This is a genomic window from Streptomyces sp. AC1-42W (assembly GCF_003248355.1).
Classification (GTDB): Bacteria; Actinomycetota; Actinomycetes; order Streptomycetales; family Streptomycetaceae; genus Streptomyces.
Window position 1 is genome coordinate 2,049,341 of the sequence record NZ_QKWY01000002.1, and the last position, 56,790, is coordinate 2,106,130.

General features: G+C 72.4%; 56 protein-coding genes and 1 pseudogene (2 of these 57 only partly in view). 49 read left to right on the forward strand and 8 right to left on the reverse strand.

Annotated features, from left to right (window positions below):
* Window positions 1-50, forward strand: the 3' end of a protein-coding gene (locus DNK56_RS27285; RefSeq protein WP_111338444.1) for a D-alanine--D-alanine ligase family protein. It extends 1,108 nt beyond the left edge of the window; the window shows 50 of its 1,158 coding nt (coding positions 1,109-1,158); its start codon lies off the left edge, out of view; the stop codon is at window positions 48-50.
* An 82-nt stretch (window positions 51-132) separates the two neighbouring features.
* Here the strand turns inward: DNK56_RS27285 and DNK56_RS27290 are convergent, their stop codons facing one another.
* Together DNK56_RS27290 and DNK56_RS27295 are read right to left on the reverse strand one after the other, a co-directional pair.
* On the reverse strand, window positions 133-621 hold the full coding sequence (locus tag DNK56_RS27290; RefSeq protein ID WP_241990102.1) for a DUF3515 domain-containing protein: 489 nt from the start codon (window positions 619-621) through the stop codon (window positions 133-135).
* A 20-nt stretch (window positions 622-641) separates the two neighbouring features.
* Entirely contained in the window at window positions 642-875 is a 234-nt protein-coding gene (locus DNK56_RS27295) for an Lrp/AsnC family transcriptional regulator (protein WP_111338445.1), read from the reverse strand.
* A gap of 240 nt (window positions 876-1,115) precedes the next feature.
* On the opposite strand from DNK56_RS27295, the gene DNK56_RS27300 reads away from it, so the two are divergent.
* Together DNK56_RS27300 and thiD are read left to right on the forward strand one after the other, a co-directional pair.
* Window positions 1,116-2,087 (forward strand): thiamine-phosphate kinase, encoded by a 972-nt coding sequence (locus DNK56_RS27300; RefSeq protein WP_111338446.1) that lies wholly within the window; start codon window positions 1,116-1,118, stop codon window positions 2,085-2,087.
* A 19-nt stretch (window positions 2,088-2,106) separates the two neighbouring features.
* A complete protein-coding gene (gene thiD, locus DNK56_RS27305) occupies window positions 2,107-2,916 on the forward strand; it encodes a bifunctional hydroxymethylpyrimidine kinase/phosphomethylpyrimidine kinase (RefSeq protein WP_111338447.1) in 810 nt (269 codons plus the stop codon).
* Window positions 2,917-3,044: 128 nt separating this feature from the next.
* Here thiD and rpmB read toward each other — a convergent pair whose 3' ends face one another.
* A complete protein-coding gene (gene rpmB / locus DNK56_RS27310) occupies window positions 3,045-3,230 on the reverse strand; it encodes a 50S ribosomal protein L28 (protein WP_003965989.1) in 186 nt (61 codons plus the stop codon).
* 282 nt (window positions 3,231-3,512) lie between these two features.
* On the opposite strand from rpmB, the gene DNK56_RS27315 reads away from it, so the two are divergent.
* From DNK56_RS27315 to mutM, 9 genes are all read left to right on the forward strand, one after another.
* Window positions 3,513-5,168 carry a DAK2 domain-containing protein gene (locus DNK56_RS27315; protein WP_111338448.1) on the forward strand — a complete coding sequence of 552 codons (1,656 nt, stop codon included), beginning with the start codon at window positions 3,513-3,515 and terminating at the stop codon, window positions 5,166-5,168.
* Between the two features lie 76 nt (window positions 5,169-5,244).
* Complete coding sequence (recG, locus tag DNK56_RS27320) at window positions 5,245-7,461, forward strand: ATP-dependent DNA helicase RecG (protein WP_199563607.1); 2,217 nt, start codon at window positions 5,245-5,247, stop codon at window positions 7,459-7,461.
* A 100-nt stretch (window positions 7,462-7,561) separates the two neighbouring features.
* Window positions 7,562-8,146: a 16S rRNA (guanine(966)-N(2))-methyltransferase RsmD gene (rsmD, locus tag DNK56_RS27325; RefSeq protein WP_111338449.1), complete on the forward strand. Its 585-nt coding sequence runs from the start codon at window positions 7,562-7,564 to the stop codon at window positions 8,144-8,146.
* Between the two features lie 26 nt (window positions 8,147-8,172).
* Window positions 8,173-8,652, forward strand: a complete 480-nt coding sequence (gene coaD / locus DNK56_RS27330; RefSeq protein WP_199563692.1) for a pantetheine-phosphate adenylyltransferase — start codon at window positions 8,173-8,175, stop codon at window positions 8,650-8,652.
* Window positions 8,653-8,762: 110 nt separating this feature from the next.
* The gene (locus DNK56_RS27335; protein ID WP_111338451.1) at window positions 8,763-9,803 is read left to right on the forward strand and encodes an ATP synthase F0 subunit B; all 1,041 of its coding nucleotides are present in this window, start codon (window positions 8,763-8,765) and stop codon (window positions 9,801-9,803) included.
* Window positions 9,804-10,002: 199 nt separating this feature from the next.
* The gene (locus tag DNK56_RS27340; protein WP_111339638.1) at window positions 10,003-10,611 is read left to right on the forward strand and encodes a YceD family protein; all 609 of its coding nucleotides are present in this window, start codon (window positions 10,003-10,005) and stop codon (window positions 10,609-10,611) included.
* Between the two features lie 2 nt (window positions 10,612-10,613).
* The gene (gene rpmF / locus DNK56_RS27345; protein WP_003965982.1) at window positions 10,614-10,787 is read left to right on the forward strand and encodes a 50S ribosomal protein L32; all 174 of its coding nucleotides are present in this window, start codon (window positions 10,614-10,616) and stop codon (window positions 10,785-10,787) included.
* A gap of 19 nt (window positions 10,788-10,806) precedes the next feature.
* Complete coding sequence (gene rnc, locus DNK56_RS27350; RefSeq protein WP_111338452.1) at window positions 10,807-11,631, forward strand: ribonuclease III; 825 nt, start codon at window positions 10,807-10,809, stop codon at window positions 11,629-11,631.
* 113 nt (window positions 11,632-11,744) lie between these two features.
* Window positions 11,745-12,599 carry a bifunctional DNA-formamidopyrimidine glycosylase/DNA-(apurinic or apyrimidinic site) lyase gene (mutM, locus tag DNK56_RS27355; protein ID WP_111338453.1) on the forward strand — a complete coding sequence of 285 codons (855 nt, stop codon included), beginning with the start codon at window positions 11,745-11,747 and terminating at the stop codon, window positions 12,597-12,599.
* Between the two features lies 1 nt (window position 12,600).
* On the opposite strand, the gene DNK56_RS27360 is transcribed toward mutM, so the two are convergent.
* On the reverse strand, window positions 12,601-13,644 hold the full coding sequence (locus tag DNK56_RS27360) for a CAP domain-containing protein (protein WP_111338454.1): 1,044 nt from the start codon (window positions 13,642-13,644) through the stop codon (window positions 12,601-12,603).
* 144 nt (window positions 13,645-13,788) lie between these two features.
* Between DNK56_RS27360 and DNK56_RS27365 the strand changes: the two genes are divergently transcribed.
* The 5 genes from DNK56_RS27365 (at window position 13,789) to ftsY (ending at window position 21,370) form a co-directional block, all read left to right on the forward strand.
* Window positions 13,789-14,070, forward strand: coding sequence for an acylphosphatase (locus DNK56_RS27365; RefSeq protein WP_111338455.1), 282 nt, complete (start codon window positions 13,789-13,791; stop codon window positions 14,068-14,070).
* Window positions 14,071-14,507: 437 nt separating this feature from the next.
* Window positions 14,508-14,717 (forward strand): hypothetical protein, encoded by a 210-nt coding sequence (locus DNK56_RS27375; protein ID WP_111338456.1) that lies wholly within the window; start codon window positions 14,508-14,510, stop codon window positions 14,715-14,717.
* Window positions 14,718-15,026: 309 nt separating this feature from the next.
* On the forward strand, window positions 15,027-18,599 hold the full coding sequence (gene smc / locus DNK56_RS27380) for a chromosome segregation protein SMC (protein ID WP_111338457.1): 3,573 nt from the start codon (window positions 15,027-15,029) through the stop codon (window positions 18,597-18,599).
* Window positions 18,600-18,701: 102 nt separating this feature from the next.
* Window positions 18,702-20,126 carry a sugar porter family MFS transporter gene (locus tag DNK56_RS27385; protein WP_241990507.1) on the forward strand — a complete coding sequence of 475 codons (1,425 nt, stop codon included), beginning with the start codon at window positions 18,702-18,704 and terminating at the stop codon, window positions 20,124-20,126.
* A gap of 44 nt (window positions 20,127-20,170) precedes the next feature.
* The gene (gene ftsY, locus DNK56_RS27390) at window positions 20,171-21,370 is read left to right on the forward strand and encodes a signal recognition particle-docking protein FtsY (RefSeq protein WP_111338459.1); all 1,200 of its coding nucleotides are present in this window, start codon (window positions 20,171-20,173) and stop codon (window positions 21,368-21,370) included.
* A gap of 115 nt (window positions 21,371-21,485) precedes the next feature.
* Here the strand turns inward: ftsY and DNK56_RS27395 are convergent, their stop codons facing one another.
* The gene (locus DNK56_RS27395; RefSeq protein WP_111338460.1) at window positions 21,486-22,145 is read right to left on the reverse strand and encodes a bifunctional DNA primase/polymerase; all 660 of its coding nucleotides are present in this window, start codon (window positions 22,143-22,145) and stop codon (window positions 21,486-21,488) included.
* Window positions 22,146-22,506: 361 nt separating this feature from the next.
* Between DNK56_RS27395 and nsdA the strand changes: the two genes are divergently transcribed.
* From nsdA to ffh, 5 genes are all read left to right on the forward strand, one after another.
* Window positions 22,507-23,979: a transcriptional repressor NsdA gene (gene nsdA, locus DNK56_RS27400; RefSeq protein ID WP_111338461.1), complete on the forward strand. Its 1,473-nt coding sequence runs from the start codon at window positions 22,507-22,509 to the stop codon at window positions 23,977-23,979.
* A gap of 253 nt (window positions 23,980-24,232) precedes the next feature.
* Window positions 24,233-25,585: an ammonium transporter gene (locus DNK56_RS27405; protein WP_111338462.1), complete on the forward strand. Its 1,353-nt coding sequence runs from the start codon at window positions 24,233-24,235 to the stop codon at window positions 25,583-25,585.
* Entirely contained in the window at window positions 25,582-25,920 is a 339-nt protein-coding gene (locus tag DNK56_RS27410; protein ID WP_111338463.1) for a P-II family nitrogen regulator, read from the forward strand. The genes DNK56_RS27405 and DNK56_RS27410 overlap by 4 nt, the downstream gene beginning before the upstream one ends.
* A 26-nt stretch (window positions 25,921-25,946) precedes the next feature.
* Complete coding sequence (locus tag DNK56_RS27415; RefSeq protein WP_111338464.1) at window positions 25,947-28,409, forward strand: [protein-PII] uridylyltransferase; 2,463 nt, start codon at window positions 25,947-25,949, stop codon at window positions 28,407-28,409.
* A 110-nt stretch (window positions 28,410-28,519) separates the two neighbouring features.
* Complete coding sequence (gene ffh, locus DNK56_RS27420) at window positions 28,520-30,067, forward strand: signal recognition particle protein (protein WP_111338465.1); 1,548 nt, start codon at window positions 28,520-28,522, stop codon at window positions 30,065-30,067.
* Between the two features lie 63 nt (window positions 30,068-30,130).
* On the opposite strand, the gene DNK56_RS27425 is transcribed toward ffh, so the two are convergent.
* The gene (locus DNK56_RS27425) at window positions 30,131-30,844 is read right to left on the reverse strand and encodes an SAM-dependent methyltransferase (protein WP_111338466.1); all 714 of its coding nucleotides are present in this window, start codon (window positions 30,842-30,844) and stop codon (window positions 30,131-30,133) included.
* Window positions 30,845-31,134: 290 nt separating this feature from the next.
* Here DNK56_RS27425 and DNK56_RS27430 point away from each other — a divergent pair, with 290 nt between their 5' ends.
* The 18 genes from DNK56_RS27430 (at window position 31,135) to DNK56_RS27515 (ending at window position 44,945) form a co-directional block, all read left to right on the forward strand.
* A complete protein-coding gene (locus DNK56_RS27430; RefSeq protein ID WP_018521397.1) occupies window positions 31,135-31,728 on the forward strand; it encodes a hypothetical protein in 594 nt (197 codons plus the stop codon).
* Between the two features lie 157 nt (window positions 31,729-31,885).
* A complete protein-coding gene (gene rpsP / locus DNK56_RS27435; RefSeq protein WP_111338467.1) occupies window positions 31,886-32,326 on the forward strand; it encodes a 30S ribosomal protein S16 in 441 nt (146 codons plus the stop codon).
* A gap of 2 nt (window positions 32,327-32,328) precedes the next feature.
* Window positions 32,329-32,568, forward strand: a complete 240-nt coding sequence (locus tag DNK56_RS27440; RefSeq protein WP_005311361.1) for an RNA-binding protein — start codon at window positions 32,329-32,331, stop codon at window positions 32,566-32,568.
* A gap of 79 nt (window positions 32,569-32,647) precedes the next feature.
* Window positions 32,648-33,217, forward strand: a complete 570-nt coding sequence (gene rimM / locus DNK56_RS27445; RefSeq protein WP_111338468.1) for a ribosome maturation factor RimM — start codon at window positions 32,648-32,650, stop codon at window positions 33,215-33,217.
* Entirely contained in the window at window positions 33,217-34,038 is an 822-nt protein-coding gene (gene trmD / locus DNK56_RS27450) for a tRNA (guanosine(37)-N1)-methyltransferase TrmD (RefSeq protein ID WP_111338469.1), read from the forward strand. Before rimM ends, trmD begins: the two co-directional genes overlap by 1 nt.
* Before the next feature lie 128 nt (window positions 34,039-34,166).
* Window positions 34,167-34,517 carry a 50S ribosomal protein L19 gene (gene rplS / locus DNK56_RS27455; RefSeq protein ID WP_073963715.1) on the forward strand — a complete coding sequence of 117 codons (351 nt, stop codon included), beginning with the start codon at window positions 34,167-34,169 and terminating at the stop codon, window positions 34,515-34,517.
* A 45-nt stretch (window positions 34,518-34,562) separates the two neighbouring features.
* A complete protein-coding gene (gene lepB, locus DNK56_RS27460) occupies window positions 34,563-35,345 on the forward strand; it encodes a signal peptidase I (protein ID WP_111338470.1) in 783 nt (260 codons plus the stop codon).
* Window positions 35,338-36,408, forward strand: a complete 1,071-nt coding sequence (gene lepB, locus DNK56_RS27465; protein WP_111338471.1) for a signal peptidase I — start codon at window positions 35,338-35,340, stop codon at window positions 36,406-36,408. The genes lepB (DNK56_RS27460) and lepB (DNK56_RS27465) overlap by 8 nt, the downstream gene beginning before the upstream one ends.
* A complete protein-coding gene (gene lepB, locus DNK56_RS27470; protein WP_111338472.1) occupies window positions 36,305-37,252 on the forward strand; it encodes a signal peptidase I in 948 nt (315 codons plus the stop codon). Before lepB (DNK56_RS27465) ends, lepB (DNK56_RS27470) begins: the two co-directional genes overlap by 104 nt.
* A complete protein-coding gene (lepB, locus tag DNK56_RS27475) occupies window positions 37,249-38,172 on the forward strand; it encodes a signal peptidase I (protein ID WP_241990103.1) in 924 nt (307 codons plus the stop codon). Before lepB (DNK56_RS27470) ends, lepB (DNK56_RS27475) begins: the two co-directional genes overlap by 4 nt.
* 49 nt (window positions 38,173-38,221) lie before the next feature.
* Window positions 38,222-38,971: a signal peptidase I gene (gene lepB, locus DNK56_RS27480; RefSeq protein WP_111339639.1), complete on the forward strand. Its 750-nt coding sequence runs from the start codon at window positions 38,222-38,224 to the stop codon at window positions 38,969-38,971.
* Complete coding sequence (locus tag DNK56_RS27485) at window positions 38,961-39,449, forward strand: NUDIX hydrolase (protein ID WP_111338473.1); 489 nt, start codon at window positions 38,961-38,963, stop codon at window positions 39,447-39,449. The genes lepB (DNK56_RS27480) and DNK56_RS27485 overlap by 11 nt, the downstream gene beginning before the upstream one ends.
* 63 nt (window positions 39,450-39,512) lie before the next feature.
* A complete protein-coding gene (locus tag DNK56_RS27490; protein WP_003965949.1) occupies window positions 39,513-39,821 on the forward strand; it encodes a DUF2469 domain-containing protein in 309 nt (102 codons plus the stop codon).
* 121 nt (window positions 39,822-39,942) lie between these two features.
* A complete protein-coding gene (locus DNK56_RS27495) occupies window positions 39,943-40,302 on the forward strand; it encodes a YraN family protein (protein WP_111338474.1) in 360 nt (119 codons plus the stop codon).
* Window positions 40,302-41,927, forward strand: a complete 1,626-nt coding sequence (locus tag DNK56_RS27500; RefSeq protein WP_111338475.1) for a YifB family Mg chelatase-like AAA ATPase — start codon at window positions 40,302-40,304, stop codon at window positions 41,925-41,927. The genes DNK56_RS27495 and DNK56_RS27500 overlap by 1 nt, the downstream gene beginning before the upstream one ends.
* Window positions 41,924-43,153 (forward strand): DNA-processing protein DprA, encoded by a 1,230-nt coding sequence (dprA, locus tag DNK56_RS27505; protein WP_446750414.1) that lies wholly within the window; start codon window positions 41,924-41,926, stop codon window positions 43,151-43,153. The genes DNK56_RS27500 and dprA overlap by 4 nt, the downstream gene beginning before the upstream one ends.
* Before the next feature lie 288 nt (window positions 43,154-43,441).
* Window positions 43,442-44,278 (forward strand): RNA polymerase sigma factor WhiG, encoded by an 837-nt coding sequence (whiG, locus tag DNK56_RS27510; protein ID WP_111338477.1) that lies wholly within the window; start codon window positions 43,442-43,444, stop codon window positions 44,276-44,278.
* Between the two features lie 91 nt (window positions 44,279-44,369).
* A complete protein-coding gene (locus DNK56_RS27515; protein WP_111338478.1) occupies window positions 44,370-44,945 on the forward strand; it encodes a TetR/AcrR family transcriptional regulator in 576 nt (191 codons plus the stop codon).
* Between the two features lie 128 nt (window positions 44,946-45,073).
* Here DNK56_RS27515 and DNK56_RS27520 read toward each other — a convergent pair.
* A pseudogene (locus DNK56_RS27520) lies at window positions 45,074-45,742 on the reverse strand (murein hydrolase activator EnvC family protein); the annotation flags it as partial.
* 213 nt (window positions 45,743-45,955) lie between these two features.
* Between DNK56_RS27520 and rpsB the strand changes: the two are divergent.
* The 9 genes from rpsB to DNK56_RS27565 all read left to right on the forward strand — a co-directional run bounded on the left by rpsB (window position 45,956) and on the right by DNK56_RS27565 (window position 55,822).
* Complete coding sequence (rpsB, locus tag DNK56_RS27525) at window positions 45,956-46,864, forward strand: 30S ribosomal protein S2 (RefSeq protein ID WP_111338479.1); 909 nt, start codon at window positions 45,956-45,958, stop codon at window positions 46,862-46,864.
* A gap of 121 nt (window positions 46,865-46,985) precedes the next feature.
* Window positions 46,986-47,822, forward strand: coding sequence for a translation elongation factor Ts (tsf, locus tag DNK56_RS27530; protein ID WP_111338480.1), 837 nt, complete (start codon window positions 46,986-46,988; stop codon window positions 47,820-47,822).
* A gap of 157 nt (window positions 47,823-47,979) precedes the next feature.
* Window positions 47,980-48,756 carry a UMP kinase gene (gene pyrH / locus DNK56_RS27535; RefSeq protein WP_111338481.1) on the forward strand — a complete coding sequence of 259 codons (777 nt, stop codon included), beginning with the start codon at window positions 47,980-47,982 and terminating at the stop codon, window positions 48,754-48,756.
* Window positions 48,757-48,913: 157 nt separating this feature from the next.
* On the forward strand, window positions 48,914-49,471 hold the full coding sequence (gene frr / locus DNK56_RS27540) for a ribosome recycling factor (protein WP_111338482.1): 558 nt from the start codon (window positions 48,914-48,916) through the stop codon (window positions 49,469-49,471).
* On the forward strand, window positions 49,471-50,556 hold the full coding sequence (locus DNK56_RS27545; protein WP_111338483.1) for a phosphatidate cytidylyltransferase: 1,086 nt from the start codon (window positions 49,471-49,473) through the stop codon (window positions 50,554-50,556). The genes frr and DNK56_RS27545 overlap by 1 nt, the downstream gene beginning before the upstream one ends.
* 89 nt (window positions 50,557-50,645) lie before the next feature.
* Window positions 50,646-51,752, forward strand: a complete 1,107-nt coding sequence (gene rlmN, locus DNK56_RS27550; protein WP_111338484.1) for a 23S rRNA (adenine(2503)-C(2))-methyltransferase RlmN — start codon at window positions 50,646-50,648, stop codon at window positions 51,750-51,752.
* A gap of 257 nt (window positions 51,753-52,009) precedes the next feature.
* On the forward strand, window positions 52,010-53,107 hold the full coding sequence (locus DNK56_RS27555) for a thiamine ABC transporter substrate-binding protein (RefSeq protein WP_111338485.1): 1,098 nt from the start codon (window positions 52,010-52,012) through the stop codon (window positions 53,105-53,107).
* An 86-nt stretch (window positions 53,108-53,193) separates the two neighbouring features.
* The gene (locus DNK56_RS27560) at window positions 53,194-54,798 is read left to right on the forward strand and encodes an ABC transporter permease (protein ID WP_111339640.1); all 1,605 of its coding nucleotides are present in this window, start codon (window positions 53,194-53,196) and stop codon (window positions 54,796-54,798) included.
* 4 nt (window positions 54,799-54,802) lie between these two features.
* Entirely contained in the window at window positions 54,803-55,822 is a 1,020-nt protein-coding gene (locus DNK56_RS27565) for an ABC transporter ATP-binding protein (RefSeq protein ID WP_111338486.1), read from the forward strand.
* Between the two features lie 120 nt (window positions 55,823-55,942).
* On the opposite strand, the gene DNK56_RS27570 is transcribed toward DNK56_RS27565, so the two are convergent.
* A protein-coding gene (locus DNK56_RS27570; protein WP_111338487.1) for an IS701 family transposase crosses the window boundary here: on the reverse strand, window positions 55,943-56,790 show its 3' portion. It continues 391 nt past the right edge of the window; only the last 848 of its 1,239 coding nucleotides appear in the window; its start codon lies beyond the right edge, outside the window; its stop codon occupies window positions 55,943-55,945.

Sequence of the window (56,790 nt, forward strand, 5' to 3'; positions counted from 1 at the left end):
TGGACCGGCTCATCCAGGCCGCGCTCACCCGGCCGACCGGACTGCGCTGAGCCACCGCACACGGCGAAGGGCGGGCGCTCCCCGCAAGGAGCGCCCGCCCTCGAACCGGTTCGGCACCGGTCCGGCACCGACTCACAGCCGGTTCGGCACCGTCTTCTCCACCGCGGGGGCGAGAGCCGCGAGCGGGGTCGTGTCGTGCGCGTACGCCTGTGAGAGCGACACCTCGACGTACGTCACGCGCAGCGTGGTCGTCAGCCGGGGGCCGTCGTCCTCGCGCTGCTCCAGCATCCAGTTCACCCCGTTCGCGGTGATCCCCTTGGACTGGTCGTCGTCCATCCGGGCGGGACGCTCCACGCCGCAGCGCAGTACGATCGCCCCGTCCCCCCACCCGGCGGTCAGCGCCGAACCGGGCTCGGGGTCGTTCCGCTCCAGCCCGGCGACGGAATCCGGCAGCTCCCTGTCCAGCGCGCGGCAGTAGGCTGCGGCTTCCGAGGACGGGGTGGGCACCGTGACCGACGCCGCCGCGTCCCCCGGTGAGCAGCCCGCCGCCGCGAGCAGCAGCAGGGCGGCGCAGGGACCGTGGAGCACGGGGCGGAGGAGCCGGCGGCTGGAGTACGTCACCGGCCCAGCGTAGACGGGGGCTAGAGGTGCACGACCGGGCAGGTCAGGGTTCTGGTGATGCCGTCCACTTGCTGGACCCGCGCCACCACCATGCGTCCGAGTTCGTCCACCGTTTCGGCCCGGGCGCGCACGATCACGTCGTACGGACCTGTGACGTCTTCTGCCTGAATCACTCCCGGGAGTTCGGAGATGGTCGCGGCGACGGTCGACGCCTTGCCCACCTCGGTCTGAATGAGGATGTACGCCTGTACCACGGAACCTCCAGGACGGCCACGAGGATCATGTGGGGGAAAGGGACGCCACGTTATCGCGTCGCCGCGCGCAGCGGGGAGACCCACGGGCCGGATGACGTCATCAGCGTGGCGTACAGAACGCACAAGTTGACGTAACTCTTGACAGTACCGACAGCAGAGACGGCACGCGACCGCGAGTGGGGCGGCGCGCACGGGGGACAGGCCGGAGCGTCCGGCCCGACAGATGAGAGGTGACACTCGGTGAAGGCAACCGTGGGCGAGTTGGGGGAGTTCGGGCTCATCAGAGAGCTCACGTCCCGGCTCACCACCACTCCGGCGGTCCGGCTCGGGCCGGGCGACGACGCCGCGGTCGTGACCGCCCCCGACCGCAGGGTCGTGGCCAGCACGGACATCCTGCTGGAGGGACGGCACTTCCGGCGCGACTGGTCCACCGCCTACGACGTCGGCCGCAAGGCCGCCGCGCAGAACCTCGCCGACATCGCCGCCATGGGCGCCGTGCCGACCGCACTGCTCCTCGGCCTCGTCGTCCCCGCCGAACTCCCGGTCACCTGGGCCGGGGAGCTGATGGACGGGCTGCGCGACGAGTGCCAGGTCGCGGGCGCGGCCGTGGTCGGCGGTGACGTCGTACGCGGTGACACCATCACCGTCTCGATCACCGCGCTCGGCGACCTGCGCAACCACGAACCCGTCACCAGGGCCGGTGCCCAGCCCGGGGACGTCGTCGCCGTCACCGGCTGGCTCGGCTGGTCCGCCGCCGGATACGCCGTGCTCTCCCGCGGCTTCCGCTCGCCGCGCGCCTTCGTCGAGGCCCACCGCCGCCCCGAACCGCCGTACCACGCGGGCCCGGCCGCCGCCGGGCTCGGCGCCACCGCCATGATCGACGTCAGCGACGGGCTCGTCGCCGACCTCGGGCACATCGCCGAGGCCAGCAAGGTCCGCATCGACCTGCGCTCCGGGCTCATCGACGTCCCGTCCCAGATGTCGGACATCGGGCAGGCCGTCGGCGTGGACCCGCTGCAGTGGGTGCTCACCGGGGGAGAGGACCACGCGATCGTCGCGACCTTCCCGCCCGACGTGAAGCTGCCGGCCCGCTGGAAGGTCATCGGCGAGGTCCTCAACCCGTCCGCGCTGCCCCAGGTGACGGTCGACGGGGCGCCCTGGACCAGCAAGAACGGCTGGGACCACTTCGGCGACATCGAGGACGCCCAGTAGGCCCAGTAGATTGCGGCGCATGCCGATCATCACACCCGTACCGCCCCGTGTGCTCACCGTCGCCGGTTCCGACTCCGGCGGCGGTGCGGGCATCCAGGCCGACCTCAAGACCATGCTCGCGCTCCGCACCCACGGAATGAGCGTGCTGACCGCCGTCACCGCGCAGAACTCCCTCGGCGTCCAGGGCGCCTGGGAACTGCCCGCCGACGCGGTCCGCGCCCAGTACCGCAGCGTCGTCTCCGACATCGGCGTGGACGCGGTCAAGACCGGGATGCTGGCCACCGCGACCCTCGTCGAGACCGTCGCGGAACTGCTCGCCGAAACCGCCGCCCCCGTCGTCGTGGACCCGGTCGGCGTCTCCAAGCACGGCGACCCGCTCCTCGCCGCCGACGCCCTCGCCTCGGTCCGGACGAAGCTGCTGCCCGTCGCCACCGTGGCCACCCCCAACCTGGACGAGGTGACGCAGCTCACCGGGATCACCGTCACCGACGAGGCCGGGATGCGCCGGGCCGCCGGCGCGCTGCTCGGCTACGGGCCCCGCTGGGTCGTCGTCAAGGGCGGCCATCTGCCCGGCGACCCCGTGGACCTGCTCACCGACGGCAGCGAGGAGCACTGGCTGCGCGCCCGGCGCCACGACAACCGGCACACCCACGGCACCGGCTGCACCCTCGCCTCCGCCATCGCCTGCCACCTGGCGCGGGGCGCCGAGGTGCCGGCGGCGGTCCGGGCCGCGAAGGAGTACGTCACCGGGGCGATCGAGGCGGGCTTCCCGCTCGGCGCCGGCATCGGCCCGGTCCGCCACGGCTGGCGGCTGCGCGAGGCGGACTGACCCGGCGGGCCCGGCCACCGGGACGCGACCACCCGGGGCGCGGGCCCGTATGCGCACAGCAAAAAGCCGGTCCACCGAGATGGACCGGCTTTTCGGGCAACCGGTAGGGCTGCGCTACGACGGGAACGTCAGCGCGCGACCTTGCCGGCCTTGATGCACGAGGTGCAGACGTTGAGCCGCTTCGGCGTCCGACCGACCACGGCACGCACGCGCTGGATGTTGGGGTTCCAGCGACGGGACGTACGGCGGTGCGAGTGCGAAATACTGTTGCCGAAGCTCGGCCCCTTGCCGCAAACGTCGCAGTTGGCAGCCACGGGTCACTCCAAAGACTTCAGATGCACTTACAGTGAATTCCGGTACGCCGGATTCAAGGACTGAAGCGACGGTACCGGGGGAATGTCCCGACTTTCGTCGGGCAACCGAAGCAGCATACAACGCCTGCTCCGGAGATACGAAACTACCATGGGTTCCACCGCCGCCCTCCCCGCCCCCGGACCGGCCCACCCGCCGGCCGGGACTAATCTGCGGGGCGGACAGCCGCCCCTTCCCCCGCTCACGAGCCCCGTCCCGAGCCCCCGTTCCGAGGAGGACCCGAGGTGCCGCAGACCGCCGACGAACCGGATGCCGTCGCGGTACGGACCTGGTGCTCCCTGGCCCTGGAGGCCCTCGGCCGGGAGCGGGAGGCGATCGACGCGATCAACGTCTACCCCGTCGCCGACGGGGACACCGGCACCAACCTCTACCTGACCGTGGAATCCGCGGCGGCGGCCGTCGAAGCGGTCTTCGCCGCCCACGAGACCGGCGGCACCTCGGTGCCCTCCGCGGCGGACGCGGTACGCGCCATGGCCCACGGCGCCCTCATCGGCGCCCGCGGCAACTCCGGCACGATCCTCGCCCAGCTCCTGCGCGGCATGGCCGGCGTCCTCGCGGAGGGCACCGGCGGCGACCGGATGCGCCTGGCGCTCGACCGGGCCGCCGTCTGGGCCCGCGAGGCCGTCGCCCACCCCGTCGAGGGCACCGTCCTGACCGTCGCGGACCGGGCCGCGGCCGCCGCCGGACGCGCGGCACCCGGCGCGGACACCGCCCAGGTGGCCCGCGCCGCCTACGAGGGCGCCCGCACCGCCCTGGACGCCACCCCCGGACAGCTCCCCGCCCTCGCCAGGGCCGGCGTCGTCGACGCGGGCGGCCGCGGCCTGGTCACCCTGCTCGGCGCACTCGTCGAAGCCGTCTCCGGGCACGCCCCGCACCACCCGTACCGCGACCCCGCCCCCTTCGTCCCGCGGCACACCGGCGACGCCGAGGCGGAGCACGACGGCACGTGCCCGGCGGCCGAAGCGACCGGGGGCGGCCCCGCCTTCGAGGTCATCTACCTGCTGGAAGCCGGCGACGAGGCCGTGGACCGGCTGCGCCGCCGGCTGGACGCCCTCGGCGACTCCCTCGTCGTGGTCGGCGGCGACGGCCTCTGGAACGTCCACGTCCATGTGGACGACGCGGGCGCCGCGGTGGAGGCCGGCGTCGAGGCCGGCCGCCCGTACCGCATCCGGATCACCCACTTCGCCGCCGACCGCAGCCACGCCCGCCCCGAACCCGCCCGCCGCGCCGTCGTCGTGGTCGTCCCCGGCGACGGACTGGTCGGCCTGTGCCGCGAGGCCGGCGCCACCACCGTGCTCGCCCGCCCCGGCGAACCCCCCGCCAGCGGCGAACTCGCCGACGCGATCCGCCGCGCCCACGCCCGCGAGGTGGTCCTGCTCCCCAACGACGGGGAGCTGCGCCACACCGCCGCCGCCGCGGCCGAACAGGCCAGGGCCCACGGCGTCCGGGTCGCCGTCATCCCCACCCGCGCCGCCGTCCAGGGCATCGCCGCGCTGGCCGTCCACGAACCGGGCCGCGGCTTCGACGAGGACGTGGTCGCCATGACCTCGGCGGCCGGCGCCACCCGCTACGCCGAACTCGCCGTCGCCGAACGGCAGTCCTGGACCACGGCGGGCATCTGCCAGGCCGGCGACATCCTCGGCCTCATCGACGGCGACGTGGCCGTCATCGGCCAGGACGTCCCCGGCACCGCCCGTAAGGTGCTCGACCGGATGCTCGCCTCCGGCGGCGAACTGGTCACCCTGGTCCTCGGCGAGAACACCCCGCCCACCCTCGCCGACACCCTGGAACAGCACGTCCGCGAGGGCCACCTCGCGGTGGACACGACGATCTACCACGGCGGCCGCCAGACCGCCCCGCTGCTCATCGGCGTGGAGTAGCCCGCTCATCGGCGCGGAGCGGCTTTCCGGCGGTCCGGCGCCACCCTGCGGCCGACTGTCACTGCCGTGGTGTGCAATGGAACGCGTGTCTGCGTTCGACGAACCCCTCAAGAAGCTCCTCGGCGGTCCCACCGCGAAGGTGATGGGCGAGCACCTCGACCTGCACACGGTCGGGGACCTGCTGCACCACTACCCGCGCCGGTACGAGGAGCGCGGCCGGCTCACGGCGCTGACCGACCTCCCGCTCGACGAGCACGTCACCGTCGTCGCCCAGGTCGCCGACGCCCGCGTCCTCACGTTCAACGGCGGCCGCGGCAGACGCCTGGAAGTCACGCTCACCGACGGCCACGGCCGGCTCCAGCTCGTCTTCTTCGGCCACGGCGTCCACAAACCCCACAAGGAGCTGCTGCCCGGCCGGCGCGCCATGTTCGCCGGCAAGGTCTCCGTCTTCAACCGCAGGATGCAGCTCGCCCACCCCACCTACCAGCTGCTCGACGCCGCCGACACGGACGAGGCGAGCGAGGCCGTCGACGCCTTCGCGGGCAGGCTGCTGCCCATCTACCCCGCCTGCAAGCAGCTCGACTCCTGGCGGATCGCCAAGGCGGTGGACGCCGTGCTGCCCAGCGCGGCCGAGGCCGTCGACCCGCTGCCCGCCACCCTGCGCGAGGGCCGCGGCTTCCTCCCGCTGCCCGAGGCCCTGCTCAAGATCCACCGGCCGGCCACCAAGGCCGACGTGGCCGCCGCCCGCGACCGGCTCAAGTGGGACGAGGCATTCGTCCTCCAGGTCGCCCTGGCCCGCCGCCGGTTCGCCGACACCCAGCTCCCCGCCGTCGCCCGCAGACCCACCCCCGGCGGCCTCCTCGACGCGTTCGACGCGAAGCTCCCGTTCACCCTCACCGACGGCCAGAACAAGGTCTCGAAGGAGATCTTCGACGGCCTCGCCACCGAACACCCGATGCACCGCCTCCTCCAGGGCGAAGTCGGCTCCGGAAAGACCATGGTCGCCCTGCGCGCCATGCTCGCCGTCGTCGACTCCGGCGGCCAGGCCGCCATGCTCGCGCCCACCGAGGTCCTCGCCCAGCAGCACCACCGGTCCATCACCGAGATGATGGGCGAGCTGGCGGAGGGCGGCATGCTGGGCGGCTCCGAGCAGGGCACCAAGGTCGTCCTGCTCACCGGCTCCATGGGCACCGCCGCCCGCCGGCAGGCCCTCCTCGACCTGGTCACCGGCGAGGCGGGGCTCGTCATCGGCACCCACGCCCTCATCGAGGACAAGGTCAAGTTCCACGACCTGGGCCTGGTCGTCGTGGACGAGCAGCACCGCTTCGGCGTCGAACAGCGCGACGCCCTCCGCTCCAAGGGGAAGCAGCCGCCCCACCTGCTCGTCATGACCGCCACCCCCATCCCGCGCACCGTCGCCATGACCGTCTTCGGTGACCTGGAGACCTCCGTACTCGACCAGCTCCCGGCCGGCCGCTCGCCCATCGCCAGCCATGTCGTCCCCGCCAAGGACAAACCGCACTTCCTCAGCCGCGCCTGGGAACGCGTCCGCGAGGAGGTCGAGGGCGGCCACCAGGCGTACGTCGTCTGCCCCCGCATCGGCGACGACGAGGACGACCCGGCCGGGAAGAAGGGGAAGGGCAAGAAGGCCGCCGAGGAGGAGGCCGCGGCGGACAAGCGCCCCCCGCTCGCCGTCCTGGAGATCGCCGAACAGCTCGCGAAGGGCCCCCTGAACGGCCTGCGCGTCGAGGTGCTGCACGGCAGGATGCAGCCCGACGACAAGGACGACGTGATGCGCCGCTTCGCCGCCGGTGACGTGGACGTCCTGGTCGCCACCACCGTCATCGAGGTCGGCGTCAACGTCCCCAACGCCACCGCGATGGTCATCATGGACGCCGACCGCTTCGGCGTCTCCCAGCTGCACCAGCTGCGCGGCCGGGTCGGCCGCGGCTCCGCCCCCGGCCTCTGCCTGCTGGTCACCGAGGCCCACGAGGCGAGCCCCGCCCGCGCCCGCCTCTCCGCCGTCGCCGCCACCCTGGACGGCTTCGAGCTGTCCCGGATCGACCTCGAACAGCGCCGCGAGGGCGATGTGCTCGGCCAGGCCCAGTCCGGCGTCCGCTCCTCGCTGCGGGTCCTCAGCGTCATCGACGACGAGGAGGTCATCGCCGCCGCCCGCCAGGAGGCCGTCGCCGTCGTCTCCGCCGACCCGGACCTGGACCGCCTGCCCGAACTGCGCACCGCCCTGGACGCCCTGCTGGACAAGGAGCGCGAGGAGTACCTCGACAAGGGGTGAGCCCCAGGGCGCCCGGGCCCCGCACACGCCATATCGTGGGAGCCACGGCGCCCGCGGCACCCCGCGCGCAGCCCCGACCCGACCCGAGGACCAGTCACCCATGACCCGCGTGATCGCAGGCGTGGCCGGCGGACGCCGCCTGGCCGTCCCGCCCGGCACCGGCACCCGGCCCACATCCGACCGCGCGCGCGAGGGCCTGTTCTCCACCTGGCAGGCGCTCCTCGGCACCCTGGACGGCATCCGGATCGCCGACCTCTACGCCGGCTCCGGCGCCGTCGGCCTCGAAGCGCTCTCCCGGGGCGCCGCCCACGCCCTGCTCGTGGAGGCCGACGCCAAGGCCCTGCGCACCGTCCGGGACAACGCCCGCACCCTCGGCCTGCCCGGCGCCGAGGTCCGCGGCGGCAAAGCCGAACAGATCGTGACGGGCCCGGCGCCGGCCGCCCCGTACGATGTCGTCTTCCTCGACCCGCCGTACGCCGTCACCGACGACGATCTTGGCGAGATACTGCTCACACTCCGTGCCCAGGGGTGGCTCGCGGACGACGCGCTCGTCACCGTGGAACGCAGCACCAGGGGCGGAGAATTCAGCTGGCCCAAGGGTTTCGAGCCGTTGCGGGCCCGCCGCTACGGCGAGGGAACCCTTTGGTACGGTCGCGCCGCCGCTACGTGCGAAGACGCACGATGACCGGACCGGAGAGCGAGGAAATCAAGTTGCGCCGCGCCGTATGCCCCGGGTCCTTCGACCCCATCACCAACGGACATCTCGACATCATCGGCCGCGCCTCGAAGCTGTACGACGTCGTACACATCGCGGTGATGATCAACCAGTCCAAGAAGGGCCTCTTCACGGTCGACGAGCGGATCGACCTCATCCGCCAGGTCACCGCCGAGTTCGACAACGTCCGGGTCGAGTCCTTCCACGGCCTCCTCGTCGACTTCTGCAAGCAGCACGACATCCCGGCGATCGTGAAGGGCCTGCGGGCCGTCAGCGACTTCGACTACGAACTCCAGATGGCCCAGATGAACAACGGGCTCACCGGCGTCGAAACGCTCTTCGTGCCGACCAACCCCACCTACAGCTTCCTGTCGTCCTCGCTGGTCAAGGAGGTCGCGGCCTGGGGCGGCGACGTCTCCCACCTGCTGCCGCCGGTCGTCGGGGAGGCCCTCACCGAACGGCTCGCGGGACGCTGAACCGCTGACGGCACGTCAGCCGTACCGGCCGCGGGTGTCGGGCGGGAGCCGACTGGCCGTACAGTCGTCCCGTCCGTCTCCAACCGGCAGTAGAGAGTGGCGAGCACACGGTGGACGTGCAGAAGAAGCTCGACGAGATCGTCGCGACGGTCGGGAACGCCCGGTCCATGCCCATGTCGGCGTCCTGCGTGGTCAACCGCGCCGAACTGCTCGCGATGCTCGAAGAGGTGCGCGACGCCCTGCCCGGCTCGCTCGCCCAGGCCGCGGAGGTCATCGGCGGCCACGAGCAGCTCGTGGAGCAGGCCCGCCAGGAGGCCGGCCGCATCATCGAGAACGCCCGCGCCGAGCGCACCGCCCTGATCGCCGGGACCGAGGTCGCCCGGCACTCCCAGGCCGAGGCCGACCGCATCCTCGCCGAGGCCCGCAAGGAGGCCGACGAGGTCCGGGCCGAGGCCGACGAGTACGTCGACAGCAAGCTCGCCAACTTCGAGGTCGTCCTCACCAAGACCATCGGCTCCGTCGACCGGGGCCGCGAGAAGCTGCTCGGGCGGGGCCGGGGCTACGACGAGCAGGGCTACGAGGACCCCGACTTCGCCGAGGCCCCCGAGCGCAGCACCGACCCGGACACCCTGCGCAGCCGCGCCGACGCGTACGTGGACACCAAGCTGGGCGCCTTCGAGGCGGTGCTCGCCAAGACGCTGGAGGCGGTCGGCCGGGGCCGGCAGAAGCTGCACGGCCGGGTCGCCACCGACGAGCTGGGCGCGCACATCGCCGCCCAGGACGCGGCCGGTGACCAGGGCCACACCAGCGACGAGGACCACTGGGCCGGACTGGCCGAGGTCGCCGCCCCGCAGCCGCTCCCGATCCCGCACCAGCCCGAGCCGCAGTACGGCGCGCAGCCGGAGTCGCAGTACGCCCAGGGCTACGGCTACCAGGACCAGCCCCAGCCCCAGCAGGACGTCTACGGCTATCAGCGGCAGCCCGACCCGTACGCCGCGTACCAGCAGCAGGGCTACGACGCCTGGCAGCAGCCGGTCCAGCCCCAGCAGCCCGCCCCGCAGCACGGCGAGGCCGCCCTGGACGAGACCAGCCTCTTCGACACCAGCATGATCGACCTGGACCAGCTCCGCCGCTACGAACAGGGCCGCTGACCCCTCACGGGGACCGTTCGGGCCCGGATTGGGAGCTGGGCGGTGTGTCCAGTATCCTGGCTCTTCGGTCGCGCGTATGTCCGCGATCCCGGCTGCCCGCTTCGACTCCGAACCGGTCGGTCCTCCCACCACGCGTGACGCGTTCGATCCGAAAGCAGGAGAAGCCCTGAACGGCCACCTCGACCACCGAAACCCCCTCGTGTTCGACACACACGAGCTGGGCCGGCGTCCGGGTGCCATGAGGCGGCTGACCCGCACCGCGGACGCCCCCGCCGATCTCGGCATCGGCGGCGTCATCGGAGTGCCGGAAGGCGCCCCGGTGGAGCTGGACCTCCGCCTCGAATCCGTCATGGAGGGCGTGCTCGTCACCGGGACCGCCCGTGCGACGGTCGAGGGGGAGTGCGTAAGGTGTCTGGAGCCGCTGAACCGCGAGGTCGAGGCGGACTTCCAGGAGATGTTCTCGTACCCTGACGCCGACGACCGGAACCACGGCAAGCCCGCGGACCCGGCCGACGACGCCGAGGACGACGAGGACAGGCTTTTCCTCGAGGACGGCCTGTTCGACCTCGAACCGGTGCTGCGTGATGCGGTGGTGCTCGCACTGCCGATGCAGCCGGTGTGCAAGGAATCCTGTGCCGGTCTGTGCTCCGAGTGCGGGGTCAGGCTGGACGAGAATCCCGGCCACCATCACGATGCCGTCGACGCTCGTTGGGCGGCACTGCAAGGACTCGCCGAGACCATTCAGGACGGCGAGAAGGACAACATGGGCGGCGCCGCACCCGGCGTCGACAAGAAGCAGGAGAAGTAGCCGTGGCTGTTCCGAAGCGGAAGATGTCGCGCAGCAACACGCGCCACCGCCGGTCGCAGTGGAAGGCTGCGGTCCCCACCCTGGTTTCGTGCGAGCGCTGCCAGGAGCCGAAGCTGCAGCACATCGCGTGCCCCAGCTGCGGCACGTACAACAAGCGCCAGGTCCTCGAGGTCTGAGCGGCTGGTGAGAGGCCCGATGTCTGAGTTGTCCCACGCCAAGAAGCAGGCAGACAACGTCAACACAGCCTCGTCCCACACGCTTCTGGAAGGGCGGCTCGGGTACCAACTCGAGTCCGCCCTTCTGGTGCGTGCGCTGACCCACCGTTCGTACGCGTACGAGAACGGCGGTCTGCCCACCAACGAGCGGCTGGAGTTCCTCGGGGACTCCGTGCTCGGCCTGGTGGTCACGGACACGCTGTACCGCACCCACCCCGATCTGCCCGAAGGCCAGCTGGCCAAGCTTCGGGCCGCGGTGGTCAACTCGCGCGCACTGGCGGAAGTGGGCCGCGGCCTCGAACTCGGCTCCTTCATCCGGCTCGGCCGCGGTGAAGAGGGCACGGGCGGCCGGGACAAGGCGTCCATCCTCGCCGACACCCTGGAAGCGGTGATCGGCGCGGTCTATCTCGATCAGGGCCTGGACGCGGCGTCGGAGCTGGTGCACCGGCTCTTCGACCCGCTGATCGACAGGTCCTCGAACCTCGGTGCCGGCCTGGACTGGAAGACCAGCCTCCAGGAGCTGACCGCGAGCGAGAGCCTCGGAGTCCCCGAGTACCTCGTCACGGAAACCGGCCCGGACCACGAGAAGACCTTCACTGCTGCCGCCCGCGTCGGTGGTGTCTCGTACGGCACCGGCACCGGCCGTAGCAAGAAGGAAGCGGAGCAGCAGGCGGCCGAGTCCGCCTGGCGCGAGATCAGCGCCGCCGCGGAAGCACGGGAGGCCGCGGCGAATGCCGTTGCCGACGGAGGGGCCGCCGACACCCCTGCCGACCCCGCGCAGTCCACGGACGTCGCTCCGGCCTGACCTGCGGAGAACCCCCCGGCGCCACCGCGCGCCGGGGGGTTCTCCCTTTTCCCGTACGTCCTTCCCTCTTACCCCTTTTTTCCCTGTACGCCCTTCGTTCCAGGAGCCTGCCCGTGCCCGAACTGCCCGAGGTCGAAGTTGTCCGCCGAGGTCTGGAGCGCTGGGTCGCCGGGCGGACCGCCGGTGAGGTCGAGGTGCTGCATCCGCGTGCGGTCCGCCGCCATCTCGCGGGCGGCGTGGACTTCGCGGCCCGGCTCACCGGGGCCCGGTTCGGCACGGCGATGCGGCGCGGCAAGTATCTGTGGGTGCCGCTGGACGGGGCGGCCGGCTCGCTCCTGGGCCACCTCGGCATGAGCGGCCAGCTCCTCGTGCAGCCCGAGGGGGCGTCCGACGAGAAGCATCTGCGGATCAGGATCAGGTTCGCCGACGCCGTCGGCACCGAGCTGCGCTTCGTGGACCAGCGCACCTTCGGCGGGCTCTCGCTCCACGAGAACACCCCGGACGGGCTGCCCGACGTCATCGCGCACATCGCCCGCGACCCGCTGGACCCGGCTTTCGACGACGCCGCCTTCCACACCGCGCTGCGACTGCGCCGCACCACGATCAAGCGCGCCCTGCTCGACCAGTCGCTGATCAGTGGCGTCGGCAACATCTACGCGGACGAGGCGCTGTGGCGGTCCCGGCTGCACTACGACCGGGCGACCGCGACCCTCACCCGCCCCAGGTCCGCCGAGTTGCTGGGCCATGTCCGCGACGTGATGAACGCGGCCCTGGCCCAGGGCGGCACCAGCTTCGACAGCCTCTATGTGAACGTCAACGGCGAGTCGGGCTACTTCGACCGGTCGCTCGACGCCTACGGCCGCGAGGGCGAGCCCTGCCACCGCTGCGGCACGGCGATGGCACGGCGCCCCTGGATGAACCGGTCCAGCTACTACTGCCCCCGCTGCCAGCGCCCGCCGCGGACATGACTCAGAAGCCGAAGTCCTGGGTCCACCAGGGGCCGCCGGCGCCGAAGTGGACGCCGACGCCGAGCGTCTTGTAATCGCAGTTGAGAATGTTTGCCCGGTGACCGTCGCTGTTCATCCAGGCATCCATCACGGCCTGCGCGTCGGTCTGGCCGCGGGCGATGTTCTCGCCGCCGAGCCCCGATATGCCGGCCGCCGCCGCCCGGTCCCAGGGGGTCCTGCCGTCCGGGTCGGTGTGGCCGAAGAAGCCGCGCGCGGCCATGTCGTCGCTGAAGCGCTGGGCCAGCGAGGCCAGGGACGAGCTCGCCGTCACCGGGCTGCATCCGACCTTGCCGCGCTCCTCGTTGACGAGGGCCAGGATGGCCGCCTGGGCGGAGGCGGCGGTGGCGGTCGGCGTGCTGCTCTTCGACGGGGCCGGGGCCGAGGACTTCGGGGCGGCGGGCGCCGTGCTCCGGGTGGGCGCGGTGGCCGGGGCCCTCGCGGCGCTGGAGGAGGAGGGCCGGGCCGACTCCTTCTTCCGGGGCGCGGCCGTCTTCCCGCCGGTGGTCTTCTTCCCGCTGGTGGTCTTCTTCCCGGAGGCGGCCTTCTTTCCGGCCGCGGTCTTCGAGGGCCCGGCCGAAGCGGAATGCGAAGCGGAGGCCGGGCGGGAGGAGCTGGGCGAGGCCGGCTTCGACGAGTCCGACGAGGCAGAACCCGACTTCTTGGGCGCGGAGGCACGGTCGGTGCTGCGGCTCGCCGGCGCCGAAGCGGAAGAGCGATCGGTGGGCGATGCGGTGGCGCCGCCCTGGGAGAGCAGATCCGGCGCGGCCTGCGAGCGCACCTGGTCGGCGGTCGGACCACCGCTCACGGTGTGGCCGTCGCCGCCGGGCAGCAGACCCGAGGCCACGGCGACCGCTCCGACGGCCAGGGCCGTCGAGACACCTATCAGCCCGGTGCGCACGGGGAGCGCCGACCGCTTCCTGCGACCCGCCGCCGCGTTCCGGCCCGCGGTCCCCTCGGCCTGTTCCCCAGCGGCGGGAGCTGCGCCGCCGCGTCGATGGCGTCCCATCTGCTGTGCCCTTCTGACGACCTGGGCGTCGTTTTCGACGCCACCACGCTCACCCGTACGAGTGAGGCTTGTGCGAGGGGACTGTACGCCATGGGGATTCGCCGGGAAGTGCTCCGCGAGCAATTCGACGGATAGCGTTCGGGCATGAACGAAGACGTACGACTCACCGCTTGGGTACGCGGCCGAGTACAGCAAGTAGGGTTCCGCTGGTTCACCAGGGCAAACGCTTTGGAGATCGGCGGCCTCACCGGTTTCGCCCTCAATCTCGACGACGGCCGGGTACAGGTCGTGGCGGAGGGCCGGCGTGAGAATTGCCACCGTCTCCTGGACTGGCTGCGCTCCGACGACACACCCGGCCGCGTGGACGGTGTCACTGAGATATGGGACACGCCGCGCGGGGGATACGACGGATTCGCGATCCGCTGAGAGCCCCCGGAATCCGGCTGCGGAAAGGGTCCGTGTTCGGCCCGTGTTCGATGCGCGGCGCGGGGTGACGGCACGGACCCCCGCCGCGCCCGCACCCGAAATGACCTGCGGAATGTTCGGATGGTTGCCAAGATTCGACCGGCGTGTCAGGCTGCCGCCCAACGGATGATCTCCCCGCCCGCGAGGGCTCCGTGGGGGAGTCGCACCACATGATCGTCGAGCCGTGTGCCCCAGGGGCGCCCGGCTCCGCAGGGTGTGATCGTGTTGACCGTCAAACTTTTTGGTGAGACTCTGAAAACCCCGCGCACCTTAGCTGTTCGGCAGAGCTGGTAGGCAGCAGAACAGCAGTGACACAGAGCACTGCCGAGCACCGCGGGTGCGATCCCTCACGACCCACACCGCATCGGTCGGTCACTCATTGTGGAGGACCATCCATCATGGCAAAGGCGCTTCTCGGTTACGTCGGCGGTTCCGACCCGCGACTCCTCGCCGAGATGCGACGGCTTCAGCAACGCGTCCAGGACCTCGAATCCGAGCTCGTCCGGATTCAGCAGGAGAACGACGCGCTCAACGCCGCCGCCCAGCACCAGTCGCTGCTCGACAGCATCGACATCGACGTACCCCAGGCGGAGCCGGCGCTCACCTGACCGGGCTCGCCGAGTGACCGGGCCCGCCGAGTCCGGCCGGGCCCGTCGATCCCGTAACGCACCGTCGATCCAGTAACGCACGCCGTACGAAAGACGCATGCCGCGCGAACGGGCATGTGTGCGGCGACCACTGGCCACCACTGGCCCATGGAATCACAGGGGACGCTTCGGCGTCCCTTCCTTCTTTTCTCCCCGCCCCTCGTACCGCCCCGCGCAGCTCCCGCCCGGACTTACACCCCTTCCCTTACCGTCTGATGTGCCCTGCACCTTCATCGGTGAAACCGAGAGCGAAAGGTAGAGTCCGGCGGCGTGCACCTCAAGGCCCTGACCCTGCGCGGTTTCAAGTCGTTCGCCTCCGCCACGACCCTGCGTTTCGAACCCGGAATCACCTGCGTCGTCGGGCCCAACGGGTCGGGTAAATCCAATGTGGTGGACGCGCTCTCCTGGGTCATGGGGGAACAGGGCGCGAAATCCCTGCGCGGCGGCAAGATGGAGGACGTGATCTTCGCCGGGACCACTGGCCGGCCGCCGCTGGGCCGCGCCGAGGTCTCGCTGACGATCGACAATTCCGACGGCGCCCTGCCCATCGAGTACGCCGAAGTCACCCTTACGCGGATCATGTTCCGCAACGGCGGCAGCGAATACCAGATCAACGGCGACACCTGCCGTCTCCTCGACATCCAGGAACTCCTTTCCGACTCCGGCATCGGCCGCGAGATGCACGTCATCGTCGGACAGGGCCAGCTCGACTCCGTCCTGCACGCCGACCCGATGGGGCGCCGCGCCTTCATCGAGGAGGCGGCCGGCGTCCTCAAGCACCGCAAGCGCAAGGAGAAGGCGCTGCGGAAGCTGGACGCGATGGGCGCCAACCTCGCCAGGGTCCAGGACCTCACCGACGAACTGCGCCGCCGGCTCAAACCGCTCGGCCGGCAGGCCGCCGTGGCCCGCCGGGCCGCCGTCATCCAGGCCGACCTGCGCGACGCCCGGCTGCGCCTCCTCGCCGACGACCTGGTCGCCCTGCGCACCGCCCTGCGGAGCGAGATCGCCGACGAGGCCGCGCTCAAGCGGCGCCGGGAGGCCGCCGAGGCGGAACTCGCAGCCGCCCTCGCCCACGAGGCCGGACTGGAGGACCAGGTGCGCCGGCTCGCCCCCCGGCTCCAGCGCGCCCAGCAGACCTGGTACGAGCTCTCGCAGCTGGCCGAACGCGTGCGCGGCACGATCTCGCTGGCCGACGCCCGGGTCAAGAGCGCCACCACCCCGCCCGAGGAGGAGCGCCGCGGCCGCGACCCCGAGGACCTGGAACGCGAGGCCGCCCGCATCCGCGAGCAGGAGGCCGAGCTGACCGCCGCCCTGGAGGCCGCCGAACACGCCCTGGACGACACCGCCGCCCACCGCCAGGAGCTGGAGAACGCGCTGGCGGCCGAGGAGCGCCGGCTCAAGGACGCCGCCCGCGCGCTCGCCGACCGCCGCGAGGGCCTCGCCCGGCTCAACGGCCAGGTCAACGCCGCCCGCAGCCGCGCCGGTTCGGCCCAGGCGGAGATCGACCGCCTGTCCGCCTCGCGCGACGAGGCGCGGGAGCGGGCCGTCGCCGCCCAGGAGGAGTACGAGCAGCTGAAGGCCGAGGTCGACGGCATGGACGCCGGCGACACGGAACTCGGCGAACGGCACGAGGCGGCCCGGCGCGAGCTGAAGGAGGCCGAGGCGGCGCTCTCCCGCGCCCGCGAGGAGGCCACCGCCGCCGAACGGCAGCGCGCCGCCGTCGCAGCCCGGCACGACGCGCTCGCCCTCGGACTGCGGCGCAAGGACGGCACGGGGGCGCTGCTCGGGGCCCGCGACCGGCTCAGGGGACTGCTGGGCCCGGCCGCCGAACTGCTGACGGTGGCCCCGGGCCACGAGGTCGCGGTGGCGGCGGCACTGGGCGCCGCGGCGGACGCGGTCGCGGTGACCGACCCGGCCACGGCGGCCGAAGCGATCCGGCTGCTGCGCAAACAGGACGCCGGCCGCGCCTCCCTGCTCCTCGGCGGGGTGCGCCGGGCCGAGGACGGCGCACCCCGGCCCGTGGTCCCGGCCGGCACCCCCGCCGTCGCCGAACTGGTCGGCGGCCCCGCCGAACTGCTGGCCGCCGTCCACCGCCTCGTCCGGGACATGGTGGTCGTGCCCACCCTGGAGGACGCCGAGGACCTGATCGCCGCCCACCCCGGACTGACCGCGGTCACCGCCGAGGGCGACCTGCTCTCCGCCCACTTCGCGCACGGCGGGTCCGCCGGAGCGCCCAGCCTGCTGGAGGTCCAGGCGTCCGTGGACGAGGCGGCCGCCGAACTGTCCGGCCTGGCCGTGCGGTGCGCCGAACTGGCCGAGGCGCAGCGGATCGCGGCCGGCCGGCGGACCGCGGCGGCGGCGCTCGTCGAGGAGTTGGGGGAGCGCAGGCGGGCCGCCGAGCGGGAGCGGTCCGGGGTGGCCCAGCAGCTCGGACGGCTGGCCGGTCAGGCCCGGGGCGCCGCCGGTGAGGCCGAACGCATGGACGCGTCGGCCGCCCGCGCCCAGGAGGCCCTGGAGCGCGCCACCGAGGAGGCCGAGGAGCTGGCCGAACGGCTGCTCGTGGCCGAGGAGGCGGCCGGGGACGGCGCCGACGACGAACCGGACACCGCCGTGCGCGACCGGCTCGCGGCCGACGGGGCCAACGCCCGCCAGACCGAGATGGAGGCCCGCCTCCAGGTCCGTACCCATGAGGAGCGCGTCAAGGCGCTCGCCGGGCGTGCCGACTCGCTGGACCGGGCCGCGCGCGCCGAGCGCGAGGCGCGGGCACGGGCCGAGCGGCGCCGCGCCCGGCTGCGGCACGAGGCGGAGGTGGCCGCGGCGGTGGCGTCGGGCGCCCGGCAGCTGCTGGCCCATGTCGAGGTGTCCGTCGTACGGGCGGAGCGGGAGCGGGCGGCGGCCGAGGCGTCGAAGGGCGAGCGGGAGCGGGAGTTGGCGGCCGAACGGCTGCGGGGCCGGGACCTCAAGGCGGAGCTGGACAAGCTGACGGACTCGGTGCACCGGGGCGAGGTCCTCGGCGCCGAGAAGCGGTTGCGGATGGAGCAGCTGGAGGCGAAGGCGCTGGAGGAGCTGGGCGTCGAACCGGCCGGGCTGGTCGCCGAGTACGGACCGGATCAGCCGGTGCCGCCGTCCCCGCCCGCCGAGGGCGAGGAACTGCCCGAGGACCCGGAGCATCCGCGCAACCGGCCGCGGCCGTTCGTGCGGGCCGAGCAGGAGAAGCGGCTCAGGTCGGCCGAACGGGCGTATCAGCAACTCGGGAAGGTGAATCCCCTCGCCCTGGAGGAGTTCGCGGCCCTGGAGGAGCGGCACCAGTTCCTCTCCGAGCAGCTGGAGGACCTGAAGAAGACGCGCGCCGATCTCCTCCAGGTCGTCAAGGAGGTGGACGAGCGGGTCGAGCAGGTCTTCACCGAGGCGTACCGGGACACGGCACGTGAGTTCGAGGGCGTCTTCTCACGGCTGTTCCCCGGTGGTGAGGGGCGGCTGATCCTGACCGACCCCGACCACATGCTCACCACCGGTGTGGACGTGGAGGCCCGGCCGCCGGGCAAGAAGGTCAAGCGGCTCTCCCTGCTGTCCGGCGGCGAGCGGTCGCTGACGGCGGTGGCGCTGCTGGTCTCCATCTTCAAGGCGAGGCCGAGCCCGTTCTATGTGATGGACGAGGTCGAGGCGGCGCTCGACGACACCAACCTCCAGCGGCTGATCCGGATCATGGAGGAGCTCCAGGAGAGCTCGCAGCTCATCGTGATCACCCATCAGAAGCGGACGATGGAGGTCGCCGACGCGCTGTACGGGGTGTCGATGCAGGGGGACGGCGTCTCGAAGGTGATCAGCCAGCGTCTTCGCTGAGGGCCGGGGTAGCCGAGTGGTGGCGGGGCCGAAGATGTGCGCCACTTGAGAGCAGTTCACCCATGTCCGATGCCGCGGCGCCCGGCCCCAGGGAGGTCCTACGTGAGGAGTGCACCGCAAGGACCTGAACCGGGTTCCGGGGCCCGTACGGCCCATCCGGACCACCTCGGTCATGTCATCTTCATCACCGCGGCCGCCGCCATGGGCGGCTTTCTGTTCGGCTACGACAGCTCCGTGATCAACGGCGCCGTCGAGGCGATCCGGCACCGCTACGACATCGGCTCCGGCACCCTCGCCCAGGTGATCGCCATCGCCCTGATCGGCTGCGCGATCGGGGCCGCCACGGCCGGCCGGATCGCCGACCGCATCGGGCGCATCCGCTGCATGCAGATCGCCGCCGTCCTGTTCACCATCAGCGCCGTGGGCTCCGCGCTCCCGTTCGCGCTCTGGGACCTGGCGATGTGGCGCATCATCGGCGGCTTCGCGATCGGTATGGCCTCGGTGATCGGCCCGGCCTACATCGCCGAGGTCTCGCCGCCCGCCTACCGGGGCCGGCTCGGCTCCTTCCAGCAGGCCGCGATCGTCATCGGCATCGCCATCTCCCAGCTCGTCAACTACGGCATCCTGCAGATCGCGGACGGCGACCAGCGCGGGAAGATCGGCGGGCTGGAGGCCTGGCAGTGGATGCTCGGCGTGATGGTGGTGCCCGCCGCCCTCTACGGGCTGCTCTCCTTCGCGATCCCGGAGTCCCCGCGCTTCCTGCTCTCGGTGGGCAAGCGGGACCGGGCCCGGAAGATCCTCGAAGAGGTCGAGGGCACGGGCGTCGACCTCGACGCGCGGGTGGCGGAGATCGAGACCGCGATGCGCCGCGAGCACAGGTCCACCTTCAAGGACCTGCTCGGCAGCCGTCTCGGCTTCCTGCCCATCGTCTGGGTCGGCATCGGCCTCTCGGTGTTCCAGCAGCTCGTCGGCATCAACGTGGCGTTCTACTATTCGGCGACGCTCTGGCAGTCCGTGGGCATCGACCCGACCGACTCGTTCTTCTACTCCTTCACCACGTCGATCATCAACATCATCGGTACGGTCATCGCGATGGTCCTGGTGGACCGGGTCGGCCGCCGCCCGCTCGCCCTCGTCGGCTCCTGCGGCATGGCGGTCGCGCTGGCCTTCGAGGCGTGGGCCTTCTCCGCCGATCTGGTGGACGGCAAGCTGCCGACCGCACAGGGCGCGGTCGCGCTGGTCGCCGCCCATGTGTTCGTGCTCTTCTTCGCCCTGTCGTGGGGTGTCGTGGTCTGGGTCTTCCTCGGCGAGATGTTCCCCAACCGCATCCGGGCCGCCGCGCTCGGCGTCGCCGCCTCCGCACAGTGGATCGCCAACTGGGCGATCACCGCGAGCTTCCCGAGCCTCGCCGACTGGAACCTGTCGGGCACGTACATCATCTACGCCTGCTTCGCCACGCTCTCGATCCCGTTCGTCCTGAAGTTCGTGAAGGAGACGAAGGGCAAGGCGCTGGAGGAGATGGGCTGACCGTTCCCCGCTTGCCGGAGCGGGTGACCGATACTGAGTGGGTTATGGAATTCGTCATCCTTGCTGTAGTCATCGCCCTGGTCGCGGTCGGCGTGATCAGCGGGCTCGTGGTCAGCAGCCGCAAGAAGAAGCAGCTGCCCCCGACGCCGTCGAGCACGCCGACCCTCACACCTCCCGCCGAGCCCCGTGCCGGTGAGGAGACCGAAGAGCCGCGCGAGGAATCGCGCCGCACCGCCGAGGACGTCGCGGCCCCGCCCGCCGAGGCCGCGCCGCAGCCCGTGGAGCCGGAGGCGCCCGCCGCCCCCGCGCTCGACGTCCCCGAGCCCACCGCGGGCCGGCTCGTCCGGCTCCGGGCCCGCCTCGCCCGCTCGCAGAACTCCCTCGGCAAGGGGCTCCTCACGCTCCTGTCGCGGGACAACCTGGACGAGGACACCTGGGAGGAGATCGAGGACACCCTCCTGACCGCCGACGTCGGCGTCGCCCCCACCCAGGAGCTGGTCGAGCGACTCCGCGAGCGCGTCCGGGTGCTCGGCACCCGCACCCCCGAGGAGCTGCGCGCCCTGCTGCGCGAGGAGCTGCTCGCCCAGCTCGGCACCGACCTCGACCGCGCCGTGCAGACGGAGGGCGGGCTGGAGACCCCCGGCGTCGTGATGGTCGTCGGGGTCAACGGCACCGGCAAGACCACCACCACCGGCAAGCTGGCCCGCGTGCTCGTCGCGGACGGCCGCAGCGTCGTGCTCGGCGCGGCCGACACCTTCCGCGCCGCCGCCGCCGACCAGCTCCAGACCTGGGGCGAGCGCGTCGGCGCCCGCACCGTACGTGGCCCCGAGGGCGGCGACCCGGCGTCCATCGCCTTCGACGCCGTCAAGGAGGGCATCGCCGAGGGCGCCGACGTGGTGCTCATCGACACCGCCGGCCGGCTGCACACCAAGACCGGCCTGATGGACGAGCTGGGCAAGGTCAAGCGGGTCGTCGAGAAGCACGGCCCGCTCGACGAGGTCCTGCTCGTCCTGGACGCCACGACCGGCCAGAACGGCCTGGTGCAGGCGCGGGTCTTCGCCGAGGTCGTGGACATCACCGGCATCGTCCTGACCAAGCTCGACGGCACCGCCAAGGGCGGCATCGTGATCGCCGTCCAGCGCGAACTGGGCGTCCCGGTCAAGCTCGTCGGACTCGGCGAGGGTCCGGACGACCTCGCCCCGTTCGAGCCGGAGGCGTTCGTGGACGCCCTGATCGGGGACTGACCCCTTTCCGGCACAGCCACCCGTGGGCCCGGCCGCGTATGGCCGGGCCCACGGCCGTTCCGAAACCCGGTACGGGACTGCCTCCGGCGCGCCGGAACGGGGGCCGGTACGCGGCTCAGCCGAGCGGTGCCGCCCAGCGGTGGCACAGATACGCCAGGGTGCCGAGGAGCAGCCGCGCCTCGGGCGGAGCCGCCCCGTCCAGACCGGGCGGGCGCAGCCAGCGCACCGGGCCGTGCCCGCCGCAGTCGGAGGGCGGCGCGGTGATGTGGCTGCCGCGCCCGAGCGCCCGCAGATCCAGCCCCGCGTCGTCCCAGCCCATCCGGTACAGCAGCCCCGGCAGCTCGTCGGCGGCGCCCGGCGCGACGAAGAACTGCGCCCGGCCCCGCGGGGTCACCGCGACCGGGCCCAGCGGCAGCCCCATCCGCTCCATCCGCACCAGGGCCCGGCGCCCGGCCGCCTCCGCCACGTCCAGCACGTCGAACGAGCGGCCCGCGGGGAGCAGCACCGCGGCGCCCGGCACCTCGGCCCAGGCGCGCGCCACCGCGTCGAGCGTGGCCCCGGCCGGCACCTCCCGCGCGAAGCCCAGCGGATGCGCGCCCGGGGCGGGGCAGTCGCCGTCCCCGCAGGAGCAGACGCCGCCCGAGACGCGGGCGCCCGGCACGACGGCCCAGCCCCACAGCCCGGTGTACTCCGCCACCTCCGTGATCCCGGTGGTGGCACGGGCGCGCCGCCGCGCACCGGTACGCAGTTCGCGGATGCCGATCGTGAAGCCCATGCCCCCTCCAACGGGTCCGGCTCGCCGGTGGTTACGAAGCGGAGCGTGCAACCGCCCGCGCGCCCCCGGGCGCTTCCTCGCGCCCGTACCGATCGCCCGGTCCAGTGAATCGCGACCCGCGCCGGTGGCGTTCAATCGAAGGGGTGGCGAATGGTGGCGATTGCGCAAAGGGCCTCGCGGAGCCGGTGATCGTAGGATTACCGTCGGTACACGAACCATGGAAGTATGTGCGCCCACGGGTATGCCGCAGGCATCCCGATTTTCTGTTCGATCGGGCGCAACGCCCGTACGGGAAACATGAGTTCGCGGCATTCTGGCAGTGCTTCGCGCGACAGGATTTCGGCGGGATGGGGGCGTTCCAGTGAGTGGCAGCGGCGCAGGCGAGACGAATGCCGGCAAGCGCCCGAACGAGCAATTGGGCTCGTGGTTCGTGCGCAGCGGCTGGTCGAAGGGCGAGCTGGCGCGACAGGTGAACCGGCGGGCGCGCCAGATGGGCGCCCACCACGTCAGCACCGACACCTCCCGCGTACGGCGCTGGCTCGACGGCGAGCAGCCGCGCGAGCCCATCCCGCGCATCCTGTCCGAGCTGTTCTCCGAGCGCTTCGGCAGCGTCGTCGCCGTCGAGGACCTCGGCCTGCGCACCCCGCACCAGGCACCCTCCGTGGCCGGGGTGGACCTGCCCTGGGCGGGCCCGCAGACCGTCGCCCTGCTCAGCGAGTTCTCCCGCAGCGATCTGATGCTCGCCCGGCGCGGCTTCCTCGGCAGCTCCCTCGCCCTCGCCGCCGGACCCGCCCTCGTCGAGCCCATGCAGCGCTGGCTGGTGCCCGTCGTGGCCGCCCCCGCCGCCGAACCGGAACCCGCCGCGTCCCGCCGCCCCTCCAGGCTCTCCGGCCCCGAACTGGACCTGCTGGAATCCACCACCGCGATGTTCCGCCAGTGGGACGCGCAGTGTGGCGGCGGACTGCGCCGCAAGGCCGTCGTCGGCCAGCTCCACGAGGTCACCGACCTGCTCCAGGAGCCGCAGCCGGCCGCCACCTCCAAGCGCCTCTTCCGCTGCGCCGCCGAACTGGCCGAACTGGCGGGCTGGATGAGCTACGACGTGGGCCTCCAGCCCACCGCCCAGAAGTACTTCGTGCTCGCGCTGCACGCCGCCAAGGAGGCCGGCGACAAGCCGCTCGGCTCGTACATCCTGTCCAGCATGAGCCGCCAGATGATCCACCTCGGCCGCCCGGACGACGCCCTGGAGCTGATCCACCTCGCCCAGTACGGCAGCCGCGACTGCGCGACCGCGCGCACCCAGGCCATGCTGTACGCGATGGAGGCCCGCGCCTACGCCAACATGGGCCAGCCCAGCAAGTGCAAGCGGGCGGTCCGGATGGCCGAGGACACCTTCCTGGACGCCGGGGTGGACGGCGAGCCCGAGCCCGACTGGATCCGCTTCTTCTCCGAGGCGGAGCTGAACGGCGAGAACAGCCACTCGTACCGGGACCTCGCCTACGTGGCGGGCCGCAGCCCCACGTACGCCTCGCTCGCCGAACCCGTCATGCGGCGGGCCGTCCAGCTCTTCGGCGAGGACGACGAGCACCAGCGCTCCTACGCCCTCAACCTCATCGGCCTCGCCACCGTGCATCTGCTCAAGGGCGAGCCCGAGGAGTGCACGGTCCCGGCCGAGCAGGCGCTGCGCGTCGCCAAGAAGGTCCGCTCCGAGCGCGTCAACACCCGGCTGCGCAAGACCGTGGACACCGCCGCCCGCGACTACGGGGACGTCCCCGAGGTCGCCCGCCTCACCGAACTCCTCATCGAGCAACTGCCCGAAACCGTGGAAGCCGTTTGACCCGGCCACCACGGGCCCCGTATACCCCGGCCACGACGATCACCCAGCACAGACCGACTTCGGCTCCCCCCATTGCCAGGTCACCGGGTGATCGCCGTGGCCGGTCCCCGTGGACGCGCCACCCGCGCTTCATGGGGACGTAACACGTCGCTCCCCTTCGTCACTGCGGCGAAACATCACGGCGCACCGGCCGAAACGGCACCGCGCGACTCTCGTCACCCAGCCGCACCGCACCGACGACGAGGAGACGCCGATGCCCCCAGGCATCACGACACTTGCCGCAGACGCCCCGACGCTGTCCGCCGCCAACACGGGCTTCATGCTCATCTGCTCCGCCCTGGTGATGCTCATGACCCCGGCCCTCGCCTTCTTCTACGGAGGCATGGTCCGCGTCAAGAGCACCCTCAACATGCTGATGATGAGCTTCATCGGCCTCGGGATCGTCACGGTCCTGTGGGTGCTCTACGGGTTCAGCCTCGCCTTCGGCACCGACACCGGCTCCGTCATCGGCTGGAGCCCGGACTTCGTCGGCCTCAGCGGGATCGGCGTCACCGAACTCTGGGACGGCTACACCATCCCGGTCTACGTCTTCGCCGTGTTCCAGCTGATGTTCGCCGTCCTCACCCCCGCCCTGATCAGCGGCGCCCTCGCCGACCGGGTCAAGTTCACCTCCTGGGCCCTGTTCATCACGCTGTGGGTCACCGTCGTCTACTTCCCGGTCGCCCACTGGGTCTGGGGCGCCGGCGGCTGGCTGTACGAGCTGGGCGTCATCGACTTCGCCGGCGGCACCGCCGTCCACATCAACGCCGGAGCCGCCGGACTCGGCGTGATCCTGGTCATCGGCAAGCGCGTCGGCTTCAGGAAGGACCCGATGCGCCCGCACAGCCTGCCGCTGGTCATGCTCGGCGCCGGACTGCTCTGGTTCGGCTGGTTCGGCTTCAACGCCGGCTCCTGGCTCGGCAACGACGACGGCGTCGGCGCGGTCATGTTCGTCAACACCCAGGTCGCCACCGGCGCCGCGATGCTCGCCTGGCTCGGCTACGAGAAGCTCCGCCACGGCTCCTTCACCACCCTGGGCGCCGCCTCCGGAGCCGTCGCCGGACTCGTCGCCATCACCCCGGCGGGCGGTGCCGTCAGCCCGCTCGGCGCCATCGCGGTCGGTGCCATCGCCGGAGTGCTCTGCGCCATGGCCGTCGGCCTCAAGTACCGGTTCGGCTACGACGACTCCCTCGACGTCGTCGGCGTCCACCTCGTCGGCGGCGTCATCGGCTCCCTGCTCGTCGGCCTCTTCGCCACCGGCGGCGTCCAGTCCGACGCCAAGGGCCTCCTCTACGGCGGCGGGTTCGACCAGCTCGGCAAGCAGGCCGTCGGCGTCCTCGCGGTCCTCGCGTACTCCCTCGTCGTCTCCGCCCTCCTCGCCCTCGCCGTCGACAGGACCATCGGGATGCGGGTCGCCGAGGACGACGAGGTCTCCGGCATCGACCAGGTCGAACACGCCGAGACCGCGTACGACTTCAGCGGCGCGGGCGGCGGAGCCGCCCCCCGGACCGGCGGCCGCACCCCGGCCGCACCCGCCGCCCCGGCCAGCAAGAAGGTGGACGCATGAAGCTCATCACCGCAGTCGTGAAGCCCCACCGCCTCGACGAGATCAAGGAGGCCCTCCAGGCCTTCGGCGTCCAGGGCCTCACCGTCACCGAGGCCAGCGGCTACGGCCGCCAGCGCGGCCACACCGAGGTCTACCGGGGCGCCGAGTACACCGTCGACCTCGTCCCCAAGATCCGCGTCGAGGTCCTGGTCGAGGACGAGGACGCCGAACAGCTCATCGACGTCGTCGTCCAGGCCGCCCGCACCGGCAAGATCGGCGACGGCAAGGTCTGGAGCGTCCCCGTCGAGACCGCCGTCAGGGTCCGTACGGGCGAACGCGGCCCGGACGCCCTCTGACCGGACACCACGGAAGGGGCAGCCGGGTGACGCACACCGACACCACCACCGCATCCGCATCCCAGGACCCGGCACCCGGCGGCTACGCGGCGGCCCGGCTGCGCCTCCTCCACGAGCAGGAGCGGGCCGGGGCGCCGCGCCGCGCCGCCCTCGCCGCCCTCACCGACGACTGGCTCACCACCCTGTTCACGGCGGCGAGCACCGAGACCGGCGTCCGGGGCGCCGCCCTCGTCGCCGTCGGCGGCTACGGCCGGGCCGAACTCTCCCCGCGCAGCGACCTCGACCTCCTCCTCCTGCACGACACCACCGCCGCCCCCGCGGCCGTCGCCGCCCTCGCCGACCGCCTCTGGTACCCCGTCTGGGACCTCGGCCTCGCCCTCGACCACTCCGTCCGCACCCCCGCCGAGGCCCGCAAGGCCGCCGCAGGCGACCTCAAGGTCCAGCTCGGACTCCTCGACGCCCGGCCGGTCGCCGGCGACCGCGACCTCGTCGCCGCCCTGCGCACCGCGATCCTCGCCGACTGGCGCGACCGGGCCCCCGCCCGGCTGCCCGCCCTGCGCGAACTCTGCCGCGACCGCGCCGCCCGCGCCGGAGAACTGCGCTTCCTCCTCGAACCCGACCTCAAGGAGGCCCGCGGCGGCCTCCGCGACACCACCGCCCTGCGCGCCGTCGCCGCCTCCTGGCTCGCCGACGCCCCCCGCGAAGGACTCGCCGAAGCCCGCCGCACCCTGCTCGACACCCGCGACGCCCTCCATCTCACCACCGGCCGCGCCACCGACCGGCTCGCCCTCCAGGAACAGGACCAGGTCGCCCGGGACCTCGGCCTCCCCGACGCCGACGCCCTGCTCCGCCGGGTCTACGAGGCCGCCCGCACCGTCTCCTACGCCGCCGACGTCACCTGGCGCGAGGTCGACCGGGTACTGCGCGCCCGCTCCGCCCGGCCCCGGCCGCGCGCCCTGCTCGGCGCCGGACGGAGCCGCACCCCCGAACGGACCCCGCTCGCCGATGGCGTGGTCGAGGCGGAGGGCGAGGCCGTCCTCGCCCGCACCGCCCGCCCCGAACACGACCCGGTGCTCCCGCTGCGCGCCGCCGCCGCTGCCGCCCAGTCCGGACTTCCGCTCTCCCGCCACGCCGTACGCCGCCTCGCCACCGCCGCCCGGCCGCTCCCGGTGCCCTGGCCGGCCGAAGCCCGCGAGGAACTCGTCACCCTGCTCGGCGCCGGACCGGCCACCGTCCCCGTCTGGGAGGCCCTGGAGGCCGAAGGGCTCATCACCCGCCTGCTGCCCGGCTGGGAACGGGTCCACTGCCGCCCCCAGCGCAACCCCGTCCACACCTGGACCGTCGACCGCCACCTCGTGGAGACCGCCGTCCGCGCCTCCGCGCTCACCCGCCGCGTCGGCCGCCCCGACCTCCTGCTCGTCGCCGCCCTGCTCCACGACATCGGCAAGGGACGGCCCGGCGACCACTCCGCCGCCGGCGAGGCCGTCGCCCGCGACCTGGCCGCCCGGATCGGCTTCGGCCCGCACGACGTGGCCGTCGTCGCCACCCTCGTCCGCCACCACCTGCTGCTCGTCGAGACCGCCACCCGGCGCGACCTGGACGACCCGGCCACCGTGCGCGCCGTCGCCGACGCGGTCGCCACCCCGGCCGCCCTGGAGCTGCTGCACGCCCTGACCGAGGCCGACGCGCTGGCCACCGGACCCGCCGCCTGGTCCGCCTGGCGGGCATCGCTCGTCGCCGAACTCGTCGGGCGGGTCGCGCTGCTCCTGGCCGGCGGGGCCCCCGAGGAACCCGGGCCCGCCGCCCCCGACGCCGAACAGGAACGCCTCGCCGCCGAGGCCCGGCGCACCGGAGGACCCGTACTCGCCCTGCGCACCCGGCCCGAGACCCCGCACGGGGAGGGCGCACCCGAGCCGGTCGGCGCCGAACTCCTCATCGCGCTCCGCGACCGGCCCGGCGTGCTGCCCGCGGCCGCCGGGGTCCTCGCCCTGCACCGCCTCACCGTCCGCGCCGCCGAACTGCGCGCAGCGGAGCCCCCGGCCGGGCCGGGCGCCGGCACGGACGAGGTGCTGGTGCTCAACTGGCGGGTGGCCGCCGCATACGGCGCGCTGCCCGACCCGGCCCGGCTCCGCGCCGACCTCGTACGCGCCCTGGACGGCACCCTGGACATCGCCGCCCGCCTCGCCGAGCGCGAGGCGGCCCGCCCCCGGCGGCGCGGCACGACGGCCCCGCCGCCCCGGGTGACGGTCGCCCCGGCCGCCTCCCGCCTCGCCACGGTGATCGAGGTGCGCGCCCAGGACGCCCCCGGCCTGCTCCACCGCATCGGCCACGCCCTGGAACGCAGCGCGGTCCGGGTGCGCAGCGCCCATGTGTCGACGCTGGGCGCGAACGCGGTGGACACGGTCTACGTCACGGACGCGGCCGGTCAGCCGCTGGCCCCGCGCGAGGCGGCGGAGCTGGCCCGCGAGGTCGAGCGGGCGCTCGGCTGAGCCACGCACCCCGTCCGGTACCGGGCGAGGTCTTGGCCTTCTCCGGCCTCCGGATACCCTGGGAACCTGCTGACCCGACCCGCCCCCGACTCTGAGGACCGACGAGCGCCGTGTTCGATACTCTCTCCGACCGCCTTGCCGCGACTTTCAAGAACCTCCGGGGCAAGGGCCGCTTGTCCGAGGCGGACATCGACGCCACGGCTCGCGAGATCCGTATCGCCCTGCTCGAAGCCGACGTGGCACTGCCCGTCGTCCGGTCCTTCATTGCCAAGGTCAAGGAGCGGGCGCGCGGCGCCGAGGTCTCGCAGGCGCTGAATCCGGCGCAGCAGATGATCAAGATCGTCAACCAGGAGCTCGTCGCCATCCTCGGCGGCGAGACCCGGCGGCTGCGGTTCGCCAAGAACCCGCCCACCGTGATCATGCTCGCCGGTCTCCAGGGTGCCGGTAAGACGACCCTCGCCGGAAAGCTCGGCCGCTGGCTCAAGGGCCAGGGCCACTCCCCGCTGCTCGTCGCCTGCGACCTCCAGCGCCCCAACGCCGTCAACCAGCTGAGCGTCGTCGCCGACCGCGCCGGTGTCGCGGTGTACGCCCCCCAGCCGGGCAACGGCGTCGGCGACCCGGTCCAGGTCGCCAAGGACTCCATCGAGTACGCGAAGTCCAAGGTCCACGACATCGTCATCGTGGACACCGCCGGCCGCCTCGGCATCGACCAGGAGCTGATGCGGCAGGCCGCGGACATCCGCGACGCCGTCAGCCCGGACGAGATCCTGTTCGTGGTCGACGCCATGATCGGTCAGGACGCCGTCAACACCGCCGAGGCGTTCCGCGACGGCGTCGGCTTCGACGGCGTCGTGCTCTCCAAGCTCGACGGCGACGCCCGCGGTGGCGCGGCCCTGTCGATCGCCCATGTCACGGGCAAGCAGATCATGTTCGCGTCGAACGGCGAGAAGCTGGACGACTTCGACGCGTTCCACCCTGACCGGATGGCCTCCCGCATCCTCGACATGGGTGACCTGCTCACCCTGATCGAGCAGGCGGAGAAGACGTTCAGCCAGGAAGAGGCCGAGAAGATGGCCTCCAAGCTGGCGTCCAAGAAGGGCCAGGACTTCACCCTGGACGACTTCCTGGCCCAGATGGAGCAGGTCCGCAAGATGGGCTCCATCTCCAAGCTGCTCGGCATGCTCCCCGGCATGGGGCAGATCAAGGACCAGATCAACAACATCGACGAGCGCGACGTCGACCGCACCGCCGCGATCATCAAGTCGATGACCCCGAAGGAGCGCGCCGAGCCGACGATCATCAACGGCTCCCGGCGCGCCCGTATCGCCAAGGGTTCCGGCGTCGAGGTCAGCGCCGTGAAGAACCTGGTCGAGCGGTTCTTCGAGGCCCGCAAGATGATGTCGCGCATGGCGCAGGGCGGCGGCATGCCGGGGATGCCCGGCATGCCCGGCATGGGGGGCGGCCCCGGCCGCCAGAAGAAGCAGGTCAAGCAGGCCAAGGGCAAGCGCAAGAGCGGCAACCCGATGAAGCGCAAGGCCGAGGAGCAGGCCGCCGCCGCCCGCCGCGAGGCCGCGCAGAACGGCGCCCCCGGCCTGCCGGCCGGCCAGGGCGGGCAGAACTTCGAGCTGCCCGACGAGTTCAAGAAGTTCATGGGCTGAGCGCCCGGGCCCTGCCGGAGGGGCGGTCGCCGCAGCCGCGGTGGCCGCCCCTCCGGCGTACGTTCACGTGGTGCAGATCAGATAGCGGAAGACGTTGGACATCCGCACCGAGCCGTCCGCCCGCCGGTACGGCAGGAGCGCGTCGGCGAGCTCCCGCTCGACCTGCCGCCGGTCCGCCGTTTGGACCGCCGCACGGAACAGCCGGGTCGACAGCAGGCCGCGTACCGCGCCGTCCATGTCCGCGTAGCCGAACGGGCAGGCGACCCGTCCCGAGCCGTCCGGCCGCAGCCCGGACCGGCGGGCCACGTCCTCCAGGTCGTCCCGGCGCGGCCCGCGCCCGTCGTCGCCGAGCCGGCCCGCCACCCGCAGCACCGCCTCCGTGGTGCAGCGCTCCGGCGGGCCCCAGCCGGTCAGGACGACCGCCGAGCCCCGCTCCGCCGAGGGCAGCGCGGCCCCCAGCGCCCGTATCAGCTCCTCGCCGTCGCCGGTCTCGCAGCCGATCGGGGTGAAGGCGGTGATCAGGTCGTGGGGCCCGGTGTCCGGCGCCCTGGCGACCCGTGCCCCGCGTGCGGCGGCCATCCGCAGGGCGAGACCGGTGCCGCTGCCGAGCGCGAGCATCCGGGTGGCCGGCCCCACCTCCAGCCGCGTGTACACCGCCTCGTACAGCGGTGCCAGCATCCGTTCCTGGATCTCCGCCCAGTCACGGGCGCGGGAGGCGCCGTCCGCGGCGGCGGACGACTCCGTGGGCCGGTGGTGCCGAACGAGCGTGGGTGTCATGGAATGTGCCCCAATCCGCCGATGCCGCCGGTTGCGCCGGCGTCCTTCCGGGGCCCCAGTCTCACCCGCCGCGCCGGGTCGGGCACCTCGGGCACGGGGCGCGTACGCCGTCTACGCGCGCAGGCGTACGCGCCGCTACGTACCGGCTTGGTGCGAGCTGTGCGGCTTCTCCGCAGATCAGCGCACCCGCCCTCGTCGGGACGCATGAACGTCAACCGACTGGTACGTGCAAAATATTTGGGATGGCCCGGAATCGGAACACCGAGGGCCCCGCGCTCGTTGGTCACGACGTGAGCACGACACCACCTGTACTTGCCGCAGAGCTGGCGCAGGCGTGGGCCGACATTCAGCGGTACCACCCCGAGCTGCCCGATCTCGCCGCACCCGAGTCCCTGATCGGAGAGTCCTCGTCCGCCTGTGGCGCCGAACTCTCCTTCGAGCGACTGCTCCACGAGGCAGTCCACGGCATCGCCGCCGCCAGAGGTGTCCGCGACACCTCGCGCGCCGGCCGCTACCACAACAGACGATTCCTGGCCATCGCCGAGGAGCTGGGCCTCGATCACGCCGAGGAGCCCCATCCCAGCAGCGGCTTCTCGCTGGTCACGCTCAACCCCGAGGCCAAGCGGCGCTACCGGCCGACGACGGAACGGCTGCAGCGCGCCCTCAAGGCGCACACCGTGGCCACCGCCGCCGACACCAAGCGCTCCTTCCGCGGCCCCGCCGCCCGGCACGGCTCCTCCGGAGGGGGGGTGCGGGTCAAGGCCGTGTGCGACTGCGGACGCAATGTGCGCGTGGTGCCCTCGGTCCTCGCGCAGGCCCCGATCGTCTGCGGCGGCTGCGGGAAGCCGTTCCGGATTCCGGAGACAGCGGTCGCGGTGGGGTGAGCCGTCGTGGTGTGGCACAATGACTAGCTGTACTCGACAGTCGCACAGGACCCCTCTCTCCTCCGGCTGACGCGTCCATCGGGCACCCGAGTACCGCAACCCCACGTGGCATCTTCGTTGTGCCCAACCACGTCATAGACCAGGAGACACCACTCCCGTGGCAGTCAAGATCAAGCTGAAGCGTCTGGGCAAGATCCGTTCGCCTCACTACCGCATCGTCGTCGCCGACTCCCGTACCCGCCGTGACGGCCGGGCCATCGAGGAGATCGGCCTGTACCACCCGGTGCAGAACCCGTCGCGCATCGAGGTCAACTCGGAGCGCGCGCAGTACTGGCTGTCCGTCGGCGCCCAGCCGACCGAGCCGGTCCTCGCGATCCTGAAGCTCACCGGCGACTGGCAGGCGCACAAGGGCCTCCCGGCCCCCGCGCCGCTGCTGCAGCCGGAGCCCAAGGCCGACAAGCGCGCCCTGTTCGACGCCCTCTCCGCCGACGGCGAGGAGTCGAAGGGCGAGGCCATCACGCCGAAGGCGAAGAAGGCCGACAAGAAGGCGGACGAGGCTGCTGACGCTGCCGCCTCCGCCGAGTCGACCGAGGCCTGAGCATGCTCGAGGAGGCTCTCGAGCACCTCGTGAAAGGCATCGTCGACAACCCCGACGACGTGCAGGTCGCCTCGCGCAACCTGCGTCGCGGCCGTGTGCTGGAGGTCCGGGTCCACCCCGATGACCTCGGCAAGGTGATCGGCCGCAACGGCCGCACCGCACGCGCGCTGCGCACCGTCGTGGGCGCCATCGGCGGCCGTGGTATCCGCGTCGACCTCGTCGATGTGGACCAGGTCCGCTGACAGAAGTTGAACACCGGCACGGGCCGGGGAGGGCCAAGCGCCCACCCCGGCCCGTCGTCGTACGACAGGAGAGACACAGGTGCAGTTGGTAGTCGCACGGATCGGTCGCGCCCACGGCATCAAGGGCGAGGTCACCGTCGAGGTCCGTACGGACGAGCCGGAGCTGCGGCTCGGCCCCGGAGCCGTACTGGCCACCGAGCCGGCCGCGGCCGGACCGCTGACGATCGAGACCGGCCGGGTGCACAGCGGCAGGCTGCTGCTGCGCTTCGAGGGCGTGAAGGACCGTACGGCCGCCGAGGCGCTGCGCAACACCCTGCTGATCGCCGAGGTCGACCCGGCGGAGCTCCCGGAGGACCCGGAGGAGTTCTACGACCACCAGCTGATGGACCTGGACGTCGTCCTCGCGGACGGCACCGGGATCGGCCGGATCACGGAGATCACGCATCTGCCGTCCCAGGACCTCCTCATCGTGGAGCGGCCGGACGGCAGCGAGGTGATGATCCCGTTCGTCGAGGAGATCGTCACCGAGATCGATCTGGACGAGCAGCGCGCGGTGATCACCCCGCCGCCCGGCCTGATCGACGCGAGCGAGGCGGTCGTGGCCTCCTCCCGCGAGGAGGGCACCGGGGCGAAGGGCGGGGACGCCTGATGCGCCTCGACGTCGTCACGATCTTCCCCGAGTACCTGGAACCGCTCAACGTCTCCCTGGTCGGCAAGGCCCGCGCGGCCGGCCGCCTCGACGTGCGGGTGCACGACCTGCGCTCCTGGACGTACGACCGCCACAACACCGTCGACGACACCCCGTACGGCGGCGGCCCCGGCATGGTCATGAAGACCGATCCGTGGGGCGACGCGCTGGACGAGGTCCTGGCGGACGGCTACGAGACGGGGGCGCACGACCCGGTCCTCGTGGTGCCGACGCCGAGCGGCCGGCCGTTCACCCAGGAACTCGCCGTCGAACTCTCCGAGCGGCCCTGGCTGGTCTTCACCCCGGCCCGCTACGAGGGCATCGACCGGCGGGTGACCGAGGAGTACGCCACCCGGATGCGGGTGGTCGAGGTGTCCATCGGCGACTACGTGCTGGCCGGCGGGGAGGCCGCCGTGCTGGTGATCACCGAGGCGGTGGCCCGGCTGCTGCCCGGCGTGCTCGGCAACGCCGCCTCCCACCGGGACGACTCCTTCGCCCCCGGCGCGATGGCCGACCTGCTGGAGGGGCCCGTCTACACCAAGCCGCCCGAGTGGCGCGGCCGGTCCGTCCCCGAGGTGCTGCTCAGCGGCCACCACGGGCGGATCGCGCGCTGGCGGCGGGACGAGGCGCTGCGCCGTACCGCCGCGTACCGGCCCGATCTGATCGAGCGGTGCGAGGCGTCCGGCTTCGACAAGAAGGACCGCGAGATGCTCTCCATCCTCGGCTGGTCCCCGGAACCGGGTGGCCGATTTTGGCGCAGGCCCGAGGCCGTGGAAGAATAGGCCGCTGCTGTCCGTCCGGCGTGCGCCCCTGCCACAGGGGGACACGACGCCCGTCCGACGCGACCGGCCCCTAGCATTCATCACTCTCCCGTCGATGACCTGTGGCATCGGCGAAGAAAGCAGACAACATGGCTTCCCTGCTCGACGACGTCAATGCCGCGTCGCTGCGTACCGACATCCCGGCGTTCCGCCCCGGTGACACCGTCAACGTTCACGTCCGCGTGATCGAGGGCAACCGCTCCCGTGTCCAGCAGTTCAAGGGCATCGTCATCCGCCGCCAGGGCGCGGGCGTCAGCGAGACCTTCACGGTCCGCAAGGTCTCCTTCAGCGTCGGCGTCGAGCGCACCTTCCCGGTGCACAGCCCGATCTTCGAGAAGATCGAGCTCGTGACCCGCGGTGACGTCCGTCGCGCCAAGCTGTACTTCCTCCGTGAGCTGCGCGGCAAGGCCGCGAAGATCAAGGAGAAGCGCGACCGCTGAGCTGACTGCCTGGTCCACAGGGTGTCCGGTTAAGCTCTGGCCCCGATGGACACGCAAGCAGAACTCCAGGAGCGCGACCGCTCCTCCGCACCCGATCCGGGTCCGGGGGAGGGGTCGCGCTCTTCGCGTGCCCGGAACCGGATCGCCGCCGTGCTGTCCCGGCGGCTGTCCTGGCGGGGGACCTTCGCGCTCGGCGCCGTCTGCGCGGTGTTCGTGCTTCTGTTCAGCGGTTTCGTGGTGCAGCCCTTCCTGATCCCCAGCGCCTCGATGGAGCCGACGCTCCGGGTGGGCGACCGGGTGCTCGTGAACAAGCTGGCGTACCGCTTCGGCGACGAGCCCCGGCGCGGCGATGTGATCGTCTTCGACGGCACCGGCTCCTTCGTGCGCGAGGGCGCCGCGCAGAACCCGGTCGTCGCGCTGCTGCACGGGGCCGCGGCATCGCTCGGGCTGGCGCAGCCCGCCGAGACCGACTTCGTGAAGCGGGTGGTGGGCGTCGGCGGCGACCGGGTGGTCTGCTGCGACGCGCGGGGCCGGATCGAGGTGAACGGCCGGCCGGTGGCGGAGGACTACCTCTTCCCCGGTGACGCGGCCTCGAAGGTCCCGTTCGACATCGTGGTGGCGGACGGCGCGCTCTGGGTGATGGGCGACCACCGCAGCCGCTCCCGCGACTCCCGCGACCACCTGGGGTCGCCGGGCGGCGGCGTGGTGCCGGTGGACCGGGTGATCGGGCGGGTCGACTGGTTCGGCTGGCCGCTCGGGCGGATCGGCTCGCTGCCGGGCACCGCCGCCTTCGACTCCGTACCGGCGCCCGGCCCGGGCCATGGGTAGCCGGGGGCGCCGCGCCGCGCCCACCGCCGTGCGTGGGGCGCCGTCGGAGGAGGATGCCGCGCGCTCCCTGCCGACCCGGGCCGAGCGGCGCAAGCTGGCCCGCAAGGTGAAGCGCAGGCGCCGCCGGTCGGCGGTGCGGGAGATTCCGCTCCTGATCACGGTGGCGCTGCTGATCGCGCTCTTCATGAAGACGTTCCTGGTGCAGGCGTTCGTGATCCCGTCCGGATCGATGGAGCAGACCATCCGCATCGGCGACCGGGTGCTCGTGGACAAGCTGACGCCGTGGCTCGGGTCCAAGCCGCAGCGCGGCGACGTCGTGGTGTTCCGCAATCCGTCCGACTGGCCGCCGCCGAACCCGGTGGGCGAGGAGGACCCGCCGCCGGTCGGCGTCAAGCAGCTGAAGCAGCTGCTCACCTTCGCGGGGCTGCTCCCCTCGGACGACGAGCAGGATCTGATCAAGCGCGTGGTGGCCGTGGGCGGTGACACGGTGCGATGCTGCGCGGCGGACGGCAGGATCACCGTCAACGGCGTGGCGGTGGACGAACCCTATGTTTTTCCCGGCGATTCCCCTTCCACCATCAAATTCGAGGTAAAGGTTCCGCCGGGCCGTCTCTTCGTCATGGGGGACCATCGTTCGAACTCCGCCGATTCACGGTTCCACCTGGACCGGACGGCGGACGGCACGATCTCCGAGGACTCGGTCGTGGGGCGGGCGAAGTGGATCGTCTGGCCCTTCGGGCACTGGGCGGGACTGGCGCAGCGCTCGGCGTTCTCCGCGGTCCCGGACGCGCGCGCCGGTTCGGCGGCGGCCTCGGGACCGTCGAATAGTGTGTCCGAGGAATCCAACCGATTGATCCGACTCCCGACCCCTGCGGAACTCCCGCTCGTTATGGGAGTGGTGGGCCTGCATCGGCTAGGACGCAGGCGGTGGCACGGAATAAGGAGTGGATGTGGGGGATTTGGCGGTCGGCGCACGATCCGGACGCGACGAACCCGAGGACCGGCCGGGCAGCCAGGTGCCTTCCGAGCAGTCCGCCGGGGCGGCGGGGGAAGGGACGGCTGAGGACGGGACGGCGGCGAGCGGGACGGAGAGCGACGACGGCGCGTCCGGCGACGGCTCGTCCCGGAAGAAGAACCCCCGCCCGTTCTGGAAGGAGCTGCCGCTCCTCATCGGTGTCGCGCTGATTCTGGCGCTGCTGATCAAGACGTTCCTGGTGCAGGCGTTCTCGATCCCCTCGGACTCGATGCAGAACACGCTCCAGCGGGGCGACCGGGTCGTGGTGGACAAGCTGACGCCGTGGTTCGGGTCGGAGCCGGAGCGTGGCGAGGTCGTCGTCTTCCACGACCCGGGCGGCTGGCTGGAGGGCAGCCAGGCCCCCGAGCCGAACGCGGTCCAGAAGTTCCTCAGCTTCATCGGCCTGATGCCGTCCGCCGAGGAGAAGGACCTGATCAAGCGGGTCATCGGCGTCGGCGGTGACACGGTGGAGTGCAAGAAGGGCGGCCCGGTCACGGTCAACGGCAAGGCGCTCGACGACAAGTCCTTCATCTTCGAGGGCAACAGCGCCTGCGACGACGAGCCGTTCGGCCCGATCAAGGTGCCCGAGGGCCGGATCTGGGTGATGGGCGACCACCGCCAGAACTCCCTGGACTCCCGCTACCACCAGAACCTGCCGGGCGGCGGCACGGTCTCCAACGACGAGGTGGTCGGCCGGGCCATCGCCATCGTGTGGCCGGTCGGCCGCTGGGCGACCCTGCCGGTCCCCAAGACCTTCGACCAGCCGGGCATCGGCACCGCCGCCGCCGCGGCGCCGGGGGTGATGGGCCTCGCGGGCGCCGTGCCGCTGGTGCTGTGGCGCAGGCGGCGCCGGGCCGCGGCCGCCGCCGGCGCAGTGAGGAATGACGCGTGAGCGACGTGACGGAAGACGGAGCACGGTCGGCCTCCGCGTCCGGGGACGGCGAGGGCACAGGTACGGACGGCGAGAACACCGGTACGGATGCCGAGGGCACCGGTACGGATGCCGAGGGCACCGGTACGGACGGCGAGGACACCGGCAGCGGCGGCAGGAAGAAGAAGGCCCGTCCGTTCTGGAAGGAGCTGCCGCTCCTCATCGGCGTCGCGCTGGTCCTGGCGCTGCTGATCAAGACGTTCCTGGTGCAGGCGTTCTCGATCCCGTCCGACTCGATGCAGAACACGCTCCAGCGGGGCGACCGCGTCCTGGTGGACAAGCTGACGCCGTGGTTCGGGTCGGAGCCGGAGCGCGGCGAGGTCGTCGTCTTCCACGACCCGGACGGCTGGCTCAGGGGCGAACCGACCCCGAACCCCAACGCCGCGCAGAAGTTCCTGAGCTTCGTCGGGCTGATGCCGTCCGCCGAGGAGAAGGACCTGATCAAGCGGACGATCGCGGTCGGCGGCGACACCGTGGAGTGCAAGAAGGGCGGCCCGGTCGAGGTCAACGGCAAGGCGCTCGACGAGCCGTACATCTTCCCCGGCAACAGCGCCTGCGACGACATGCCGTTCGGGCCGTTCAAGGTGCCCGACGGCAAGATCTGGGTCATGGGCGACCACCGCCAGGACTCGGCGGACTCCCGCTACCACACCGACGACGTCAACAAGGGCTTCGTGCCGGTGAGCCAGGTCGTGGGCCGGGCCATCGTCGTGGCGTGGCCGGTGGACCGCTGGTCGGTGCTGTCCGTCCCGGACACCTTCGACCAGCCGGGCATCAGCGCCGCCGTCGGGGCCGCACCCGGCGTGCTGGGCCTGGCGGGCGCGCTTCCGCTGGTCCTGCGGCGCAGGAGGAGGCTGACCGCCGGGCGTACTGCCGGGTAGGGTGCCCAGGCGGATCAGCGATTGTCGATCTCCGATGGGGGACGCCGGTATGGGTGCAACAGGTCGTAACGGTGACGGCCGCGGCCGTCTCGGCGCCAGAATCTCCGGGGCGGCCGTCGCCCTGGGCTGCGTGCTCTTCCTCGGCGGCTTCGTCTGGGGGGCGCTGGTCTACCGCCCCTACACGGTGCCCACCGGCTCGATGTCCCCCACGGTGAACGCGGGGGACAAGGTCCTCGCCCAGCGCGTGGACGGCGACGAGGTCCGGCGCGGTGACGTGGTGGTGTTCACCGACCCGGAGTGGGGCGACCTGCCCATGGTGAAGCGGATCGTCGGGGTCGGCGGCGACAAGATCGTCTGCTGCGGCGAGGACGGCCGCCTCACGGTCAACGGCATACCCGTGGACGAACCGTATCTGCGGTCGTCGGGCCGTGCCTCGGGCCGGGACTTCACCGCCGAGGTCCCCGAGGGCCGGCTCTTCCTCCTGGGCGACGACCGCACGGTCTCCCTGGACTCGCGCGTGCATCTGGAGGACGCCGCGCACGGCACGGTCCCCCGCGACTCGGTGGAGGCCAGGATCGACGCGGTCGCCTGGCCGCTCGGCTCCATGATCGGCCGGCCCGAGGCGTTCGCCGCGCTGCCGGGCGGCATCTCGTCCGCCGGGCCGCTGAGGCTCCAGCTGACGGCCATGGGCGTGGGCGTGGTCCTGATCTTCGGCGGGGCGGTGTACGGCCCGCTCGCGGCCCGTGCCGCCCGGCCCCGGCGGAACGCGAAGCCCGGGGTGGCCGCCGGTGCCCGCTGAGATGCGCCGGGCCGCCCGCCTGGTGCTCCTCGACCCGGACGACCGCGTGCTGCTGATGCACGGCTTCGAACCGGAGGACCCGTCCCGCACCTGGTGGTTCACCCCGGGCGGCGGCGTGGAGGACGGCGAGACCCTGGAGCGGGCCGCGCTGCGCGAGCTGGCCGAGGAGACCGGGATCACCGCCGTCGAACTGGGTCCGGTGATCTGGCGGCGCCACTGCTCCTTCCCCTTCGACGGCCGGCGCTGGGAGCAGGACGAGTGGTACTTCCTGGCCCGTACGGCACAGACCGCCACGGACACCAGCGGCCACACATGGCTGGAACGCCGCAGTGTCACGGGGTTGAGGTGGTGGACCTCCGCCGAACTGTCGTCGGCCCGTGAGACGGTGTACCCGACCGGGCTCGCCGACCTGCTCCGGAGGCTGCTCGACGAGGGTCCTCCGCGTACGCCGGTGGTCCTGGCCCCCGAAAGCGCCTGAGCGGCCGGGGCGCCGGAGCCTGGCGCACAATGGGGAAACGCACGGCTGAAGGGGAACATGCCAATGAGCGCCGAGGACCTCGAGAAGTACGAGACCGAGATGGAGCTGAAGCTCTACCGGGAGTACCGCGATGTCGTCGGTCTGTTCAAATACGTGATCGAGACCGAACGGCGCTTCTACCTCACCAACGACTACGAGATGCAGGTGCACTCGGTCCAGGGCGAGGTGTTCTTCGAGGTGTCCATGGCGGACGCCTGGGTCTGGGACATGTACCGGCCGGCCCGGTTCGTGAAGCAGGTACGCGTCCTCACGTTCAAGGACGTCAACATCGAGGAGCTGAACAAGAGCGATCTCGAACTCCCGGGTGGCTGAGCCCTTCCGAGGGGGCCGGCCGCTTCCGGGTGGCTGAGTTTTCCACAATCGCCCGGCTGTCCACCAAGATCAACTGAAGTGGGGCGAACGCGTCAGAGTCGGTGCCGGAGGTGGTGCCGAGATGAACGCACGGGGAGCTCTCGGGCGGTACGGCGAGGATCTGGCGGTACGGCTGCTGACCGAGGCCGGCATGTCCGTACTGGAACGGAACTGGCGTTGCCGCGCCGGTGAGATCGACATCGTCGCGATGGACGGCGACGCGCTCGTGGTCTGCGAGGTGAAGACCCGCAGGACGGGCGCGTTCGAGCATCCGATGGCCGCGGTCGGCCCGGCCAAGGCCGACCGGCTGCGGCGGCTGGCCGCGCTCTGGCTGGAACGGCACGGCGGCCCGCCGCCCGGCGGAGTCCGCATCGACCTGGTCGGTGTGGTGCTCCCCGAGCGCGGCGCGCCCCTGGCCGAGCATGCGCGGGGGGTGGCCTGATGGGGTTCGCGCGTGCCTGTGCGGTGGCCCTGGTGGGCGTCGAGGGCGTGGTGGTGGAGGTCCAGGCCGACCTGGAGGCCGGGGTGGCGGCGTTCACCCTGGTCGGGCTGCCGGACAAGAGCCTGGTGGAGAGCCGGGACCGGGTCAGGGCGGCCGTGGTGAACTCCGGGGCCCAGTGGCCGCAGAAGAAGCTCACCGTGGGGCTCTCCCCGGCGTCGGTGCCCAAGGCCGGCTCGGGTTTCGACCTCGCCGTCGCGTGCGCCGTGCTCGGTGCGGCGGAGCGGATCGACCCGGCGGCGATCGACGACGTGGTGATGATCGGCGAGCTGGGGCTGGACGGCCGGGTGCGGCCGGTACGGGGCGTGCTGCCCGCCGTCCTGGCGGCGGCCGACGCCGGCTACCGGCAGGTGGTCGTCCCGGAGCAGACGGCGGGCGAGGCGGCCCTGGTGCCCGGCGTCTCCGTGCTCGGGGTGCGCAGCCTGCGCCAGCTCATCGCCGTGCTCTGCGACGAACCGGCGCCCGACGAACAGCGGGCCGGTGCGGAGGGCCGCCCCGATCCCATGCTGGCCGGTCTCATGGCACCCGGCGCCGGACTGGGTACCGGGCTCGCCGGGGGAGCTGCGGGGGCCGAGGGCGCCCGGCCGGACCTGGCGGACGTGGCGGGCCAGGAGCGGGCCCGCAAGGCGCTGGAGATCGCCGCGGCCGGCGGCCACCATCTGCTGCTGACCGGTCCGCCGGGGGCGGGCAAGACCATGCTGGCCGAGCGCCTGCCCGCGATCCTGCCGCCGCTCACCCGGCAGGAGTCCCTCGAAGTGACCGCCGTCCACTCGGTGGCCGGCATCCTGCCGCCGGGCGAGCCGCTGGTCTCCCGCGCGCCGTACTGCGCCCCGCACCACTCGGCGACCATGCAGTCGCTGGTCGGCGGGGGCAACGGGCTGCCGAGGCCGGGCGCGGTCTCCCTGGCGCACCGCGGCATTCTCTTCCTGGACGAGGCGCCGGAGTTCTCCGTGAAGACGCTGGACGCGCTGCGCCAGCCGCTGGAGTCCGGGCACGTCGTGGTGGCGCGCAGCGCCGGGGTGGTGCGGCTGCCGGCCCGGTTCCTGATGGTGCTGGCCGCCAATCCGTGCCCGTGCGGGCGGCACAGCCTGAACGGGGGCGGCTGCGAGTGCCCGCCGTCCGCGGTGCGGCGATATCAGGCCAGGCTCTCCGGGCCGCTGCTCGACCGGGTGGACCTGCGGGTGGCCGTCGATCCGGTCACGCGGGAGGACCTGATGGGCCGGGGCGGCCGCGGCGAGTCCACCGAGACCGTCGCCGCCCGCGTGCGGGAGGCCAGGGAGCGGGCGGCCGAGCGGCTGACGGGCACGCCGTGGACGACCAACAGCGAGGTGCCCGGCCACGAGCTGCGGACCCGGCTGGCGGCGGTCCCCGGCGCGCTGCACGCGGCCGAGCGCGACATGGAACGCGGGCTGCTCACCGCGCGCGGCCTGGACCGGGTGCTGCGGGTGGCCTGGACGGTGGCGGACCTGCGCGGCGCGGGCCGCCCGGACGCCTCGGACATCGCGGCGGCCCTCGAACTGCGCAGCGGCATCCCCCGCGGGGTCCCGCTGGGAGCGGGGGCGCCGTGAGGGCCGAGGGGGCGCGGGCGCCGGACGGGGACGCGGGTGCGCGCGGTGCGCACGGTGGCGGGGCGGGTCTCGTGGGGGAGGAGGAGCGGCTCGCCCGGGCGGCGCTGAGCCGGGTGCTGGAGCCGGGGGACGAGCGGGGCGGCCGGTGGCTGCGGGAGTGCGGCGCGGTCGGACTGTGGCGGCGGATCAGGGACGCGGCCGGTGAGGCGGAGCGGCTGCGCGGGATGACGGTGCGGCGGCTGGCCGGCTACCGGCTGCGGGCCGCCGGGGCCGACCCGGAGCGGGACCTGGCGCGGGTCGCCGCGATGGGCGGGCGCTTCGTCTGCCCCGGAGACCGGGAATGGCCGACCCAGCTCGACGACCTGGCGGACGCGCGGCCGACCGGGCTGTGGGTGCGCGGCCGTCCCGACCTGCGGCTCTGGGCGCTGCGCTCGGTCGCCGTGGTCGGCGCCCGCGCCTGCACCCCGTACGGGGCGCACATGGCGGCGACGCTGGGCGCGGGGCTCGCGGAGCGGGGCTGGGTGGTGGTGTCGGGCGCCGCGTTCGGGGTGGACGGGGCGGCGCACCGGGGCGCGCTGGCCGCGGGCGGCGCCACGATGGCGGTGCTGGCCTGCGGGGTGGACGTGCCCTATCCGCGCGGACATGCCGAGCTGATCGGGCGGGTGGCCGGGCAGGGGATCGTCCTCGGGGAACTGCCGCCCTCCGAGCACCCGACGCGGAGCAGGTTCGTCCTGCGGAACAGGGTGATCGCCGCGCTGACGCGGGGGACGGTCGTCGTGGAGGCCGAGTACCGCAGCGGCTCCCTGGTCACGGCGCGCGTCGCACAGCGGCTCGGGCGGTTCACCATGGGCGTGCCCGGCCCGGCGACCAGCGGACTGTCGGCGGGCGTGCACGAACTCCTGCGCGACCAGGCCGTCCTGGTCACGGACGCGGCCGAAGTGGCCGAACTGGTGGGGGACATCGGGGACCTCGCGCCCGCCAGGAGCGGCCCGGTGCTCGCGCGGGACCTGCTGGACACCGTCGCCGCGCGGGTGCTCGACGCACTGCCGGGCCGGGGCTCCGCCGATGCCAGGGAGGTGGCGCGCGCGGCAGGGACGAGCGCCGATGAAGCCCTCGCCAAGTTGTACGAACTCCACTCACTGGGGTTCGTAGAACGCCAGGGCGAAGGCTGGAGGTTGACGCGGCGGCGGACTTGCCGGGACGACGCGCGGCGAGGCGGTTCTTGACCTGGGGCATTCGGGTGAAAAGGTGATGCCGATGACCTCGGCGGACGCTTCCACGGTGGCTCCGGGGCCGGTGCCTGCGGCGACGGCCCCGTGCGCCCGGTGCGTCCGCACCCCCACAGGCTGTCATGTCCGCAGCCAGGTCGCGCGTCGTGTCCGCGCACCCGCGAGCGCACGGTCGCCATCCTCTATCCTGCGCGCACCGCGACAACTCAGTCACGCTACGCTCACAAGGATTCCGCCCCAGAGACAAGTCCCAGCACTTCACGGCAGAACGGCTCAAGGCACCACATGCCCCAGCACACCTCCGGGTCTGACCGCGCGGCAGTACCACCGGCTGCGCGTGGCACTGTGCGCCCTCCCGCCCCGTCCTCGCTCGACGAGTTGTGGCGTTCGTACAAGACGACGGGCGACGGACGGCTGCGGGAGCAGCTGATCCTGCACTACTCGCCCCTGGTGAAGTACGTCGCCGGACGGGTGAGCGTGGGCCTGCCGTCCAACGTCGAGCAGGCGGACTTCGTCTCGTCCGGGGTGTTCGGGCTGATCGACGCGATCGAGAAGTTCGACATCGAGCGGGCCATCAAGTTCGAGACGTACGCGATCACCCGCATCCGCGGCGCGATGATCGACGAACTCCGGGCGCTCGACTGGATTCCGCGCTCCGTGCGGCAGAAGGCCCGCGCCGTCGAGCGCGCCTACGCCACGCTGGAGGCGCAGCTGCGCCGCACCCCGTCCGAGGCGGAGGTGGCCGCCGAGATGGACGTCACGCTCGACGAACTGCACGCGGTTTTCAGCCAGTTGTCGCTGGCCAACGTGGTGGCCCTGGAGGAGCTGCTCCATGTGGGCGGCGAGGGCGGCGACCGGCTGAGCCTGATGGACACGCTGGAGGACACCGCCGCCGACGACCCGGTGGAGGTGGCGGAGGACCGGGAGCTGAGACGGCTGCTCGCCAGGGCGATCAACACCCTCCCGGAGCGCGAGAAGACCGTCGTCACGCTGTACTACTACGAGGGCCTGACCCTCGCCGAGATCGGCAACGTCCTCGGGGTCACCGAGAGCCGGGTCAGCCAGATCCACACCAAGTCGGTGCTCCAGCTCCGCGCGAAGCTGGCGGACGCCGGCCGCTGAGCGCACCGGTTCGGCCGGCAGGGCGCTCGCGCGCCCGCGGCGGCCGCCGTCGCCGTAAAGTGGAGGCGTGCCCAGGATTCGAGCGGCCTCCGTGGCCGAGCACCGGACCATGCAGCGCGGCGCCCTCCTGGACGCAGCGCGCTCCCTGCTGTCCGAAGGGGGCACCGAAGCGCTGACCTTCCCCGCTCTCGCCGAACGCACGGGCCTCGCCAGATCCTCCGTCTACGAGTACTTCTGCTCCCGCGCCGCCGTCGTCGAGGAGCTGTGCGCCGTCGACTTCCCCGTCTGGGCGGCCGAGGTGGAGAGCGCGATGGAGCGCGCCGGGACGCCGGAGGAGAAGATCGAGGCGTACGTCCGGCGCCAGCTCGACCTCGTCGGCGACCGGCGCCACCGCGCGGTGGTCGCGATCTCCGCCGGCGAGCTGGACGCGGGCGCCCGCGAGAAGATCCGCGCCGCGCACGGCGGGCTGATCGCCATGATCGTCGAGGCCCTCGGGGATCTGGGCCACCAGGAGCCCCGCCTCGCGGCCATGCTGCTCCAGGGCTCCGTGGACGCCGCCGTCCGGCGCATCGAGCTGAGCGTCGCCGAGGAGCCCGGGGTCATCGCCGACACCGTCGTCGCCATGATCCTCGACGGCGTCCGGGGCGCCCCCCGCACCGGGAGCTGACACCGGCGCCGCCGCCACCGCACGGCGAACCCCACCAGCACCGCGGGCACGGCACCCCCACGCCCACCGGAAACCGCACCCGGCACCGCCCTCGCACCCGGCACCGCTTCCGCGCCACCGGCGGTCCGCGCCGCGCTCACCGGCACCCCCGGACCCGCCCCCGGCACCGGTACGCCGAACACCGGCAGCAGGCGGGACGGGCCCCGGCGCAGCAGGCCCGGCGGCAGCAGCGACAGCGGGTCCAGGTACGCCTGCCCCCGGCGCAGTCCCCAGTGCAGGCAGCCCGACGCGCAGTGGAACGGCCCCGCCGCCAGCACGGCCACCACCTGCCCCGCCGCGACCTCGTCACCCTCCGCGACCAGCGGCCGCACCGGCTCGTACGTGGTCCGCAGCGGCGGGTCGCCCGTACCGGCCAGCTCCACCGAGAGCACCCCGCGCCCGGCGACCGCGCCCGCGAACGAGACCCGGCCCGCGGCGGCGGCCCGCACCTCGGCGCCCGGCGCGGCGGCCAGGTCCACGCCCCGGTGCCCGGGCCCGTACGGACCGGCCGGCGGCTCCCAGCCCCGTACCACCGAGGGCCGCCCCGCCAGCGGCCAGCCGCGCTCCCCGCCGTCCGCGCGGGCGGTCCCGGCAGAGACGGCGCCCCACACCGCCGGCGTGGCGAGCACGACGACCAGGACCCGCCACCGGCGCGCCGGGCTCCGGGCAGCCGCCCGGTCCGTTGTGATTCCCATGGCACCACCGTCCCCCGGCGCCCCCGATCGCGGGGACCGCGGCCCGGATCTGTGGACGACCAGGCGGTTGTGGACAGCGCCGTCACCCGGCACCCGGACGGTCCCGTACACTTCTTCTGGCGATCCGGGTCACCGGGTCGACTTCGCACGCCCCGCCACCACCCGCTCAGCGGTGGTGGCCGCGCCCCTCGGTCCCTCGTGGCACGGCGCACCGGGGCGTCAGGCGCGACAGCAACCCCGCTGCCGCGACAACCGAGCACCTCAAGGAGTACGGCCATGGCCGTCGTCACGATGCGGGAGCTGCTGGAAAGCGGCGTCCACTTCGGTCACCAGACCCGTCGCTGGAACCCGAAGATGAAGCGCTTCATCTTCACCGAGCGCAACGGCATCTACATCATCGACCTGCTCCAGTCGCTGTCGTACATCGACCGCGCCTACGAGTTCGTCAAGGAGACCGTCGCGCACGGCGGCTCCATCATGTTCGTGGGTACGAAGAAGCAGGCCCAGGAGGCCATCGCCGAGCAGGCGACGCGCGTCGGCATGCCGTACGTCAACCAGCGCTGGCTGGGTGGCATGCTCACCAACTTCTCCACCGTCTACAAGCGCCTCCAGCGCCTGAAGGAGCTGGAGCTCATCGACTTCGAGGACGTGGCCGCCTCCGGCCTCACCAAGAAGGAGCTCCTGGTCCTCTCGCGCGAGAAGGCCAAGCTGGAGAAGACCCTCGGTGGTATCCGCGAGATGCAGAAGGTGCCGAGCGCCGTCTGGGTCGTCGATACCAAGAAGGAGCACATCGCCGTCGGTGAGGCGCGCAAGCTCCACATCCCGGTCGTCGCGATCCTCGACACCAACTGCGACCCCGACGAGGTCGACTACAAGATTCCGGGCAACGACGACGCGATCCGCTCCGTCACCCTGCTCACCCGCGTGATCGCCGACGCCGTCGCCGAGGGCCTCATCGCCCGCTCCGGCGCCGCGACCGGCGACTCGAAGCCGGGCGAGAAGGCCGCCGGCGAGCCGCTCGCCGAGTGGGAGCGTGACCTGCTCGAGGGCGACAAGAAGGCCGACGCCGAGGTGCAGTCCTCCGTCGAGACCGAGAAGGACGCCGCCGCCGACGCCAAGCCCGAGGCCGTCGCCGCCGAGCAGGCCGAGACCGAGGCCCCGGCCGCGGACGCCGAGCAGGGCTGACACCCGTCACGGCTGAAGACGGCGGGGGAAGGCGCCCCGTGACCTGTCCCCGGACAGGCCGCGGCGCCGCCCCCGCCGTCCACCCGTAGATCTTTCAGACTTCGAGAAAGAACACAGACTCATGGCGAACTACACCGCCGCTGACGTCAAGAAGCTCCGTGAGCTCACCGGCGCCGGCATGATGGACTGCAAGAAGGCGCTCGACGAGGCCGACGGCAACGTCGACGCCGCCGTCGAGGCGCTGCGCATCAAGGGCCAGAAGGGCGTCGCCAAGCGCGAGGGCCGTTCCGCCGAGAACGGCGCGGTCGTCTCCCTCGTCTCCGACGACAAGACCTCCGGCGTTCTGGTCGAGCTCAAGTGCGAGACCGACTTCGTCGCCAAGGGCGACAAGTTCCAGGCCGTCGCCAACGCCCTGGCCGCGCACGTCGCCGCGTCCTCCCCGGCCGACCTGGAGGCGCTGCTCGCCTCCGAGATCGAGCCCGGCAAGACCGTCCAGGCGTACGTGGACGAGGCCAACGCCAACCTCGGCGAGAAGATCGTCCTGGACCGCTTCGCGCAGTTCCAGGGCACCTTCGTCTCCGTCTACATGCACCGCACCATGCCCGACCTGCCGCCGCAGATCGGTGTCATGGTCGAGCTGGACAAGGCCGACGCCGACCTGGCCAAGGGCCTCGCCCAGCACATCGCCGCCTTCGCGCCGAAGTACCTCTCCCGCGAGGACGTCCCGGCCGAGGTCGTCGAGGCCGAGCGCCGCGTCGCCGAGGAGACCACCCGCGCCGAGGGCAAGCCCGAGGCCGCCCTCCCGAAGATCGTCGAGGGTCGGGTCAACGGCTTCTTCAAGGAGGCCACCCTCCTGGGCCAGCCGTACGCGCTGGACAACAAGAAGTCGGTCCAGAAGGTCCTGGACGAGGCCGGTGTCACCCTGAAGCGCTTCACGCGCATCAAGGTCGGCATCTGAGTCCGTCCGCGAAAAACGGCGGACCCGGTAGGGTCTGGTGCAGTCGACGGCCGCACACCGCCGTACGACCGCAGATCTGACGAGGAGGCCATTGCCGCTGAGGGACACCAGACCCACCGGCAATGGCCTTCTTCGTATGTGCACGAGGAGAATCCCCATGAACAAGGGCGCGGACGCCGCCAAAGACGACGACAAGCGCGAGGACGGCAAGGTGCCCGGACGCTTCATGCTGAAGCTGTCCGGCGAGGCGTTCGCCGGAGGCGGGGGACTCGGTGTCGACCCCGACGTCGTGCACGCCATCGCCCGGGAGATCGCGGCGGTCGTCCGGGACGGCGCGCAGATCGCGATCGTCATCGGCGGCGGCAACTTCTTCCGCGGCGCCGAGCTCCAGCAGCGGGGCATGGACCGGGCGCGCTCCGACTACATGGGCATGCTCGGCACCGTGATGAACTGCCTCGCCCTCCAGGACTTCCTGGAGAAGGAGGGCATCGACTCCCGCGTCCAGACCGCCATCACCATGGGCCAGGTCGCGGAGCCGTACATCCCGCTGCGCGCCGTACGGCACCTGGAGAAGGGCCGTGTCGTCATCTTCGGCGCGGGCATGGGCATGCCCTACTTCTCCACCGACACCACCGCCGCCCAGCGTGCCCTGGAGATCGACGCCGAGGCGCTGCTCATGGGCAAGAACGGCGTGGACGGGGTCTACGACTCCGACCCGAAGACCAACCCCGCCGCCGTGAAGTTCGACGCGCTGGAGTACAGCGAGGTGCTCGCCCGCGACCTCAAGGTCGCCGACGCCACCGCCATCACGCTCTGCCGTGACAACGAGCTGCCGATCCTCGTCTTCGAGCTCACCGCCACCGGCAATATCGCCCGCGCCGTCAAGGGTGAGAAGATCGGGACGCTCGTGAGCGACCAGGACACCCGCGCCTGACGAGGGGCGCTTCCACCGGTGAGGCCCGGTGGAGCCGGGGCACCGGACCGCCCCGGAAACTGGACAACGGCCTGCCGGTCGGACACCGTGCAGGTGAGGACGCGACGCAGGACCCGCCGGGCCCGCCGGGCCCGTTCACAACACGCAGGAGCACGTGGTGATCGAAGAAACCCTCCTCGAGGCCGAGGAGAAGATGGAGAAGGCCGTCGTCGTCGCGAAAGAGGACTTCGCCGCGATCCGCACCGGCCGTGCGCACCCGGCGATGTTCAACAAGATCGTCGCCGACTACTACGGCGCGCCGACCCCGATCAACCAGCTGGCCTCGTTCTCGGTGCCCGAGCCCCGTATGGCCGTCGTGACGCCGTTCGACAAGAGCGCGCTGCGCAACATCGAGCAGGCCATCCGCGACTCGGACCTCGGGGTCAACCCGAGCAACGACGGCAACATCATCCGGGTCAACTTCCCCGAGCTGACCGAGGAGCGCCGCCGCGACTTCATCAAGGTCGCGAAGACCAAGGCCGAGGACTCCAAGATCTCGATCCGCGCCGTCCGCCGCAAGGCCAAGGAAGCGCTCGACAAGCTGGTCAAGGACAAGGAGTCCGGCGAGGACGAGGTGCGCCGCGCCGAGAAGGAGCTCGACGACACCACCGCGAAGTACGTCGCGCAGGTGGACGAGCTGCTGAAGCACAAGGAAGCCGAGCTGCTCGAAGTCTGATGAACGACTCTTCCCGGAGCGCTCCGCAGGGCGCCGGCCACCGGGTCGCGCCCCAGATGCAGGGAGCTGCGGCGGGTCCTGCCTACGATGTGGGGGACGCCCAGCAGACTCGGCCCATGCCCATCGTGCCGGACGTTCCCGACGCAGGTAGAGACGCAGAAGACCGTGATCATCGGAACCAGGGGGCCGGACGCCTGAGCGGCGGCCCCCTGTTCCGCGACCAGAAGCCGCAGGAGCCCATGCCCACCGCGCCGCCGCCCCCGCAGAAGAAGCGCGCGGGCCGTGATCTGGGAGCCGCCATAGGGGTCGGCCTGGGACTCGGCGCGCTGGTCGTCGTCTCGCTCTTCGTCGTCAAGGCGGTCTTCGTCGGCGTCATCGTGCTCGCCGTCGTCGTCGGGCTGTGGGAGCTGACCTCCCGGCTCCAGGAGCGCAAGGGGATCAAGGCGCCCCTGGTGCCGCTCGCGCTCGGCGGCGCCGCGATGGTCGTCGCCGGATACGCGCGCGGCGCCGAGGGCGCCTGGGTCGCCATGGCCCTGACCGCCCTCGCGGTGCTCGTGTGGCGGATGGCCCAGCCGCCCGAGGACTACCTCCGGGACGTCACCGCGGGCATCTTCGCCGCGTTCTACGTGCCCTTCCTGGCCACGTTCGTCGCGCTGCTCCTGACCGCCGACGACGGGCCGCAGCGGGTGCTGACCTTCCTGCTGCTGACCGTGGTCAGCGACACGGGGGCGTACGCGGTCGGCTGGCGGTTCGGCAAGCACAAGCTGGCCCCCCGCATCAGCCCCGGAAAGACCCGCGAGGGCCTGTTCGGCGCGGTGGCCTTCGCCATGGTCGCCGGCGCGCTGTGCATGCAGTTCCTGGTCGACGACGGCTCCTGGTGGCAGGGGCTGCTCCTGGGCCTCGCGGTGGCGGCCAGCGCCACCCTGGGCGACCTGGGCGAGTCCATGATCAAGCGGGACCTCGGCATCAAGGACATGGGCACCCTGCTGCCCGGCCACGGCGGGATCATGGACCGGCTTGACTCGCTGCTGCCGACCGCCCCGGTGGTCTGGCTGCTGATGGTCCTCTTCGTCGGCTCCGGCTGACCGCCTCCGGCCTGCGGTTTTCCGCACGAGGGCCCGTCGTCCACAGGGCGGCGGGCCCTCGCCGTTCCGTCTGCGACACTGGAAGAACCATGCCTAAGCCCGGAGAACTCACTTTCGTCGCGCCCCGCGGAGCCAAGAAGCCGCCGCGGCACCTCGCCGACCTCACGCCCGCCGAGCGCAGGGAGGCCGTCGCCGCGATCGGCGAGAAGCCGTTCCGCGCCCAGCAGCTCTCGCAGCACTACTTCGCGCGGTACGCGCACGACCCGGCCGAGTGGACCAACATCCCGGCCGGGTCGCGGGACAAGCTCGCCGAGGCGATGTTCCCCGACCTGATGTCCGTCGTCCGGCACATCAGCTGCGACGACGACACCACCCGCAAGACGCTGTGGAAGCTGCACGACGGGACGCTGGTCGAGTCCGTCCTGATGCGCTACCCGGAGCGGGTCACCATGTGCATCTCCTCGCAGGCCGGCTGCGGGATGAACTGCCCGTTCTGCGCGACCGGGCAGGCCGGGCTCGACCGCAACCTGTCCACCGCCGAGATCGTCCACCAGATCGTGGACGGCATGCGGGCCCTGCGCGACGGCGAGGTTCCCGGCGGGCCCGCCCGGCTCTCCAACATCGTGTTCATGGGCATGGGCGAGCCGCTGGCCAACTACAACCGCGTCGTCGGCGCGATCCGCCGGCTGACCGACCCCGAGCCGGACGGCCTGGGCCTCTCGCAGCGCGGGATCACCGTCTCCACCGTCGGACTGGTCCCCGCGATGCTGCGGTTCGCCGACGAGGGCTTCAAGTGCCGCCTCGCCGTCTCGCTGCACGCCCCCGACGACGAGCTGCGCGACACCCTCGTACCGGTGAACACCCGGTGGAAGGTGCGCGAGGTCCTGGACGCCGCCTGGGAGTACGCGGAGAAGTCCGGCCGCCGCATCTCCATCGAGTACGCGCTGATCCGCGACATCAACGACCAGGCGTGGCGCGGCGACCTGCTGGGCCGGCTCCTCAAGGGCAAGCGGGTCCACGTCAACCTCATCCCGCTGAACCCCACCCCCGGCTCCAAGTGGACCGCGTCCCGCCCCGAGGACGAGCGGGCGTTCGTCGACGCCATCGCGCGCCACGGCGTGCCGGTCACCGTCCGGGACACCAGGGGCCAGGAGATCGACGGCGCCTGCGGCCAGCTGGCGGCCTCCGAGCGCTGACGCCCGGGGCCGGTCGGCCGAAAACGGCCGTGTAGCCTGGGGCCGGAATCAACTGCATATTCCGACAGGGGAGCGCCACAGCGCTGAGAGTGCGGCACCGAGGACAGGTCGGCCGCAGACCCTCTGAACCTCGCCCGGGTCATTCCGGGTAGGAAGTTCGGACCATACTCAAGCTGTTGCGCCCTGCCCGCTTCCGGTTCCGGCCGGTCGCGGGCGGGGCCGCGTCTCTTCCTGGTCAACTCCAGGAGGAATGATCCATGAGCACCACCCGGAAGGCCGCCGCCGCGGCCGTCGCCGCCGCGCTCGGTGTCACCGCGCTGGCCGGCTGCGGCAGCTCCGACGACACGTCCGCCGATTCGACCGAGGGCTCCGGCTCCAAGACCGTCACCCTGGTCAGCCACGACTCCTTCAACGCCTCCAAGGACGTCCTGAAGGAGTTCACGCGCGAGACCGGCTACACCGTCAAGGTCCTCAAGAGCGGTGACGCGGGCGCCGCCCTGAACCAGGAGATCCTGACCAAGGGCTCCCCGCGCGGCGACGTGTTCTTCGGCGTCGACAACACCCTGCTCTCGCGGGCCCTCGACAACGACCTGTTCACGCCGTACGAGGCCAAGGGACTGGACCGGATTCCGGCCGGCATCCAGCTGGACGCGGGCAAGCACCGGGTCACCCCGGTCGACACCGGCGACATCTGCGTCAACTACGACAAGAAGTACTTCGCCGACAAGAAGCTCGCCCCGCCGAAGACCTTCGCCGACCTGGCGAAGCCGGCGTACAAGGACCTGCTCGTCACCGAGAACGCCGCGACCTCCTCGCCCGGCCTCGGCTTCCTCCTCGGCACCGTCGCCACCTTCGGCGAGGACGGCTACCAGGACTACTGGAAGAAGCTCAAGGCCAACGGCGTCAAGGTCGTGGACGGCTGGGAGCAGGCGTACAACGAGGAGTTCTCCGGTTCGGCGGGCGGCAAGAAGGCCAACGCCGACCGGCCGCTCGTCGTCAGCTACGCCTCCAGCCCGCCCGTCGAGGTGCTGTACGCCGACCCCCGGCCCAAGACCGCGCCGACCGGCGTCGCCACCGGCACCTGCTTCCGCCAGATCGAGTTCGCCGGTCTGCTGGACGGCGCGAAGAACGAGGCCGGCGGCAAGGCCCTGCTGGACTTCCTGATCGGCAAGAAGTTCCAGGAGGACATGCCGCTCACCATGTTCGTCAGCCCGGTCGCCGACGACGCGAAGGTCCCTGAGCTGTTCACGAAGTTCGGCGCCACCGCGGACGACCCGGCGAGCGTCGCCCCCGAGACCATCGCGAAGAACCGTGAGCAGTGGGTCCAGGCATGGTCCTCGCTCGTAGTGAAGTAGCGAAGAACCCCGTACGCGGACCGGGCGCGCGCGGGAGGTCCGCGCGCGCCCGGTCCCGGCGCGGGAGCGCGGTGCGGCTCGGCCTGATGGCCGTGCCCGTCGCGTTCTTCGCCGTGTTCTTCGCCTACCCGGTCGCCGCGATCGTCGGCCGGGGGCTCAAGGCGGACGGCGTCTGGCAGTTCGGCCGGTTCGGCGAGGTGCTGGCCCGGCCGGAGATCCGCGACGTCCTCTGGTTCACCCTCTGGCAGGCACTCGCCTCGACCGCGCTCACCCTGCTCGTCGCGCTGCCCGGCGCCTATGTCTTCGCCCGGTTCGACTTCCCCGGCAAGCAGGTGCTGCGCGCCGTCGTCACGGTGCCGTTCGTGCTGCCGACCGTCGTCGTGGGCACCGCCTTCCTGGCGCTGCTCGGACGCGGCGGGCTGCTCGACGAGCTGTGGGGCGTACGCCTGGACACCACCGTGTGGGCGATCCTGCTGGCCCACGTCTTCTTCAACTACGCGGTCGTGATCCGCACCGTCGGCGGACTCTGGGCGCAGCTCGACCCGCGCCAGGAGGAGGCCGCCCGGGTGCTGGGCGCGGGCCGGTTCACCGCCTGGCGGCGCGTCACGCTGCCCGCCCTCGCCCCGGCCGTGGCCGCCGCCGCGCTGATGGTCTTCCTCTTCACCTTCACCTCCTTCGGGGTCGTGCAGATCCTCGGTGGGCCCGGCTTCTCCACGCTGGAGGTGGAGATCTACCGGCAGACCGCGCAGTTGCTCGCCCTGCCCACGGCCGCCGTGCTCACCCTCACCCAGTTCGCCGCGGTCGGCACGATCCTCGCCCTGCACGCCTGGACCGTGCGCCGCAGGGAGCGCGCGCTGAAGCTGGTGGACCCGGCGCACACGGCGCGCAGACCGCGTGGCGCGGGGCAGTGGACGCTGCTGGCCGGGGTGCTGCTCAGCGTGGCGCTGCTGATCCTGCTGCCGCTCGCCGTGCTGGTGCGGCGCTCGTTCGGCGGCACCGGCCTCGCCTACTACCGCGCGCTCACCTCGGCGGAGGCCAACAGCGGTACGTTCCTGGTCGCGCCCATCGAGGCCATCGGGAACTCGCTGCGCTACGCCCTGGTCGCGACCCTGATCGCTCTCGTCGTCGGGGGCCTCGCCGCCGCCGCGCTCACCCGCCGGGCCGGCCGGCTCGTCCGGGGCTTCGACGCGCTGCTGATGCTGCCGCTCGGGGTCTCCGCCGTGACGGTCGGCTTCGGCTTCCTGATCACCCTGGACAAGCCGCCGCTGGACCTGCGGACCTCCTGGATTCTGGTGCCGCTCGCCCAGGCCCTCGTCGGCGTGCCGTTCGTGGTACGGACCATGCTGCCGGTCCTGAGAGCGGTGGACGCCCGGCTGCGCGAGGCGGCGGCGGTGCTAGGCGCCTCGCCGCTGCGGGCCTGGCGCGAGGTGGACTTCCCGCTGGTACGGCGGGCGCTGCTGGTCGCCGCCGGGTTCGCGTTCGCCGTGTCGCTGGGGGAGTTCGGCGCGACCGTGTTCATCGCCCGGCCCGACAACCCGACGCTGCCGGTGGCCGTGGCCCGGCTCCTCGGCCGTTCCGGCGAGCTGAACTACGGCCAGGCGATGGCCCTCAGTACCGTCCTGATGCTCGTGTGCGCGGTGTCGCTGCTGCTCCTCGAACGCATCCGCACCGACCGATCCGGGGAGTTCTGACACGATGCTGACGCTCGAATCGGCCACCGTCCGCTTCGGCGACCGGGCCGCGCTCGACGGCGTGGACCTGGAGGTCGCCGACCACGAGACCGTGTGCGTGCTCGGCCCCAGCGGCAGCGGCAAGTCCACCCTGCTGCGCCTGGTCGCCGGCCTCCAGGAGGCGGACGGCGGCCGGGTGCTGCTCGACGGCGCCGACCAGTCCGGCATCCCCGTGCACCGCCGCGGCCTGGGCCTGATGTTCCAGGACCACCAGCTCTTCCCGCACCGGGACGTCGGCGCCAACGTCGCCTTCGGGCTGCGGATGCACGGGGTCGGCCGGGCCGAACAGGAGCGCCGGGTCGCCGAACTCCTGGACCTCGTGGGCCTCCCCGGCGCCGCCCGCCGGGCCGTCGGCGCGCTCTCCGGCGGCGAGCAGCAGCGCGTCGCCCTCGCCCGCGCCCTCGCCCCCCGGCCCCGGCTGCTGATGCTCGACGAGCCCCTGGGCCAGCTCGACCGCAGCCTGCGCGAACGGCTCGTCGTCGAACTGCGCGACCTCTTCGGCCGGCTCGGCACCACCGTGCTCGCCGTCACCCACGACCAGGGCGAGGCGTTCGCGCTGGCCGACCGGGTGGTCGTGATGCGGGACGGCCGGGTCGCCCAGGCGGGCACCCCGCTGGAGGTGTGGCAGCACCCCGCGTCCGCCTTCGTGGCGCGGTTCCTGGGCTTCGACAACGTGATCGGCGCGACCGTCGAGGGGGAGTCGGCGGACACGGAGTGGGGCGAGGTGCCGGTGCCCGCCGGATCACCGCAGGGCGCGTGCGATCTGCTGGTGCGGCCGGCCGGGGTCCGGATCGGCGGGCCGGAGAAGGGGCTGCGCTGCGTCGTGGAGGCGCGCACCTTCCGGGGCAGCCATGTGGCGGTGGCCCTGCGCCCGGAGCGCGGTCCGCTGCTGGACGCGGAGTGCTCGCTGCGCGGGACGCCCCGCGTGGGGGAGCGGGTCGGGGTCACCTTCGAGGCATCGGAGAGCGTGGTCCTGCCGGCCTAGTAGTGCTTCGTTAGGTTCTTCGTCTGGTTCTGTTGCGGGACAGGGGGCGGCCGCAGGTGTTGCACATGCCGGTCCAGCACTGCAGCAGGTCCTGGAGGGCGTCGAGGACCTGGTAGAGGGTCAGGCCGGCGTGTGGACTTTTGGGTGGAGCCGTCGCAGGGTGAGGAAGGCCTGGGCGGCGGTGACGAGGGTGACGTGGTGGTGCCAGCCGCGCCAGGTGCGGCCTTCGAAGTGGTCGAGGCCCAGGCCGTGCTTGAGTTCGCGGTAGTCGTGTTCGATGCGCCAGCGCATCTTCGCCCACTTGACGAGTTCCTCGGCCGGGGTGGTGGCGGGCAGGTTCGAGATCCAGTAGCCCGTCGGCGCGTCCTGCCCGTCAGGCCACTCGACCAGGAGGGTCCGGCCGGGCAGGACACCGTCCCACCGGTTACGGCCGCCGCCCGCGTTCTGGGCCGCGGCCAGGGACTGCTTGCCCGCGGGCCGGACGGTCAGGACGGTAAACCGCGAGGTCATCGCGTCTTTGCTGCCCTGCCGCCAGGTGACCTCGGCGAACCGCTCCGCACCGGTTTCCGCCGCCAGGACACCAACGGCTCGGGGCGGGGTGCGGTAGCGGGGCAGGGTCGGCGGCCCGAGCCCGCTATAGACGGGCCGGTGCGGCTCGGCTCCTTCGGCATGGGCGACTTCCTTGCCGGTCAACGCCAGGACATAGGACAGCCCGCGTTCTTCCAGGCCGATCCGGAACGGGGTGCTGACTCCGTAGCCCGCGTCGGCGACCAGCACCGGCGCCTCCAGCTTCCAGTCGGCGAGCGTGTCCAGCAGGCCGAGAGCCAGGCGCCACTTCTCCCGATGAACAACGGCTTCGTCCGGCACCCCGGCCCGGCGGCAGCGGGCGGGCTCGTCCGTCCACTCCCGCGGCAGATACAGCTGCCATTCCAGCGGGCACGAGGCGGTGTCGGTGGCGGCATGGACAC

Coding starts and splice junctions, on each gene's coding strand:
- thiD (WP_111338447.1), top strand. CDS start 2,107: ATGCCGATCATCACACCCGTACCGCCCCGTGTGCTCACCGTCGCCGGT.
- recG (WP_199563607.1), top strand. CDS start 5,245: ATGGAACGCGTGTCTGCGTTCGACGAACCCCTCAAGAAGCTCCTCGGC.
- rsmD (WP_111338449.1), top strand. CDS start 7,562: ATGACCCGCGTGATCGCAGGCGTGGCCGGCGGACGCCGCCTGGCCGTC.
- rnc (WP_111338452.1), top strand. CDS start 10,807: ATGTCTGAGTTGTCCCACGCCAAGAAGCAGGCAGACAACGTCAACACA.
- DNK56_RS27360 (WP_111338454.1), bottom strand. CDS start 13,644: ATGGGACGCCATCGACGCGGCGGCGCAGCTCCCGCCGCTGGGGAACAG.
- DNK56_RS27365 (WP_111338455.1), top strand. CDS start 13,789: ATGAACGAAGACGTACGACTCACCGCTTGGGTACGCGGCCGAGTACAG.
- DNK56_RS27375 (WP_111338456.1), top strand. CDS start 14,508: ATGGCAAAGGCGCTTCTCGGTTACGTCGGCGGTTCCGACCCGCGACTC.
- ftsY (WP_111338459.1), top strand. CDS start 20,171: ATGGAATTCGTCATCCTTGCTGTAGTCATCGCCCTGGTCGCGGTCGGC.
- DNK56_RS27395 (WP_111338460.1), bottom strand. CDS start 22,145: ATGGGCTTCACGATCGGCATCCGCGAACTGCGTACCGGTGCGCGGCGG.
- DNK56_RS27405 (WP_111338462.1), top strand. CDS start 24,233: ATGCCCCCAGGCATCACGACACTTGCCGCAGACGCCCCGACGCTGTCC.
- DNK56_RS27410 (WP_111338463.1), top strand. CDS start 25,582: ATGAAGCTCATCACCGCAGTCGTGAAGCCCCACCGCCTCGACGAGATC.
- DNK56_RS27425 (WP_111338466.1), bottom strand. CDS start 30,844: ATGACACCCACGCTCGTTCGGCACCACCGGCCCACGGAGTCGTCCGCC.
- DNK56_RS27440 (WP_005311361.1), top strand. CDS start 32,329: ATGCTCGAGGAGGCTCTCGAGCACCTCGTGAAAGGCATCGTCGACAAC.
- trmD (WP_111338469.1), top strand. CDS start 33,217: ATGCGCCTCGACGTCGTCACGATCTTCCCCGAGTACCTGGAACCGCTC.
- rplS (WP_073963715.1), top strand. CDS start 34,167: ATGGCTTCCCTGCTCGACGACGTCAATGCCGCGTCGCTGCGTACCGAC.
- lepB (WP_111338470.1), top strand. CDS start 34,563: ATGGACACGCAAGCAGAACTCCAGGAGCGCGACCGCTCCTCCGCACCC.
- lepB (WP_111338471.1), top strand. CDS start 35,338: ATGGGTAGCCGGGGGCGCCGCGCCGCGCCCACCGCCGTGCGTGGGGCG.
- lepB (WP_111339639.1), top strand. CDS start 38,222: ATGGGTGCAACAGGTCGTAACGGTGACGGCCGCGGCCGTCTCGGCGCC.
- DNK56_RS27490 (WP_003965949.1), top strand. CDS start 39,513: ATGAGCGCCGAGGACCTCGAGAAGTACGAGACCGAGATGGAGCTGAAG.
- DNK56_RS27495 (WP_111338474.1), top strand. CDS start 39,943: ATGAACGCACGGGGAGCTCTCGGGCGGTACGGCGAGGATCTGGCGGTA.
- DNK56_RS27500 (WP_111338475.1), top strand. CDS start 40,302: ATGGGGTTCGCGCGTGCCTGTGCGGTGGCCCTGGTGGGCGTCGAGGGC.
- whiG (WP_111338477.1), top strand. CDS start 43,442: ATGCCCCAGCACACCTCCGGGTCTGACCGCGCGGCAGTACCACCGGCT.
- rpsB (WP_111338479.1), top strand. CDS start 45,956: ATGGCCGTCGTCACGATGCGGGAGCTGCTGGAAAGCGGCGTCCACTTC.
- tsf (WP_111338480.1), top strand. CDS start 46,986: ATGGCGAACTACACCGCCGCTGACGTCAAGAAGCTCCGTGAGCTCACC.
- pyrH (WP_111338481.1), top strand. CDS start 47,980: ATGAACAAGGGCGCGGACGCCGCCAAAGACGACGACAAGCGCGAGGAC.
- DNK56_RS27545 (WP_111338483.1), top strand. CDS start 49,471: ATGAACGACTCTTCCCGGAGCGCTCCGCAGGGCGCCGGCCACCGGGTC.
- rlmN (WP_111338484.1), top strand. CDS start 50,646: ATGCCTAAGCCCGGAGAACTCACTTTCGTCGCGCCCCGCGGAGCCAAG.
- DNK56_RS27555 (WP_111338485.1), top strand. CDS start 52,010: ATGAGCACCACCCGGAAGGCCGCCGCCGCGGCCGTCGCCGCCGCGCTC.
- DNK56_RS27560 (WP_111339640.1), top strand. CDS start 53,194: ATGGCCGTGCCCGTCGCGTTCTTCGCCGTGTTCTTCGCCTACCCGGTC.
- DNK56_RS27565 (WP_111338486.1), top strand. CDS start 54,803: ATGCTGACGCTCGAATCGGCCACCGTCCGCTTCGGCGACCGGGCCGCG.